The 56,227-nt window shown below is 72.8% G+C and carries 52 protein-coding genes and 3 pseudogenes (1 of these 55 cut by a window edge); 33 read left to right on the forward strand and 22 right to left on the reverse strand.

Features of this window, described 5'->3' with window-relative positions; all coding sequences use genetic code 11:
* Positions 1–180 precede the first annotated feature (180 nt).
* The 7 genes from ABZZ79_RS33425 (at position 181) to der (ending at position 6,660) form a co-directional block, all read left to right on the forward strand.
* Complete coding sequence (locus ABZZ79_RS33425; protein WP_356695286.1) at positions 181–900, forward strand: NUDIX domain-containing protein; 720 nt, start codon at positions 181–183, stop codon at positions 898–900.
* On the forward strand, positions 897–1,916 hold the full coding sequence (locus ABZZ79_RS33430; RefSeq protein WP_356695288.1) for an ADP-ribosylglycohydrolase family protein: 1,020 nt from the start codon (positions 897–899) through the stop codon (positions 1,914–1,916). Before ABZZ79_RS33425 ends, ABZZ79_RS33430 begins: the two co-directional genes overlap by 4 nt.
* A 161-nt stretch (positions 1,917–2,077) precedes the next feature.
* Complete coding sequence (gene aroH, locus ABZZ79_RS33435) at positions 2,078–2,440, forward strand: chorismate mutase (protein ID WP_356695290.1); 363 nt, start codon at positions 2,078–2,080, stop codon at positions 2,438–2,440.
* A complete protein-coding gene (locus ABZZ79_RS33440; protein WP_356695292.1) occupies positions 2,437–3,522 on the forward strand; it encodes a prephenate dehydrogenase in 1,086 nt (361 codons plus the stop codon). Before aroH ends, ABZZ79_RS33440 begins: the two co-directional genes overlap by 4 nt.
* Positions 3,523–3,717: 195 nt before the next feature.
* Positions 3,718–4,404, forward strand: a complete 687-nt coding sequence (cmk, locus tag ABZZ79_RS33445; protein WP_356695294.1) for a (d)CMP kinase — start codon at positions 3,718–3,720, stop codon at positions 4,402–4,404.
* 77 nt (positions 4,405–4,481) lie between these two features.
* Positions 4,482–5,069: a lysophospholipid acyltransferase family protein gene (locus ABZZ79_RS33450; protein ID WP_356695430.1), complete on the forward strand. Its 588-nt coding sequence runs from the start codon at positions 4,482–4,484 to the stop codon at positions 5,067–5,069.
* 106 nt (positions 5,070–5,175) lie between these two features.
* The gene (der, locus tag ABZZ79_RS33455) at positions 5,176–6,660 is read left to right on the forward strand and encodes a ribosome biogenesis GTPase Der (RefSeq protein WP_356695296.1); all 1,485 of its coding nucleotides are present in this window, start codon (positions 5,176–5,178) and stop codon (positions 6,658–6,660) included.
* A 70-nt stretch (positions 6,661–6,730) separates the two neighbouring features.
* Here the strand turns inward: der and ABZZ79_RS33460 are convergent, their stop codons facing one another.
* Entirely contained in the window at positions 6,731–7,105 is a 375-nt protein-coding gene (locus tag ABZZ79_RS33460) for a hypothetical protein (RefSeq protein WP_356695298.1), read from the reverse strand.
* A 133-nt stretch (positions 7,106–7,238) separates the two neighbouring features.
* Positions 7,239–8,021, reverse strand: coding sequence for a hypothetical protein (locus ABZZ79_RS33465; protein WP_356695300.1), 783 nt, complete (start codon positions 8,019–8,021; stop codon positions 7,239–7,241).
* Positions 8,022–8,610: 589 nt separating this feature from the next.
* Between ABZZ79_RS33465 and ABZZ79_RS33470 the strand changes: the two genes are divergently transcribed.
* Positions 8,611–9,294 carry a transglycosylase family protein gene (locus ABZZ79_RS33470; protein ID WP_356695302.1) on the forward strand — a complete coding sequence of 228 codons (684 nt, stop codon included), beginning with the start codon at positions 8,611–8,613 and terminating at the stop codon, positions 9,292–9,294.
* Between the two features lie 112 nt (positions 9,295–9,406).
* On the forward strand, positions 9,407–9,961 hold the full coding sequence (locus tag ABZZ79_RS33475; protein ID WP_356695304.1) for a transglycosylase family protein: 555 nt from the start codon (positions 9,407–9,409) through the stop codon (positions 9,959–9,961).
* Between the two features lie 40 nt (positions 9,962–10,001).
* On the opposite strand, the gene ABZZ79_RS33480 is transcribed toward ABZZ79_RS33475, so the two are convergent.
* The 3 genes from ABZZ79_RS33480 to ABZZ79_RS33490 are packed head-to-tail and all read right to left on the reverse strand — an operon-like array spanning position 10,002 to position 13,752.
* Positions 10,002–10,664 (reverse strand): ATP-binding cassette domain-containing protein, encoded by a 663-nt coding sequence (locus ABZZ79_RS33480; RefSeq protein WP_356695306.1) that lies wholly within the window; start codon positions 10,662–10,664, stop codon positions 10,002–10,004.
* Positions 10,661–13,276, reverse strand: coding sequence for an ATP-binding cassette domain-containing protein (locus tag ABZZ79_RS33485; protein ID WP_356695432.1), 2,616 nt, complete (start codon positions 13,274–13,276; stop codon positions 10,661–10,663). The genes ABZZ79_RS33480 and ABZZ79_RS33485 overlap by 4 nt, the downstream gene beginning before the upstream one ends.
* Positions 13,276–13,752 carry a hypothetical protein gene (locus ABZZ79_RS33490; RefSeq protein ID WP_356695434.1) on the reverse strand — a complete coding sequence of 159 codons (477 nt, stop codon included), beginning with the start codon at positions 13,750–13,752 and terminating at the stop codon, positions 13,276–13,278. The genes ABZZ79_RS33485 and ABZZ79_RS33490 overlap by 1 nt, the downstream gene beginning before the upstream one ends.
* Positions 13,753–13,891: 139 nt before the next feature.
* Between ABZZ79_RS33490 and ABZZ79_RS33495 the strand changes: the two genes are divergently transcribed.
* From ABZZ79_RS33495 to ABZZ79_RS33505, 3 genes are read left to right on the forward strand one after another with little or no spacing between them, the layout of a single operon-like run.
* Positions 13,892–14,482, forward strand: a complete 591-nt coding sequence (locus tag ABZZ79_RS33495; protein ID WP_356695308.1) for a hypothetical protein — start codon at positions 13,892–13,894, stop codon at positions 14,480–14,482.
* Positions 14,451–15,752, forward strand: a complete 1,302-nt coding sequence (locus ABZZ79_RS33500) for an ABC transporter substrate-binding protein (RefSeq protein ID WP_356695310.1) — start codon at positions 14,451–14,453, stop codon at positions 15,750–15,752. The genes ABZZ79_RS33495 and ABZZ79_RS33500 overlap by 32 nt, the downstream gene beginning before the upstream one ends.
* 25 nt (positions 15,753–15,777) lie before the next feature.
* A complete protein-coding gene (locus ABZZ79_RS33505; RefSeq protein ID WP_356695312.1) occupies positions 15,778–16,830 on the forward strand; it encodes a YafY family protein in 1,053 nt (350 codons plus the stop codon).
* Here the strand turns inward: ABZZ79_RS33505 and ctaD are convergent.
* Positions 16,766–18,400: pseudogene (gene ctaD / locus ABZZ79_RS33510) on the reverse strand (cytochrome c oxidase subunit I); the annotation flags it as partial. The gene ABZZ79_RS33505 and the pseudogene ctaD sit on opposite strands and share 65 nt — an antisense overlap.
* Before the next feature lie 349 nt (positions 18,401–18,749).
* Here ctaD and ABZZ79_RS33515 point away from each other — a divergent pair.
* The gene (locus ABZZ79_RS33515) at positions 18,750–18,965 is read left to right on the forward strand and encodes an I78 family peptidase inhibitor (protein ID WP_356695314.1); all 216 of its coding nucleotides are present in this window, start codon (positions 18,750–18,752) and stop codon (positions 18,963–18,965) included.
* A gap of 116 nt (positions 18,966–19,081) precedes the next feature.
* Here ABZZ79_RS33515 and ABZZ79_RS33520 read toward each other — a convergent pair whose 3' ends face one another.
* Complete coding sequence (locus ABZZ79_RS33520; protein WP_356695316.1) at positions 19,082–20,107, reverse strand: phosphatase PAP2 family protein; 1,026 nt, start codon at positions 20,105–20,107, stop codon at positions 19,082–19,084.
* Between the two features lie 227 nt (positions 20,108–20,334).
* Positions 20,335–21,504 carry a hypothetical protein gene (locus ABZZ79_RS33525; RefSeq protein WP_356695318.1) on the reverse strand — a complete coding sequence of 390 codons (1,170 nt, stop codon included), beginning with the start codon at positions 21,502–21,504 and terminating at the stop codon, positions 20,335–20,337.
* Between the two features lie 259 nt (positions 21,505–21,763).
* On the opposite strand from ABZZ79_RS33525, the gene ABZZ79_RS33530 reads away from it, so the two are divergent.
* Positions 21,764–23,374, forward strand: coding sequence for an MFS transporter (locus ABZZ79_RS33530; RefSeq protein WP_356695320.1), 1,611 nt, complete (start codon positions 21,764–21,766; stop codon positions 23,372–23,374).
* 291 nt (positions 23,375–23,665) lie between these two features.
* Complete coding sequence (locus ABZZ79_RS33535) at positions 23,666–24,850, forward strand: acyl-CoA dehydrogenase family protein (protein ID WP_356695322.1); 1,185 nt, start codon at positions 23,666–23,668, stop codon at positions 24,848–24,850.
* Between the two features lie 39 nt (positions 24,851–24,889).
* Here the strand turns inward: ABZZ79_RS33535 and ABZZ79_RS33540 are convergent, their stop codons facing one another.
* Positions 24,890–25,327, reverse strand: coding sequence for a cell division protein SepF (locus tag ABZZ79_RS33540; RefSeq protein ID WP_356695324.1), 438 nt, complete (start codon positions 25,325–25,327; stop codon positions 24,890–24,892).
* Positions 25,328–25,671: 344 nt separating this feature from the next.
* Between ABZZ79_RS33540 and ABZZ79_RS33545 the strand changes: the two genes are divergently transcribed.
* Positions 25,672–26,844 carry a DUF5685 family protein gene (locus ABZZ79_RS33545; protein ID WP_356695326.1) on the forward strand — a complete coding sequence of 391 codons (1,173 nt, stop codon included), beginning with the start codon at positions 25,672–25,674 and terminating at the stop codon, positions 26,842–26,844.
* Between the two features lie 44 nt (positions 26,845–26,888).
* Here ABZZ79_RS33545 and ABZZ79_RS33550 read toward each other — a convergent pair whose 3' ends face one another.
* Positions 26,889–27,848, reverse strand: coding sequence for an ABC transporter substrate-binding protein (locus ABZZ79_RS33550; protein WP_356695328.1), 960 nt, complete (start codon positions 27,846–27,848; stop codon positions 26,889–26,891).
* A gap of 412 nt (positions 27,849–28,260) precedes the next feature.
* On the opposite strand from ABZZ79_RS33550, the gene ABZZ79_RS33555 reads away from it, so the two are divergent.
* The 8 genes from ABZZ79_RS33555 (at position 28,261) to ABZZ79_RS33590 (ending at position 36,360) form a co-directional block, all read left to right on the forward strand.
* Entirely contained in the window at positions 28,261–29,118 is an 858-nt protein-coding gene (locus ABZZ79_RS33555) for an amino acid ABC transporter permease (protein ID WP_356695330.1), read from the forward strand.
* Complete coding sequence (locus ABZZ79_RS33560; protein ID WP_356695332.1) at positions 29,115–30,869, forward strand: FAD/NAD(P)-binding protein; 1,755 nt, start codon at positions 29,115–29,117, stop codon at positions 30,867–30,869. Before ABZZ79_RS33555 ends, ABZZ79_RS33560 begins: the two co-directional genes overlap by 4 nt.
* Before the next feature lie 41 nt (positions 30,870–30,910).
* Positions 30,911–31,672 carry an amino acid ABC transporter ATP-binding protein gene (locus ABZZ79_RS33565; protein ID WP_356695334.1) on the forward strand — a complete coding sequence of 254 codons (762 nt, stop codon included), beginning with the start codon at positions 30,911–30,913 and terminating at the stop codon, positions 31,670–31,672.
* A gap of 81 nt (positions 31,673–31,753) precedes the next feature.
* Positions 31,754–32,539 carry an FMNH2-dependent monooxygenase gene (locus ABZZ79_RS33570; protein WP_356695336.1) on the forward strand — a complete coding sequence of 262 codons (786 nt, stop codon included), beginning with the start codon at positions 31,754–31,756 and terminating at the stop codon, positions 32,537–32,539.
* The gene (locus ABZZ79_RS33575) at positions 32,536–33,318 is read left to right on the forward strand and encodes a DUF1684 domain-containing protein (protein WP_356695338.1); all 783 of its coding nucleotides are present in this window, start codon (positions 32,536–32,538) and stop codon (positions 33,316–33,318) included. Before ABZZ79_RS33570 ends, ABZZ79_RS33575 begins: the two co-directional genes overlap by 4 nt.
* 260 nt (positions 33,319–33,578) lie before the next feature.
* Positions 33,579–34,421: a S1 family peptidase gene (locus ABZZ79_RS33580; protein ID WP_356695340.1), complete on the forward strand. Its 843-nt coding sequence runs from the start codon at positions 33,579–33,581 to the stop codon at positions 34,419–34,421.
* Positions 34,422–34,649: 228 nt separating this feature from the next.
* Positions 34,650–35,552 (forward strand): S1 family peptidase, encoded by a 903-nt coding sequence (locus tag ABZZ79_RS33585; protein ID WP_356695342.1) that lies wholly within the window; start codon positions 34,650–34,652, stop codon positions 35,550–35,552.
* Positions 35,553–35,682: 130 nt separating this feature from the next.
* Positions 35,683–36,360: a hypothetical protein gene (locus tag ABZZ79_RS33590; RefSeq protein ID WP_356695344.1), complete on the forward strand. Its 678-nt coding sequence runs from the start codon at positions 35,683–35,685 to the stop codon at positions 36,358–36,360.
* Positions 36,361–36,362: 2 nt separating this feature from the next.
* Here the strand turns inward: ABZZ79_RS33590 and ABZZ79_RS33595 are convergent, their stop codons facing one another.
* A complete protein-coding gene (locus ABZZ79_RS33595; RefSeq protein WP_356695346.1) occupies positions 36,363–37,238 on the reverse strand; it encodes an alpha/beta hydrolase in 876 nt (291 codons plus the stop codon).
* A gap of 436 nt (positions 37,239–37,674) precedes the next feature.
* Here ABZZ79_RS33595 and ABZZ79_RS33600 point away from each other — a divergent pair, with 436 nt between their 5' ends.
* Positions 37,675–38,757, forward strand: a complete 1,083-nt coding sequence (locus tag ABZZ79_RS33600; protein ID WP_356695348.1) for a S1 family peptidase — start codon at positions 37,675–37,677, stop codon at positions 38,755–38,757.
* A 120-nt stretch (positions 38,758–38,877) separates the two neighbouring features.
* Here ABZZ79_RS33600 and ABZZ79_RS33605 read toward each other — a convergent pair.
* A pseudogene (locus ABZZ79_RS33605) lies at positions 38,878–39,143 on the reverse strand (DUF3533 domain-containing protein); the annotation flags it as partial.
* Between the two features lie 155 nt (positions 39,144–39,298).
* On the opposite strand from ABZZ79_RS33605, the gene ABZZ79_RS33610 reads away from it, so the two are divergent.
* Positions 39,299–42,808 (forward strand): DNA polymerase III subunit alpha, encoded by a 3,510-nt coding sequence (locus ABZZ79_RS33610; RefSeq protein WP_356695350.1) that lies wholly within the window; start codon positions 39,299–39,301, stop codon positions 42,806–42,808.
* Positions 42,805–43,794 (forward strand): hypothetical protein, encoded by a 990-nt coding sequence (locus ABZZ79_RS33615; RefSeq protein ID WP_356695352.1) that lies wholly within the window; start codon positions 42,805–42,807, stop codon positions 43,792–43,794. Before ABZZ79_RS33610 ends, ABZZ79_RS33615 begins: the two co-directional genes overlap by 4 nt.
* Before the next feature lie 240 nt (positions 43,795–44,034).
* On the opposite strand, the gene ABZZ79_RS33620 is transcribed toward ABZZ79_RS33615, so the two are convergent.
* Positions 44,035–44,409, reverse strand: a complete 375-nt coding sequence (locus ABZZ79_RS33620) for a cupin domain-containing protein (RefSeq protein ID WP_356695354.1) — start codon at positions 44,407–44,409, stop codon at positions 44,035–44,037.
* Between the two features lie 85 nt (positions 44,410–44,494).
* On the opposite strand from ABZZ79_RS33620, the gene ABZZ79_RS33625 reads away from it, so the two are divergent.
* Entirely contained in the window at positions 44,495–44,941 is a 447-nt protein-coding gene (locus tag ABZZ79_RS33625; RefSeq protein WP_356695356.1) for a MarR family transcriptional regulator, read from the forward strand.
* A gap of 289 nt (positions 44,942–45,230) precedes the next feature.
* Positions 45,231–46,100, forward strand: a complete 870-nt coding sequence (locus ABZZ79_RS33630; RefSeq protein WP_356695358.1) for an alpha/beta fold hydrolase — start codon at positions 45,231–45,233, stop codon at positions 46,098–46,100.
* A 119-nt stretch (positions 46,101–46,219) separates the two neighbouring features.
* On the opposite strand, the pseudogene ABZZ79_RS33635 reads toward ABZZ79_RS33630, so the two are convergent.
* Positions 46,220–46,420, reverse strand: a pseudogene (locus tag ABZZ79_RS33635) (lytic polysaccharide monooxygenase); the annotation flags it as partial.
* Between the two features lie 144 nt (positions 46,421–46,564).
* On the opposite strand from ABZZ79_RS33635, the gene ABZZ79_RS33640 reads away from it, so the two are divergent.
* Positions 46,565–47,014 (forward strand): GNAT family N-acetyltransferase, encoded by a 450-nt coding sequence (locus ABZZ79_RS33640; RefSeq protein ID WP_356695360.1) that lies wholly within the window; start codon positions 46,565–46,567, stop codon positions 47,012–47,014.
* Between the two features lie 45 nt (positions 47,015–47,059).
* Here ABZZ79_RS33640 and ABZZ79_RS33645 read toward each other — a convergent pair whose 3' ends face one another.
* Entirely contained in the window at positions 47,060–47,197 is a 138-nt protein-coding gene (locus tag ABZZ79_RS33645) for a hypothetical protein (RefSeq protein ID WP_356695362.1), read from the reverse strand.
* Between the two features lie 139 nt (positions 47,198–47,336).
* Between ABZZ79_RS33645 and ABZZ79_RS33650 the strand changes: the two genes are divergently transcribed.
* Positions 47,337–47,951, forward strand: coding sequence for a class I SAM-dependent methyltransferase (locus ABZZ79_RS33650; protein WP_356695364.1), 615 nt, complete (start codon positions 47,337–47,339; stop codon positions 47,949–47,951).
* Between the two features lie 4 nt (positions 47,952–47,955).
* Here ABZZ79_RS33650 and ABZZ79_RS33655 read toward each other — a convergent pair whose 3' ends face one another.
* A complete protein-coding gene (locus ABZZ79_RS33655; RefSeq protein ID WP_356695366.1) occupies positions 47,956–48,459 on the reverse strand; it encodes a DUF402 domain-containing protein in 504 nt (167 codons plus the stop codon).
* Positions 48,440–49,369, reverse strand: a complete 930-nt coding sequence (locus ABZZ79_RS33660; RefSeq protein ID WP_356695368.1) for a GNAT family N-acetyltransferase — start codon at positions 49,367–49,369, stop codon at positions 48,440–48,442. The genes ABZZ79_RS33655 and ABZZ79_RS33660 overlap by 20 nt, the downstream gene beginning before the upstream one ends.
* A 72-nt stretch (positions 49,370–49,441) precedes the next feature.
* Here ABZZ79_RS33660 and ABZZ79_RS33665 point away from each other — a divergent pair, with 72 nt between their 5' ends.
* Positions 49,442–49,813, forward strand: coding sequence for a GntR family transcriptional regulator (locus ABZZ79_RS33665; RefSeq protein ID WP_356695370.1), 372 nt, complete (start codon positions 49,442–49,444; stop codon positions 49,811–49,813).
* A 158-nt stretch (positions 49,814–49,971) separates the two neighbouring features.
* Here the strand turns inward: ABZZ79_RS33665 and ABZZ79_RS33670 are convergent, their stop codons facing one another.
* The 4 genes from ABZZ79_RS33670 to ABZZ79_RS33685 form a co-directional block, all read right to left on the reverse strand.
* Positions 49,972–50,724 (reverse strand): DUF72 domain-containing protein, encoded by a 753-nt coding sequence (locus ABZZ79_RS33670; protein WP_356695372.1) that lies wholly within the window; start codon positions 50,722–50,724, stop codon positions 49,972–49,974.
* Between the two features lie 31 nt (positions 50,725–50,755).
* Positions 50,756–51,868: a DUF5925 domain-containing protein gene (locus tag ABZZ79_RS33675; protein ID WP_356695374.1), complete on the reverse strand. Its 1,113-nt coding sequence runs from the start codon at positions 51,866–51,868 to the stop codon at positions 50,756–50,758.
* A gap of 321 nt (positions 51,869–52,189) precedes the next feature.
* Entirely contained in the window at positions 52,190–52,624 is a 435-nt protein-coding gene (locus ABZZ79_RS33680) for a hypothetical protein (RefSeq protein WP_356695376.1), read from the reverse strand.
* Between the two features lie 294 nt (positions 52,625–52,918).
* Complete coding sequence (locus tag ABZZ79_RS33685; RefSeq protein WP_356695378.1) at positions 52,919–54,127, reverse strand: S8 family peptidase; 1,209 nt, start codon at positions 54,125–54,127, stop codon at positions 52,919–52,921.
* A gap of 287 nt (positions 54,128–54,414) precedes the next feature.
* On the opposite strand from ABZZ79_RS33685, the gene ABZZ79_RS33690 reads away from it, so the two are divergent.
* A complete protein-coding gene (locus ABZZ79_RS33690; protein WP_356695380.1) occupies positions 54,415–55,218 on the forward strand; it encodes an SGNH/GDSL hydrolase family protein in 804 nt (267 codons plus the stop codon).
* Between the two features lie 4 nt (positions 55,219–55,222).
* Here the strand turns inward: ABZZ79_RS33690 and ABZZ79_RS33695 are convergent, their stop codons facing one another.
* A protein-coding gene (locus tag ABZZ79_RS33695; protein WP_356695382.1) for a serine/threonine-protein kinase crosses the window boundary here: on the reverse strand, positions 55,223–56,227 show its 3' portion. Its footprint extends 612 nt past the window's final position; the window shows 1,005 of its 1,617 coding nt (coding positions 613–1,617); its start codon lies beyond the right edge, outside the window; it ends in the stop codon at positions 55,223–55,225.

The following is a 56,227-nucleotide window of genomic DNA, read 5'->3' on the forward strand; positions in this document are numbered from 1 at the left end:
CATCGACCGGACCACCTACAAAGCAGCCATCAACATCACCATGCTCACAACCAGCACTTGACGCCCCGGCCCCGCCCTTAACTGAACGGCGTTGCCTCTAGGGGCGGTCGCCCTCAGGGGCTTGCCGTCTGCCTCCACCCCCTTTTATAGTCGTAGTGACTATAAAAGGGGGTGGAGGCCGTGGAGAGCTACGACAAGCACGCGTACGAACCCTTCGCCGTCACCGTCGACCTCGCCGTCCTCACCCTGCGCGAGGGCGCGCTGCACGTCCTGCTCGTCGAGCGCGGACAGGAGCCCTACGCCGGCCGCTGGGCACTGCCCGGCGGCTTCGTGCTGCCCGAGGAGTCGGCCGAGACGGCCGCCCGGCGCGAGCTCGCCGAGGAGACGGGCCTGGCCGACGTCTCCGGGCTGCACCTGGAGCAGTTGCGGACCTACAGCGAACCGGACCGCGACCCCCGGATGCGGGTCGTGTCGGTCGCCTTCACCGCGCTGCTGCCCGACGCCCCCGAGGCGCGCGGCGGCGGGGACGCGGCCGAGGCGCGCTGGCTGCCGTACGGCACGGCGGGGCCGCTGGCCTTCGACCACGACCGGATCCTGGCCGACGCCCACGACCGGGTCGGCGCCCGGCTGGAGCACACCTGCCTCGCCACCGCCTTCTGCCCGCCCGAGTTCACCCTCGGCGAGCTCCAGCAGGTCTACGAGACCGTGTGGGGCACCCCCCTGGACCGGCCCAACTTCCGCCGCAAGGTGCTCGCCACCCCCGGCTTCGTGGAACCCGTGCCCGGTGCCGCGCGGCTGACCGGGGGCCGAGGCAAACCGGCCGCCGTCTACCGCGCGGGCACCGCCACCGCACTGCATCCGCCCCTGCTCCGACCGTCCCGGGAAGGCCGTGCCGAATGACCAGCATCGTGGGGAAGAACGCCGCCACCGGGGCCCTGCTGGGGCTCGCCCTGGGCGACGCGCTCGGGTTTCCGACCGAGTTCGACGACGTCCCCTCCATCCTCGCCAGGTGCGGGCCCTGGCGGCGGATGGAACTGCCGGCCCACGCGATCGTCAGCGACGACACCCAGATGACCCTCGCGCTCGGCCGCGGCCTGCGCACCACCATGGACCGGGGCGCGCTCGCCCCGAAGCGGCTGGAGCGGCCGCTGCGCGAGGAGTTCGTGGACTGGTACCGGTCGCCGGAGAACAACCGGGCCCCCGGCAACACCTGCCTGCGCGCCTGCGACCTGCTCAAGGCCGAGGGCCGGGCCTGGCAGGACGCCAGCCAGATCGACTCCAAGGGCTGCGGCGCCAACATGCGGGTCGCGCCCATCGGCCTCGCCCCCGGGCTGAGCGACGAACAGCGCGCGGGCGCCGCCCAGTTGCAGGCCGCCCTCACCCACGGCCATCCGACCGCGCTCGCCGCCTCCGACCTCACCGCGCACGCCGTACGGCTGCTCGCCCAGGGTGCCGAGCCGACCGGCCTGGTCGGGCTGCTGCGGTCGTACGCCTACGACAACCGCACCCGCTACCACCACACCTGGCTCGGCGATCTGTGGACCCGCGCCCAGGACCCGTCGCCGGAGCACTTCATCGCGCGCGGCTGGGACGACTGCCTCGCCGCCCTGGCACGGCTCCAGCAGGCGCTGCGCGACCCCTCGCCCGAGACCGACCCGTGCCTGGCCACCGGGGAGGGCTGGATCGCCGAGGAGGCGCTGGCGACCGGGCTGCTGTGCTTCCTGCTGTTCGTCGACGAGCCGCTGACCGCGCTGCGCCGGGCCGCCTGCTCCTGCGGGGACTCCGACTCCATCGCCTGTCTCGCGGGCGCCTTCGCGGGGGCGTACCTGGGCGCGGCGGCCTGGCCGGCCGAGTGGGCGGACCGGATCGAGTACCACGGCGAACTGGTGGCGCTCGGGGCGCTGTGGGACATGTGACGGAGGCCGGGCGGGGTGCGGCGGGTGCCGGACGCCGGGGTGCTCACGGCATGTGACTATGGAGCGCCTCCAGGCGGACTCGAGCCGCACGCCGTTCCCGCGCGAGCTGACTACGCTGGTCAGGCCAACAGCACAGACGCAGACCAGCGAGGAGCAGCACCGTGGCGGTACGAGCGGTCCGGGGGGCCGTGCAACTGGAGCGGGACGAGGCCGGGCACATGGAGGAACGGGTCGGCGCGCTCCTCACCGAGCTCCTGGAGCGCAACGGCCTGACCACCGAGGATCTGATCAGCATCTGGTTCACGGCCACACCCGACCTGCACAGCGACTTCCCCGCGGTGGCCGCCCGCAGGCTCGGCATCGTCGACGTGCCGCTGATCTGTGCCCAGGAGCTGGAGGTCGAGGGGGCGATGCCGCGCGTCGTCCGGGTCCTCGCCCACATCGAATCCGACCGGCCGCGCGCCGACATCGCCCATGTGTACCTCGGTGCGGCCGCCGCCCTGCGTAAGGACATCGCCCAGTGAGGACCGCACTCGTCATAGGAACCGGGCTCATCGGCACCTCGGTGGCCCTGGCCCTCGCCCAGCGGGGCGTCACCGTCCATCTCGCCGACCACGACCCCGAGCAGGCCCGTACGGCGGCCGCGCTGGGGGCAGGCACCGACGAGGAGCCCGCGGGGCGGGTCGACCTCGCGGTGGTCGCCGCGCCGCCCGCGCACGTGGCCGCGGTGCTCGCCGACGCCATGCGCCGGGACGTGGCCTACGGCTACCTCGACGTGGCCAGCGTCAAGGGCGGCCCGCGCCGCGAGCTGGAGGAGCTGGGCCTGGACCTGTCGCGCTACCTCGGCACCCACCCGATGTCCGGCCGGGAGAAGTCGGGCCCGCTGGCCGCGACCGGCGACCTCTTCGAGGGCCGGCCCTGGGTGCTCACGCCGACCCGGGAGACCGAGACCGAGGTGCTGAACCTCGCCCTGGAGCTGGTCTCGCACTGCCGTGCCGTCCCGGTCGTCATGGACGCCGACGCCCACGACCGCGCGGTCGCCCTCGTCTCGCACATGCCCCACCTGGTGTCCAGCATGGTCGCCGCACGCCTGGAGAACGCCGAGGAGGCCGCCGTACGGCTGTCCGGGCAGGGCATCCGGGACGTGACCCGGATCGCGGGCTCCGACCCCAGGATGTGGATCGACATCCTCTCCGCGAACCCCGGGCCGGTCGCCGACCTGCTCGCGGACGTCTCCGCCGACCTCGGCGAGACGGTCCGGGCGCTGCGGGCCCTGGAGTCCTCCGACGAGGACAAGCGGCGCGAGGGCGCGGTCGGCATCGAGGACGTGCTGCGGCGCGGCAACGCCGGGCAGATACGGGTCCCCGGCAAGCACGGCTCGGCGCCCCGGGTGTACGAGACGGTGGCCGTGCTCATCGACGACCAGCCCGGACAGCTGGCCCGGATCTTCGCCGACGCCGACCGGGCCGGGGTCAACATCGAGGACGTGCGCATCGAGCACGCGACCGGGCAGCAGGCGGGTCTGGTGCAGCTCATGGTGGAGCCCAAGGCCGCGCCGATGCTGACGGCGGCCCTGCGCGAGCGGGGCTGGTCGATCCGGCAGTAGGGCATCCCCACGGGGCCGGGGCCGAGGGTGCTTCGGACGCCTTCCGGGATCTTGAGGAGCGGGCAGAGAGGGACCGGCCGTACAGGGCCGGTCCCTCCGGCAGTAAGAGGCGCGCCGCGGGGCCGGTAACCTTGTGCGGGGCGCTCTGACGTCCCGCACCCCACCAGCCTCACCGCACCAGGAAGGTGTCCCTCCGTGGAAAACGGCGCCGCCCAGCCCGTGATTGTCGCCATCGACGGCCCCTCCGGCACCGGCAAGTCGAGCACCTCCAAGGCCGTGGCCGCCCAGCTCGGCCTCAGCTACCTGGACACCGGTGCCCAGTACCGGGCGATCACCTGGTGGATGGTGACCAACGGGATCGACGTCGAGGACCCGACCGCGATCGCCGCGGTGGCGGGCAAGCCCGAGATCATCTCCGGCACCGACCCGGACGGGCCGACGATCACCGTCGACGGCACCGACGTCGCCGGGCCGATCCGCACCCAGGAGGTCACCTCCCAGGTCAGCGCGGTCAGCGCGGTGCCCGAGGTCCGGGCCCGGATCACCGAGCTCCAGCGCTCCATCGCGGCCGACACGGAGCGCGGCATCGTGGTCGAGGGGCGGGACATCGGCACGACCGTGCTGCCCGACGCCGATCTGAAGATCTTCCTGACCGCATCGGCGGAGGCACGTGCCGCCCGCCGCAGCGGAGAGCTGAAGGGCGCCGACGTGCACTCGACCCGCGAGGCGCTGCTCAAGCGTGACGCGGCCGACTCCAGCCGCAAGACCTCGCCGCTGGCCAAGGCCGGCGACGCGGTCGAGGTCGACACCACCGACCTCACGCTGGCGCAGGTCATCGAGTGTGTCGTCACCCTCGTCGAGGAGAAGCGAGCGGGAAAGTGAGCCTTCCGTCCGAGCGGGGTGCCGGGATTCCGTCCGAGCAGAGCGCCGAGACAGGGCGCCGGATCGGCGTCGGCCTGATGTACGGGCTGTGGAAGCCGCGTGTGCTGGGCGCCTGGAAGGTGCCGGCGGCCGGGCCGGTGATCTTCGCCGTCAACCACAGCCACAACATCGACGGCCCGATGGTCATGGGCGTGTGCCCGCGGCCCGTGCACTTCCTGATCAAGAAGGAGGCCTTCATCGGCCCCCTCGACCCCTTCCTGACCGGCATCGGCCAGCTGAAGGTGGACCGCGCGGCCGCCGACCGCACGGCGATCACCCGGGCGCTGGGCGTGCTGCAGAACGGCGGCGCCCTCGGGATCTTCCCGGAGGGCACGCGGGGTGAGGGCGACTTCGCCTCGCTGCGCGCCGGCCTCGCCTACTTCGCGGTCCGTGGCGGCGCGCCGATCGTCCCGGTCGCCGTCCTGGGAAGCTCCGAGCGCCGCGGACGGTTGATAAAGGCGCTGCCGCCGTTGCGCAGCCGCGTCGACGTCGTCTTCGGCGAGCCCTTCGACGCGGGCGACGGCAGCGGCCGCCGCACCCGCCGGGCGCTGGACGAGGCGACCGAGCGGATCCAGAAGCAGCTCACCGAGCACCTGGAGAGCGCCAGGCGCCTGACCGGGCGCTGAGCGACGAAAACGCCGGGCGCCCCACCGGGTGCTGGGCGAAACTGAGTAGTGGATCACCTCTGGCGGGAGGTCCACCGATCACCACGATGAACGAGGTACGGACTTCATGAACGACCACATCCAGCCCGATGGCTCGGCCGAGCACGAGTACGACCACGGGGCGCTCGGCGACGCCGAGTACGCGGAGTTCATGGAGCTCGCCGTGGAGGAGGGCTTCGCCCTCGAGGACGTCGAGGGCGCCATCGAGGCGGCCGGTCACGGCCCGCTGCCGGTGCTCGCCGTCGTCGGCCGTCCGAACGTCGGCAAGTCGACCCTGGTGAACCGGATCATCGGCCGCCGCGAGGCCGTCGTCGAGGACAAGCCCGGCGTCACCCGCGACCGCGTCACCTACGAGGCCGAATGGGCGGGCCGCCGCTTCAAGGTCGTCGACACCGGCGGCTGGGAGCAGGACGTCTTCGGTATCGACGCCTCCGTGGCCGCGCAGGCCGAGTTCGCCATCGAGGCGGCCGACGCGGTGGTCTTCGTCGTGGACGCCAAGGTCGGCGCCACCGACACCGACGAGGCCGTCGTGCGGCTGCTGCGCAAGGCGGGCAAGCCCGTGGTGCTGTGCGCCAACAAGGTCGACGGCCCGAGCGGTGAGGCGGACGCCACCTACCTGTGGTCGCTGGGCCTGGGGGAGCCGCACCCCGTGTCCGCACTGCACGGCCGTGGCACCGGCGACATGCTGGACGCCGTCCTGGAGGCGCTGCCCGAGGCGCCGGAGCAGAGCTTCGGCGGGACGGGTGTGGGCGGTCCGCGCCGCATCGCGCTGATCGGACGCCCGAACGTCGGCAAGTCCTCGCTGCTGAACAAGGTGGCCGGCGAGGAGCGTGTCGTCGTCAACGAACTCGCGGGCACCACCCGCGACCCGGTCGACGAGCTGATCGAACTGGGCGGCGTCACCTGGAAGTTCGTCGACACGGCCGGCATCCGCAAGCGGGTCCACCTCCAGCAGGGCGCCGACTACTACGCCTCGCTGCGCACCGCGGCCGCCGTCGAGAAGGCCGAGCTCGCCGTCATCCTGATCGACGCCTCCGAGAACATCTCGGTGCAGGACCAGCGCATCGTGACCATGGCCGTCGAGGCCGGGCGCGCGGTGGTGGTGGCCTTCAACAAGTGGGACACCCTCGACGAGGAGCGCCGCTACTACCTGGAGCGGGAGATCGAGACCGAGCTGGGTCAGATCGCCTGGGCGCCCCGGGTGAACGTCTCGGCGCGCACCGGCCGGCACATGGAGAAGCTGGTCCCGGCGATCGAGACGGCCCTCGCGGGCTGGGAGACGCGGGTCCCCACCGGCCGGCTGAACGCCTTCCTGGGCGAGCTGGTCGCGGCCCACCCGCACCCCGTCCGCGGCGGCAAGCAGCCGCGCATCCTCTTCGGCACCCAGGCCGGCACCAAGCCGCCGCGGTTCGTGCTCTTCGCCTCCGGCTTCATCGAGGCGGGCTACCGGCGCTTCATCGAGCGCCGGCTGCGCGAGGAGTTCGCCTTCGAGGGCACGCCGATCCACATCTCCGTACGGGTGCGCGAGAAGCGCGGCGCGAAGAAGAAGTGACCAGGCCACAGAAGAAGAAGTGACCGCGCACAAAGGGGCGGCCTCCTTCTCGGAGGCCGCCCCTTTCGTGTCAGTTCCCGCGTGTACCCGGCGGCAGCGCAGCCGGCACATGCGTCATCGTGCCGAGCTGCCCGACGCGCTGCCACTGCGACTGCTGCCCGGTGCCCTGCCGGGCGCTGCTCGCGCCCGCGCTGTAGGCGCTGTACGAGCTGCTGAAGGAACTGCTGAACGAGCCCGGGTACGCCCCTGGGTGACGACTGCCGAACGCGGTGAAGCCCAGTTCCTCCTCGCCGCTGCGGTCGCCCGGCAGTGAGCGGAAGGTCTTGACGTACTCGGCGTAGAGCGCGTCGTAGATCGGCGTGGCCGAGGGACCACCGTCGTTGGCCGCTCGCGCGGACGGAATCGGCGGGGGAACCTGGCGGCGGGGGACGGAGTATGCGTGCACGTATGTCCAAACGACCGAGCCGTGGAAGGGATGCGGCGCCGCACGCCCTGAAGGGGCGCGAGGAACCGCGCGAGCGACCACAGCCGCCCCGCAGCCCGCCCACCACCCCGGAGCCCCGCTCAGCAGGCGAGACTCACGTACCCGCCAGAGGCAGCGCCGCCCCGACCAACTTCCCGTTCGCCGCGGCCTTGTCCAGCGCGTCGCGCAGCAGGTCCTCGCGGGGCTGCCGCCCGATGGACCCCACCGGCGCGGCGAACATCAGCACCTGCTGGTGCTTGTTCGCGGCGGCCCGCCACCCCTCCGTCACCTGAAGCGGCTGATGCGCCTGCCACCAGGCCACCGGCTGGCCGCCGTTCGGACCGGGCTGGAGCACCGCGTGCAGCTGTCCCATGGCCAGCAGCACCGACCACCCGTGCTGCACCCGCGGTACCGCCGACAGCTCGGTGACCGGCATGAAGCCCTGCTCGATGAGCAGCGGCAGGAAGTCGTCGCCCAGCGCGGTGGAGCCGGGCCGCACGATCGGGCCGGTCGGCTCGACGACCAGGGCCGGGTGCAACTCCCCGGCGATCAGCACGAGTCCGCTGGTCACACCGAGGACGGCCTGCTCGGGCACGATCTTGTCCGGCTCCAGGTCGACGGTGTCACCGCTGATCGACCGCACGGCCCCGCGCAACTGCTCCTCGGTGACCTGGACGACCTGCGAGGGCAGACAGCCCGCGTGGGCGAAGGCCAGCACGGCGGTCTCGTCCCCGACGAACAGGACGGTGCTGGTGGGCTCCTGCTCCGAGTCACCCGGGGTGCGGCAGGACGTGCAGTCGTAGCTGCCGGGGGCGTTGACTCCGGCGAGCAGCCGGTCTGCTTCTTCGTCGCCGATCTCGGCGCGTACCTCGTCACTGAGGTCGAGCATGCGCGGCACGGGTGGCTCCCTGGGGATGCGGGGTCGGGCGAGGCCGGGCGGCCTCATGAAGATGACAACGGGGGAGTTGTGGCGGTGGTCACGCTGCTCGGCGAACGGAATCGAACCATCCGACGCGCAGGGTCACAATGCGCACGGAATCGGCCACTCATCGTCAAGTAAGGCAAAGGCGAGGGAACTTGAACCGGTGAGCTGGGTCACAGATTGTCACGTGACCAGGTCGTGACCTGGTCGACAAATCGGGAAATCCAGCCATCAAGTGGACAGTCGTAGTGCGGTGATACCGCCGGTAACGGCGAACTGGCCTGGAATGACGAGAAGTTGGTTGATGGGACTCGCCACGCTCCGTACATTCATCGGCCGTGTGCAACGAGCACCGCTCGGGTACGTCCGCCGATCAGCACGAAGCACGAAGCACGAAGCGTCACCAAGCAGTGAGCAGTGAGTACCACGTTCCACGCACTGCGCACCGAGTACTGAGAACGAGCAGTACGACCCCCGTGGCGGACGGGTGGAGCACGCGGAACGCGCCGATGCGCGCAAGCGTGCCCCGCTCTGGGGGACCCCGGGTCCGTAGAGAGGGATGCTCATGTCCGAATGTGCCGATACCACCCGCGCCACCTCCTCCCGCACGACGCGCACGACGCGCACGACGGCGGCTCTCGCCGGGGCGGCCCTGCTGGCCCCGCTCGGGCTGCTGGCCGCGACCGGCGACGCGCAGGCGGCGGACAGCGGAGTGTGGGACCGCATCGCCCAGTGCGAGAGCGGCGGAAACTGGCACATCAACACCGGGAACGGCTACTACGGCGGACTCCAGTTCTCCGCCGGCACCTGGAACGCCTACGGCGGCTCCGCCTACGCCCCGACCGCGGACGGCGCCGGGCGTGAGCAGCAGATCGCCGTGGCCACCAGGGTCCAGCAGGCCCAGGGCTGGGGCGCCTGGCCGACCTGCGCGGCCCGCGCGGGCGCTTACGGCGGCGCACCCGCGGCTCCGGCGACCTCGTCGTCCCCGAGCACTCCCGGCACCCCGGGCACCCCGGGCACCCCGAAGGCGGACTCCGCCCCGGCCGAGCCCGCCGAGGCTCCCGCCCGCACCGTGAACCACACCGACCGGGCCGCCTCCCGCGGGGACTACACGGTCCGCCGCGGCGACACGCTCAGCTCCGTCGCCGACCGGCACGGCATCAGCTGGCAGGCGCTGTACGCCGCCAACAAGGCCGTCATCGGTGCCGATCCCGACCTGATCCTGCCCGGCCTGCGCCTCGACGTCTGAGCCGCGGTTCCCGGCACACGAGGCCCCACCCGGTCCGCCGACCGGGTGGGGCCCCGCCCGCGTCGGGCGCGGCTGATGCGGCCGGGCGCGGCCCGCTGCTTAGCGTGGCCCGATGCCGCACCCGCGCTCCGTCGTGCTCGCCGCCCTCGCCCTGTTCGCCGCTCTCACCCCGGCCGCCGCGCAGGCCGCGCCGCTGTCGCGTCCGCCGGACACCGCCGTCGCGCGCGCACCGTACGCGTGCGCGGACGACGAATGGCCCTGGGGCTGCATCGCCGAGTGCGAGAGCAGCGGCCGCTGGCACGCCAACACCGGCAACGGCTACTACGGCGGACTCCAGTTCTGGCAGCCCACCTGGGAGGCGTACGGCGGCCTGAAGTACGCCCGCCGCGCGGACCTCGCCACCCGGGCCCAGCAGATCGCCGTGGCCCGCGAGGTGCTCGCGTGGCAGGGCTGGCAGGCCTGGCCCGCGTGCTCCCGGAAGTACGGCCTCTCCGGCCGGATGCACACCGTCAGGTCCGGCGACACCCTCTTCGCGCTCGCCCGCAAGTACGGCGTCAAGGGTGGCTGGAGCGGCCTGTACGAGGCCAACGCGAAGGCCCTCGGGAGCCGTCCGGACCTGCTGCGGATCGGCATGCTGCTGGTCATCCCGAAGGGCTCGGCCCGCTAGGCGCCTACCGCCGGGGCCGGGGCACCCGCCTGCCGGCCGGTCACTCGCCGCCCCGGCCCGCCGCCCGCCGCCACCACTGCGCGGCCTCCCCGCCGAACACCACCGCGCCCCGCCGCAGTTCGTACACGAACGCCCTGGTGCCGTGCAGGGCCGGCGGCAGCCGCTGTTCGGCGATCACCACGCACGCGTCCAGCCCGGCCAGCAGCTCGTAGGTGCGGGCCGCGACCTGGGGCGACATGCCCTGCGCGGGCTCGTCGACCAGCACCACGCGCGCGTGGGAGAGCAGCGCGCCCGCCAGGGCAAGCATCCGCTGCTCCCCGCCGGACAGGGTGCCCGCGCGCCGGTCCAGAAGCGGGGCGAGCTGCGGGTAGGCCGTCAGGGCGGGCCCGTGGCCGGGGGCGCGGAGCTCCAGGTTCTCGCGGACCGTCAGGGAACCGAAGACGGCCCGGCGTTCGGGCACCATGCACAGGCCCGCGCGGGCCCTGCGGTGCGCGGGCAGCCGTGTCACGTCCGTGCCGTCCCAGACGACCGCCCCGCCCGCCAGCGGCACGGTCCCGGCCAGCGCCCGCAGCACGGTCGTGCGGCCCGAGCCGTTGCGGCCCAGCAGCACGGTCAGACCGGGGGAGGGGGCGGCCAGGGTGACGCCGTGCAGGGCCTCCAGGGGGCCGTAGCGCACGCGCGCGTGGCGCAGGGACATCGTCATGCTCCGACCTCGCGCGCGTGCAGGACGCTGCCGGGCGGGCCGCCGGCGACGATCCGGCCCGCCGCCATCACATGCACGACGTCGGCGAGGTCCGCCACCAGGTCGAGGTCGTGCTCGACGACGAGCAGCGCGGTGCCGTCGGCGGCCAGGGCGGCGAGCACCCCGGCCAGGGCGGTGACCTCCTGGGTGTCCAGGCCGGCCGCGGGTTCGTCGAGGAGGAGCACGCGCGGGCCCGTCGCGAGGGCGCGGGCCAGTTCCACCCGGCGCAGGGTGCCGGTGGGGAGGTCCACGGCCGGCCGGTCGCGCACGCCGTCGAGCCCGAACAGGGCCAGCGCCCGGTCCGTGGCGCCCGCGCCGCCGCGGCCCTGTTCGGCGCCCACCCGGACGTTCTCGGCCACGGTGAGCGAGGGGAACACCGCGAGCTGCTGGAAGGAACGGGCGATGCCGAGACGGCTGCGCGCGTGCGCGGGAAGCGCGGTGATGTCCTGCCCGTCGAGCAGCACCCTGCCGCGCGCGGGGCGCAGGGTTCCCGCGAGACAGTCGAACAGGGTGCTCTTCCCGGCGCCGTTGGGGCCGACGACCGCCGTGATCCGGCCGGTGCGCACCTCCAGGCCGACGCCGCTGAGCGCGGCGAAGTCGCCGTAGAGCACGTGCAGATCGCGGGTGGTCAGCAGGGGCGTGGCGGGGGCGCGGCGGCGGACCGGGGCCCGCAGGGGAGGCGCCGGCGGCCCGGGGGCCGGGAGTTCGCGGGCGGGCGCGCCGCTTCGCAGGCTCGCCCGCACCCGCCGCCCCGCCCGGGTCAGCCGGGTCCGGGGCCCCTGCCGCAGCCGTGCGGTCGCCGAGCGCAGTGTCTCGTACGGGCCGGACGGGAAGCGGCCCACCAGCGCCGCCAGGACGCCGATCAGGGCCGCGGCCACTCCGCCCCGGGCGCCCGCGTCCAGGCCGACCAGGAGGGCCGCGGCGGCGAGGGCGCCGAGGGTGCTGTCGGCGCCGAGGACGACGACAGCGGCGAACCAGAGCAGGCTGCGGACGGGGTCGTAGGCGGAGGGGTCGAAGGCGCGCAGGCCCATGCCGAGCAGGGCGCCACCCAGGGCGGCCAGGGCGGCGCCCGCCACGAACGCCAGCAGCTTCAGGGAGGGAACCCGCACGCCCGCCGCCGACGCCCCCGCCTCATGGTCGCGCATCGCCGCCAGGGCCCGGCCGGTACGGCCCCGGCGCAGGGCGTGCACCGCCCACAGGGCGGCCGCCAGCAGCACCAGCTCCAGGACGTAGTACGCCCGGTCCCCCTCGAACCCGGCCGGGCGGCCCAGCGACAGGCCGTGCGTGGCGTACGGCTGGTCGAAGACGAAGCGGCTCACCGCGACGCCCACCGCGAAGGTGGCCAGCGCCAGCGCGAGACCGCGGCGGCCGATCGCCGGCCAGCCGGTGAGCAGGCCCAGCGGGGCGACCAGGAGCACGGCCACCGCCAGGGCGGCCAGCTCGGGCAGCCGGGGCAGCCCGGGGAAGCGCCCGGCCGCGAGCAGCGCGGTGAACAGGGCGCCCAGACCGGCGTAGGCCGCCTGCCCCAGGGAGATCTGGCCACCCCGGCCGGTCACCACCACCAGCGACAGCAGCACCACCGCCAGCGCCGGGACCTGCACCGCGGTGTGCAGGTCCGAGCCCGCGAAGCCCAGGGGCAGCAGGAACAGGACCACGACCACCGTCCAGGCGCCGGGAGGGGTCGCCACCCGGGCCGTCGCCGTGCGCGGCAGCGCGTCGCGCGTGCCCACGCCCGGCAGCACCAGCGCGGCCACCAGCAGCGCGACCACGAACAGGTTCGCGCCCACCGCCTGGAGCAACGGCTCGCCCCAGCCCGAGGGATGCAGCCGCGTCAGCTGGCTCTGCGCCACGCCGATACCGAGCGCCACCACGATCGCCACCGGCAGACTGCGCATCCGCGCGGCCACCGCGACCGCCACCACCTCCATCACCAGCAGCGGCATGCCGTACGGATCGAGACGTACGTAGGGCGCGAGCAGCACGCCCGTCAGGCCGGCCGTGAAGGCACCGAACGCCCAGCCCGCCGCCGCCACCCGGTCCGCGTCGATGCCGCCCAGCACGGCGAGCGAGCGGTCGTCCACCACCGCGCGCAGCTCCCGGCCGAAGCGCGTCCAGCGGATCAGCGCGCCGAGGCCAGCCGCGAGCAGCACCACCACCGCGAGCTGGCCCCAGGGGTCCGTCGACAGCAGCTCCGGGGCGTCGTCCCGCGCCCCCCGACCCCACAGCAGCGCCGACCCGCCCACCAGCAGCACGAACACGCCGATGGACGCCACCAGGGTCTGCGCCGGATCACCGCCGAGCACCGACAGCGGCCGGAAGACGAAACGCTCCAGCACGACCCCGAGGCCCGGGGCCACCACCAGCAGCGTCACCATGGCCCCGAGCCACAGCGGCCATCCCCACTCGACCACGCAACCGCGCAGCACATAGGCGCACACCACGGCGATCGCCCCGTGCGCGAAGTTCAGCACGCCCGTCGCGCGGTACGTCGCGATCAGCCCGATCCCGGTGAGCGCGGCCGCGCTGCCGACCGACAGGCCCGCCAGGGTGAGGTCGTAGGTGAGGGAGGACATCAGGCGTCCGACGGGGCGGGCTCGCAGATCGGGCACGGTTCCAGCTCGCCGTCCGCGAGCAGGGCCGCGTCCACCGGCACGGCCTCCGCCCTGCCCGCCACCAGCGGGCAGTCCGCGCGGTGCAGCAGCGTGCCGCCCGGCACCGTCAGCAGCTCCCGCGCGACCGCCACCCGGCCCGCGGCGTCCCGTGCCCGCCGCTCGCCCTCGGCGGGCTCCTCGGCCGTCAGCAGCCCGTACAGCTCCTCCACGCGCGCGGCGGCGAGCGCGTCCCGGCCGTGGGCCAGCAGCACCGCGCCCGCCACGATCAGGGCGGCCCCCGGGATCGTGCAGGAGGCGAGATACGGCAGCTGGCGTTCCGCGAACCGCTCCCCGGAGACGCCGTACCAGCCGATGACGCACAGCACCGCGCCGGCCGCGAGGGCGGCCCAGCCCGCCCACAGGACGGGGTGCGCGGTCCACGTCCGGGGTGTCCTCAACGTCGGCATCGTCGGCTCCCCCACGTGATGTGTCGGCGGTATGTCCAAGTCGCCCGATGTCTTGCACTATGCCTTCTGGAAGCCGACCCTGAAAGAACCGGGCGCGCACGGCCCGGACCGACACCCGGTGGTGAGCCAGATGGTTCTCGGGAGCGACCTCATCAGGTGGGGGAAGGCACGGCACGGGCGCGGACCGGGCACGGCTCTGGCGGCCGCCCTGCTGCTGTTCCTGGCCCCGGCCCTCGCCGCGTGCAGCGACGACGAGGGCGGCGGCGAGAGCGCGACCCCCGTGCCGACGATCGACACCCCGACCGGGATGCCGACGGTGACCGAGCCCACGCCGGCGGCCGCCGCACCCTCCGACCCGCAGGCGGCCGAGGCGGAGATCAAGGCGAACTGGGCGAAGTTCTTCGACCCGAGGACCGCGCCCGAGGACAAGCTGGCCGTGCTGGAGAACGGCGAGCGGATGGCCCCGGTGCTCCAGGCGTTCAGCGGTGACGAGCGCGGCGGCCGGGTCGGCGCGAAGGTCGAGAAGGTCGCGTTCACCTCGCCCACCGACGCGAACGTGACGTACAGCCTCACCCTTCAGGGCCAGACCGCGCTGCCGAACGCCGCGGGGACCGCCGTAGAGGAGGACGGCACCTGGAAGGTGTCCGCCAAGACCCTGTGCGCGCTGGTGCAGCTGAGCCGGACCGGCAGTGCGTCCCAGTCGCCGATCCCGGGCTGCTGAGGCCGCCGCCGCGGCGCTGCTGACGCTGCTCGCCGCCGCGTGCGGCAGCCGGCTGCCGGAGAGCGACTTCGAGCACCGCGACCGGGGCGGGAGCGGGACGCAGACGCCGAGCGCCGCCCCGATCCGCGTCGGCATCGTCACCAGCGCCACCAGCCCCGTCGGCGGCACCGCGTTCACCGGCCCGCGCGACGGCGCCAAGGCGTGGTTCGACCGGCTCAACGCGCGTGGTGGCATCGACGGACGCCGGGTGGAGGTGGCCGAGTGCGACGACGGCGGCAGCGGCGTCGGCAACAACGAGTGCGTGCACCGGCTGATCGACGAGGACCGCGTGGTCGCCCTGGTCGCCACCACCGCCCTGGACTACGCGGGCGCCTCCCGCGTCTCCGCCGCCCGCGTGCCCGACATCGGCGGCCAGCCCATCGGCGCCGCCTACGACACCTGGCCGCACCTGTACGGGATCTACGGCAGCCTCGCGCCCCGCGCCGGCACCCCGGGCTGGGACGGCGAGCTGTACGGCGGCACCGAGGTCTACCGCTACTTCAAGCGGGAGCACGGCGCCCGCACCGCCGCCGTCGTCTCCTACAACCAGGCCGCCTCCGCCGCCTACGCCCGCCTGATCGAGCGCGGTCTGAAGGCCGAGGGCTACAAGGTCGTCACCGAGCAGGTCGACTTCGCGCTGCCCAACTTCCGCGCGGTCGCGGCCGACCTGAAGGAGCAGGGCGCCGACCTCGTCTTCGACGCCATCGACGGCCATGGCAACGCCCGGCTGTGCGCGGCCATGGACGACGTCGGCGCCCATGTCACCGCCAAGGTCACCAACGTGCAGAACTGGACCTCCACCGTCGCCGAGGACTACAAGGACGCGCCGCGCTGCCGCAACGCCCTGTGGGCGACCGGCTCCAGCCGCAACTTCGACGACACGTCCTTCGCGCCCGTACGGGAGTTCCGGGAGGCCACGAACGGCCTTCAGACGCACTCCCAGTGGCAGTTGGAGGGCTGGGCCGCCGCGAAATGGTTCACCGAGGCGGCCGCGTCCTGCGCGGAAACGGGTGTCACGCGCGCGTGCGTCGACGACTTCATGAACCGCGGCGAGGGATACACCGCCGGCGGACTGCTGCTGCCGGTGACCTTCGAGCGACTGGCCGAGCCGCCGACGACACGCCGCACCTGTCTGTCGGTGGCGCGCTGGCGGGACGGCGGGGGCTGGGTCACGCAAGGGGACATGAACGACACCTGCTTCGTGGTGCCGCAACTGCCCTACGAGCCCTGAGCGCACCTGCGTCACACTGGTGACCATGCTGGAGACCTCGGCCCGACTGCTGCGCCTGCTCTCGCTCCTCCAGGCCCACCGCGAGTGGTCCGGCGCGGAGCTCGCCGACCGCCTCGGTGTCACATCGCGCACGGTGCGCCGGGACGTGGACCGGCTGCGCGAGCTGGGCTACCCCGTGCACGCCAGCCCCGGCACCGGAGGCGGCTACCAACTGGGCGTCGGGGCCGAGCTGCCGCCCCTGCTGCTGGACGACGACGAGGCCGTCGCCGTCGCGGTCGGCCTGCGCACCGCCGCCGGGCAGGGCGTCGAGGGCATCGGCGACTCCTCGGTACGGGCCCTGGCCAAGCTGGAGCAGGTCCTGCCGCACCGGCTGCGCCGCCGCGTGGGCGCGCTGAACGCCTTCACCGTGCCGATGCTCCGGGGCACGGGCCCCGAGGCCGTCGACCCGGCCCTGCTGACCGAACTGGCCGGGCTGTGCCGGGACGCCGAACGGCTGCGCTTCGAGTACGAGGACCACGGGGGCGCGCCCACCCGCCGTACGGTCGAGCCGCACCGGCTGGTGTGCTCCGAGCGGCGCTGGTACCTGGTCGCCTGGGACCTCGACCGGGAGGACTGGCGCACCTTCCGGGTCGACCGCGTCCGCCCCCGGCCGCCGCACGGCCCGCGCTTCGTCCCGCGCGAACCGCCCGCCGACGACCTCGCCGCGTACGTCTCCCGGGGCGTCTCCACGCGCGCGTACGCCTCGCACGCCGTGCTGCGGCTGCTGGTGCCCCTGGAGGAGGCCGCGCAGCGCGTCTCGCCCACGGCCGGGGTGCTGGAGCCCGACGCCGCCGGGACCGGCGACACATGTCTGCTGCGCACGGGCGCCGCGAGCCTGGACGTGATGGTGGTGCACGTGATGATGCTGGGCTTCGAGTTCGAGGTGCTGGAGCCCGCCGGGCTGATCGAGGCGATCAGGACGGGAAGGGACCGGCTGAGCCGTGCTCTTGAACGGGGTGGGTCTGCGCCAGCTCCGCGTACTGCGGATAGTGCAGATCGAACGCCGGGGAGTCCGAGCGGATCCGGGGCAGGGTGCTGAAGTTGTGCCGCGGCGGCGGGCAGGAGGTAGCCCACTCCAGCGAGCGGCCGTAGCCCCAGGGGTCGTCGACCTCGACCTTCTCGCCGTACTTCGCGGTCCGCCAGACGTTGTAGAGGAACGGCAGCGTCGACAGGCCGAGCAGGAACGAGCCGATCGTGGAGACGGTGTTCAGCGCGGTGAAGCCGTCGGCCGCCAGATAGTCGGCGTAGCGGCGCGGCATGCCCTCCGCGCCCAGCCAGTGCTGGACCAGGAACGTGGTGTGGAAGCCCACGAACAGCATCCAGAACTGCATCTTGCCGAGCCGCTCGTCGAGCATCCGGCCCGTGAACTTGGGCCACCAGAAGGAGAACCCGGCGAAGATCGCGAAGACGACCGTGCCGAAGACGACGTAGTGGAAGTGCGCGACCACGAAGTACGAGTCGGTGACATGGAAGTCCATCGGCGGCGACGCCAGGATCACCCCGGTCAGCCCGCCGAACAGGAACGTCACCAGGAAGCCCACCGCCCACAGCATCGGCGTCTCGAAGGACAGCGAGCCCTGCAGCATGGTGCCGGTCCAGTTGAAGAACTTCACGCCCGTCGGTACGGCGATCAGGAAGCTCATGAAGGAGAAGAAGGGCAGCAGCACCGCGCCCGTGGCGAACATATGGTGCGCCCACACCACCACCGACAGGCCGGTGATCGCCATGGTGGCGCCGACCAGGGCCGTGTAGCCGAAGATCGGCTTGCGGCTGAAGACCGGGATGATCTCGGTGATGATGCCGAAGAACGGCAGCGCGATGATGTAGACCTCGGGATGCCCGAAGAACCAGAACAGGTGCTGCCACAGCAGCGCCCCGCCGTTGGCCGCGTCGAAGACATGGCTGCCGAAGCGGCGGTCCGACTCCAGGCACAGCAGCGCGGCGGCGAGCACCGGGAACGCCATCAGGACCAGGATCGACGTGAACAGCGTGTTCCAGGTGAAGATGGGCATCCGGAACATGGTCATGCCGGGGGCGCGCATCCCGATGATGGTCGCGACGAAGTTGACCGCGCCGAGGATCGTGCCGAAGCCGGCCAGCGCGAGCCCCATGATCCACAGGTCGGGTCCGACGCCGGGCGAGCGCTCCAGGCTGTTGAGCGGCGCGTAGGCGAACCAGCCGAAGGCGGCCGGCCCGTCCGGCGTCAGCAGCGAGCCCAGCACGATCAGGCCGCCGAACAGGAACAGCCAGAACGACAGCATGTTCAGCCGCGGGAACGCCACGTCCGGGGCGCCGATCTGCAGCGGCATCAGCTCGTTGGCGAACCCCGCGAAGCTCGGCGTCGCGAACAGCAGCAGCATGATCGTGCCGTGCAGGGTGAACAGCTGGTTGTACTCCTGGTTGGACATCAGCTGGAGCCCCGGGCGGGCGAGCTCGGCGCGCATCAGCAGCGCCATCACCCCGCCCGTCAGGAAGAACCCGAACGCCGTGATCAGGTACAGATGGCCGATCTTCTTGTGGTCGGTGGTGGTCAGCCAGTCCACCAGCACCCGGCCGCGTCGCTTGCGGTGTACGGGTGCCGCCGCGGCCCGCACGGTCTGCGTCCCCATCGCTGGCTCGCCCCTTCGCTCGTCGCCCAGGGCCGCCGCGGCCGTGCATTTCGCCCGTGGTTGCGATGTCGCGCGCGTCCGTCCGGAAACGGAATGGAACGGGTCCGCTGACAGTCCTCAGGGCACTTTCCGCCCGGAATTTCCGCGACGCCCGGCGACACGCGGGAATTACGTTCGAATGCCCGCGGAAGGACTACGGAACCCCTCATCCGGGTGACGGAGTTCGAACGGAACCCGTGTAGTGATCTTGTGACAGAAGCGTGACCGGGCGGGGACCGTTACGCGCCGTGGCCGCCGCCCGCCCCGGCCCCGCCTTCCCCGCGCGGGGGTTTGCCCCTAGCGTGGCGGCATGGCACCGATACCGAAACCCGCCGCCGAACCCCAGGACGAACCGGACGCCTACGTCGGCCTCGACGCCGCCGGCGCGGAGCGGCGTGCGCGCGAGCGGGGCTGGACGACCGTCCGCTCGCTGCCGCCGGGGGCGATCGTCACCATGGAGTACCGCCAGGGCCGGCTGAACTTCGAGGTCCGCGCGGGCCGCGTCACGCGCGCCTGGAAGGGCTGACCGGGGCCCGAAATCCGCCGTAGGACTGCGAAGGCCCCGTTCCCGTCGAGGGAATCGGGGTCTTCGCCGTGCGGGGCGGGGGTGTGCGTACCGTGCGCCCGCGCTCCTGGGGCCGGTCAGCCGCCGGTCAGCGGGCGGGACGGGGAGCCCGTACCGCGCGGGTGGCGGTCGGAGTGCGGCGGGCGGCGGCTGCCGACCGGGGTGAGCGGGGTGCGCTCCGAGCGGGCCGTGTGCGGGCCGGGGGCCAGGTAGGCCGGGGAGCGCGCGGTACGGGCGGCCGACGAGGGGATCGTCTGGCGCACCGGCGCGGTGTCGCCGCCCTCGGTGGCCGCGAGCGGGGCGAGGACCGGGGTGGGCACCGGGGCGGAGCCGGTGCGGGGGTCGGTCCAGCGGTCGCGCAGGTCCAGCAGGAAGGCCTCGACGCTGGAGATGAGCGGCTCGAACCAGGGCAGCGCCAGCAGCACCAGCAGGCCCGCGGCCCAGCCCAGCAGAACGTCGCTCAGCCAGTGCGTGCCGAGGTAGACGGTGGTCAGGCCGACGCTCAGGGACAGCACGGCCGACAGCGCCGACAGCCAGCGCCGGGTCCAGGGCGTGGAGGCCAGATAGGCGAGGATGCCCCAGGTCACCACGGCGTTCGCGGTGTGACCCGAGGGAAATATGTCGCTTCCGGCTTCGAGCCAGTGCCACATCTCGTTGGAACCGACCTCGGTCGCGTAGTGCGGTCCCGAGCGGCCGAGGCCGTACTTCACGGCGCCCACCGTGATGTTCAGCAGCAGCACCGCCGCGCCGAAGGCCAGCAGCGGCCGCAGGGTGCGCTGCCGCCAGGAACGCCAGCCGAGCCAGGCCGCCACCATCACGGCGGTCGGGCCGCGCTGGCCGAGGACGACCCAGTAGTCGAGGAAGGCGTGGATCTCCGGCCACTGCTGGTACGGCCGGAAGAGCATGGCCTGCCAGTCGACCTGGACCAGCCAGGTCGTCGCCGCGACGGCGAGCACGATCGCTACGTAGAAGGCCAGAGCCGCGCCGAAGAGCACCACACGGTGCCGCGTCATCCGGGGCACGTCCAGGACGGGCCGTTCGGGTTCGCGGTCCAGTCTGGTGAAGATCCGGTCCAGCCGGGTCAGCCTTGGTTCTGTACGCACGTAATCGACGTTACAGGGAGTGAGCTAGACAACCGGCGGAAGCACGGGCTTCGTAATGACGATGTGATGTGTGATTCCTCTCAGGAGTCGGTCAATTTCCACGGAATCCGAAATCGAGTGGACGGGTTCCCTTCAATTCCTTTGATCATTCCGGCATCTGGTTTTGCCGCCCTTACGAATTCGTTCACCGGGGCATGGTGTGGAATTCACCGGGAGTGCGCGGTGGGTCACGGCGGGCCGGATCCGTTCAGCCAGAACGCCCCGTAGACCGCCGAGGCCGCGGCCACCGCCGCGAGCACCGCCGCCGACCTGCGGGGACGAGCCCGGGCCAGGGCCAGGGCGAGCGGCAGCAGCAGCGGGAACGCCGGCATCAGCAGCCGCGGTTTCGAGCCGAAGTAGCTCGACGCGCACAGCGCGAGCGCCGTGACGACCCCCGTGTACACCAGCAGCGGCAGCGGCTGACCCTGCCGTACGCCCACGACGTACAGCCGGATCACCAGTGCGACACCCGCGATCAGGGCGAGGCCCGCGAACGCGCCCGGGACCGAGGTGAACTTGTCCGCCACGAAACGCGCGAAGGCGTAACCGCCGTCGAAGCCGTTGCGCCAGCCCGCCTGGACGTCCAGATAGCCGAGCGGGCCCTTGCCGGTGCGATGACCGACCCACAGCACGTACCCGGCGGCGCCCAGGGGCGCGAGCAGCAGGCCCAGGGCGCGCCGCCACGCCGGTGCGCCGGCGGCGGGAAGCCGGGACTCCCTCGACTCCCATACGAAGGCGGCGATCCCCGCCGCCCACACCGCCGCGACCACCGCCAGGCCCACCGGGCGGGTCAGACCCGCCAGCGCGGCCAGGGTGCCCGTGGTGATCCAGCGGCCGGTCAGCACGGCGTGCAGCGACCACGCGGCGAGCGCGGTGAACAGTGACTCGCTGTAGGCCATCGACTGCACGATCCCGACCGGCAGCACCGCCCACAGCAGCACCGCGCACACCCCGGCCCGGCGCCCGTAGACATGGTCGGCCACCGCGAACACGCCCCACGCCGCGGCGAGCGAGGCCAGCAGGGACACGACCAGCCCGGCATCGGCGTACGACAGCGGGCTCACGGCGTGCAGACCGCGCTCCAGCCACGGCAGCAGCGGGAAGAACGCCAGGTTGGAGTGCACGTCCCCGTTCGGCAGCCGCACCTCGTAGCCGTAGCCCAGCTCGGCCACGCGGGTGTACCAGAGCGAGTCCCAGCGGGCCGTCAGCAGCGTGAGCGCGCTCTTGCCGCGCGCGGCACTCCAGAGGACCAGCACGAGCAGGCCCAGCGCGCGGACGGCCGCGTACCCGAGAAGGGCCGGGGCCGCCCGCCGCAGGGCCGAGGGGGCCGGTGCCACGCGCGTGTCAAGATCGGTCACGGGCTCGATTATCCGGTGTGCCGGGAACCGCCCCGCCCCCGCTGACGTGGAACGAGGCGCGGGGAGTGGCGTACGCCACACCCGTTCCGGGACACGGGTGAGAGTTCCGCCACGCGGCCGACGCACGAACTCGCGTACGCTGACGGATCTCGCGTATCCGTTGCGCGGGCCGGGGCTGCCGCTCCGCTCCGGCCGTCGTCACGGGGAGTCCCCACCCTGTGAGCCCGCCGTACGCGAGGGACTTCTGGGAGGTACGTGCATGTCCAGGACGACCACGGCTGCGTTGCTCGTACGCCGTCGGCCGACCGGGGCCGGTGCCAACCGCTGGGTCGTCCTCGTGGTCCTCTGCGTCAGCCTGCTGCTGGTCGCGGTGGACGCGACCGTGCTGCACGTGGCGGTGCCCGCTGTCACGGAGGACCTCCAGCCCGGTGCCATAGAACTGCTCTGGATCGTCGACACCTATCCGCTCGTCTGCGCCTCGCTGCTGATCCTCTTCGGCACGCTCGGTGACCGCGTCGGCCGCAGACGGATTCTGCTGCTCGGCTACGCCCTGTTCGGGGTCGCCTCCGCGCTCGCGGCCTTCGCGCCCGATCCACAGGTGCTCATCCTCGCGCGGGCGCTGCTCGGCGTCGGCGGGGCGATGATCATGCCCGCGACGCTGTCGATCCTGCGCCAGGTCTTCCCCGACCGGCGGGAGCGGGCGCTCGCGATCGGCATCTGGAGCGCGGTGGCGGCGGTCGGCGCCGCCGTCGGGCCGCTGCTCGGCGGCTTCCTCCTGGAGCACTTCTGGTGGGGCGCGGTGTTCCTGGTGAACATCCCCCTGATGCTGGTCAGCCTGCCCGTCGGGCGGATGCTGCTGCCCGAGTCGACCGGCGACGGGCGTGGGCCCTGGGACGTCGTCGGCGCGCTGATGGCCGCCGGGGGACTGTTCGGTGTGGTCCTCGGTGTGAAGCGGCTCGGTGGCGGGGAGGCCGTGGGCAGTGTGTTCACGCTGGTGCCGCTCGTGGCCGGCGCCGTACTGCTGACGCTGTTCGTGCGGCGCCAGCGGCGGCGGGCGCATCCGCTGGTGGATCTGCGGATGTTCGCGCGGCCCGCGTTCAGTACGTCGGTGGGGTGCATCGTCCTCGCGATGCTCGCGCTGGTCGGGCTGGAGCTGATCGCGGCGCAGTATCTGCAGCTCGTGCTCGGGCTGTCGCCGCTTCAGACCGGGCTGCGGCTGCTGCCGCTGACCATAGCGGCGATGGCGGCGGGACTGTTCGGGGCGCGGATGCTGCGGCGGTTCGGGCCGCGAATGATGGTGTGCGCGGGGTTCTGTCTGACGGCGGCGGCCGTGCTGCTGCTGTTGGGGATGGGACGTTCGGACAACACGGGGTTGCTGCTGGCGGGGTTCGTGCTGCTGGGGTTCGGGCTGGAGACGACGCTGTTCGGGGCGTACGAGTCGATGCTGAGCGAGTCGCCGGCCGAGCAGGCCGGTGGGGCCGCGGCCGTCGGGGAGACCTCGTACCAGCTGGGCGCGGGGATCGGGATCGCGCTGCTGGGGTCCGTGATGAACGCCGCGTACGCGCCCGGGGTGGCGTCCGTTCCCGGGGTGCCCGGGTCCGCGTCCGTCGCGGCCGGGCATTCGCTGGGGGAGGCGTACGCGGTGGCCGGGCGGCTGGGCGGGGAGGCGGGGGTCACTCTGCGTCGCGTCGCGCGGGACTCGTTCGTGCACGGGCTGCATGTGACCCTGCTGGTCAGCGCGGGGTTGTTGCTGCTCGGGGCGGTGATGGCGTTGCGGCTGCCGCGGATCATGCAGTGCGAGGCGCTCGACGCGGTCGACGTGGAGCTGCCCGCGCCCCGGGGTGTCGCGGAGTCCCGGGTCTCCGTCTGAACCTTCACCCACCCACGCACCGCCCGTCACTGTCCGTCGAGGCCGGCCTCTCCCGTGGGGTGTGTTCGCCGTCGGCGGCTTGCCGCTCGTGTGTGTGGGGCTTTCCCACCCGCACCGCCCGTCACTGTCCGTCGAGGCCGGCCTCTCCCGTGGGGTGTGTTCGCCGTCGGCGGCCTCGGGGGCGGTGGCGCGAGCTTCGCGAGCCGGGGTGGACGTCCCGTACCGCGCGTCGTAGCGTCTGGCCGTCGCTGTTGTTAGCGGTGCTAGTTTCCCGCGTCGGAAGGTGTTGCCGTGTCCTCGAAGTTGCCCGCGTTCGATCCGGCCGATCCGCTGGGGATCGACGACCTGCTGGATGCCGAGGAGCTCGCCGTCCGGGACACCGTGCGGCGGTGGGCCGCGGAACGGGTGCTGCCGTATGTCGCCGAATGGTACGAGCGGGGGGAGCTGCCGCAGATCCGGGAGCTCGCCAAGGAGCTGGGCGGGATCGGGGCGCTGGGGATGTCCCTCCAGGGGTACGGGTGTGCCGGGGCGTCCGCCGTGCAGTACGGGCTGGCCTGTCTGGAGCTGGAGGCGGCCGACTCGGGCATCCGCTCGCTCGTGTCCGTGCAGGGGTCGCTCGCCATGTACGCCATCCACCGGTTCGGCAGCGAGGAGCAGAAGCAGACCTGGCTGCCGCGGATGGCCGCCGGTGAGGTCATCGGGTGCTTCGGGCTGACCGAGCCCGACATCGGGTCCGACCCCGCCTCCATGCGGACCCATGCCAAGCGCGACGGCGGCGACTGGGTGCTGAACGGCCGCAAGATGTGGATCACCAACGGGACCGTCGCCGGGGTGGCCGTGGTGTGGGCGCAGACCGAGGACGGGATCCGCGGGTTCGTCGTACCGACCGACAGCCCCGGTTTCTCCGCGCCCGAGATCAAGCACAAGTGGTCGCTGCGGGCGTCCGTCACCAGCGAGCTGGTCATGGACGACGTGCGGCTGCCCGCCGACGCGGTGCTGCCGGAGGTCACCGGGCTGCGCGGGCCGCTGAGCTGTCTGTCGCACGCCCGCTACGGCATCGTGTGGGGCGCGATGGGCGCGGCCCGGTCCAGCTTCGAGGCCGCGGTCGAGTACGCGAAGTCGCGGGAGCAGTTCGGGCGGCCGATCGGCGGGTTCCAGCTGACCCAGGCCAAGCTCGCCGACATGGCGGTCGAACTGCACAAGGGGATTCTGCTCGCCCACCACCTGGGCCGGCGCATGGATGCCGGCCGCCTGCGTCCCGAGCAGGTCAGCTTCGGCAAGCTCAACAACGTACGGGAAGCGATCGAGATCTGCCGTACGGCCCGGACGATCCTCGGGGCGAACGGGATCTCGCTGGAGTACCCCGTGATGCGGCACGCGACCAACCTGGAGTCGGTCCTCACCTACGAGGGCACCGTCGAGATGCATCAGCTCGTGCTGGGCAAGGCGCTCACCGGCCTGGACGCCTTCCGGTGAACCCCCGAGCGGGGGCAGGGCCGGTGTGTCGGCCCTGCCTCAGCTCTGGTTGAAGAAACCGTCGTTGCGGTGTGCGGCCGGCTCGCCGCTGACGATCTCCGTGTTGGCCGGGGTCAGCAGGAACACCCGGGTGGACACCCGCTCGATCGAGCCGCGCAGCCCGAAGATCAGGCCGGCCGCGAAGTCGACGACGCGCTTGGCGTCGGCCGCCTCCATGGCCGTGAGGTTCATGATGACCGGGACGCCGTCCCGGAACAGCTCGCCGATGGCGCGGGCGTCCCGGAAGCTGTCCGGGGTGACCGTGCCGATCCGGCGGCCCTTCTCCTCGGCCGTGTCCGTGGCCACCTTCACTCGCGGGTCCGTGACCCAGGCGTCCGCGGAGTCGTTCCCCTCGTAGGTGTCGTCGTCGTAATAGCGCTCGTCATCGTTGTCGTCGACGAGGCCGAGCCACGCACTCGCCTTGCGCACCGATCCCATGGACGCCTCCTCTCACAGCGGTCTTCTTCGTCTTTCCGCAATCCCTATGGTCATCCATGATGCGGACGAAGCGCCAAGTGGATAGACGCCGCGCGGGGGGTTTGTGACGGTACTGGTGCACAGCCGATCCGTCGAGAGCCCAGTTCCCCCAAGGGTCGTGACGCGTATGGCTGCTGACTGTGAGTGAAATATGATTCTTCACGGCACACGAGTGAATGACAGTGCGTACGGGTGAACGGACCGCTCCGGGGGGACCTTCCGGCCCGACGATCGGTCGATACGATCGGGCACTCGGCTCGTTGTCGACGCTGTGTCAAACATCGCGCGCATCACGGGGGATCGTCGTGTTCGGAATCGTCAGGCCGTGCCGCCATCGTCTCGGTGAGCGGCTGAAGACCCAGTGGATGGCCCACTTGTGCGGGCTCTGTCTGGCGCTGCGCAAGGATCACGGGCAGTTCGCCCGGATCGTCACGAATTACGACGGTTTGCTGGTCTCGGTTCTGACGGAGGCTCAGGCCCCGCGGGAGCGGGCCGAGGGCTGGCGGCGCACGGCCGGGCCCTGCCCCCTTCGCGGTATGCGCACGGCCTCCGTGGCCCAGGGCGAGGGCGCCCGGCTCGCGGCCGCCGTGTCGCTGGTGCTCGCCTCGGCGAAGGTGCGCGACCACATGGCCGACGGGGACGGACTGCTGGCGCGGGCTCCCGTGGCCGTCGCGGCGCGCCGGGTCGCCGAGAGCTGGGGGCGGGCGGGAGCCCGCAGCGGTTCGGCCGTCGGCTTCGACACCGCCGTGCTGGTCGAGGCCGTGGACCGGCAGACCGGGCTGGAGGCGCTGGCCGGTCCCGGCACCCCGATCCTCACCGTCACCGAGCCGACCGAGACCGCCACGGCGGCCGCCTTCGCGCACACCGCCGTTCTCGCCGGGCGGCCCGGCAACGCCGAGCCGCTCGCGGAGGCGGGGCGGCTGTTCGGGCGCCTCGCCCATCTGCTGGACGCGGTGGAGGACCGGGAGGCCGACGCCGCGTCGGGCGCGTGGAACCCGCTCGCCGCGACGGGCACCTCGCTCGACGAGGCCCGGCGGCTGGCCGACGACGCCGTGCACGGCATCCGTCTGGCGCTGCGGGAGGCCGAGTTCAGCGACGGCAAACTGGCCCACCGGCTGCTCGTGCACGAGCTGGCGGCCTCCGTGGACCGCGCCTTCGGGACCGTCGCCTGCGCGCACGGGCCCTCGCTGTACGGGCCGCCGCCGTCGGGTCCGTACGGGCCGCCCGGCGGGCCGGGCGCGCCCCTGCCGCCCCCGCCGCCGCACCGCGACCGGCGTGGACTGCTCGCCGGATGCGCGGTGTGGGCCGGGCTGGCCTGCACCTGCCAGATGTGCTGCGGCACGTACGAGGACCCCTGGACGCGTGAGCGCAAGGAGGGGCTGTGCTCCAACTGCGACTGCTCCAACTGCTGTGACTGCTGCAACTGCTGCGGTGAGGACTGCTGTTGCAGCGGGTGCGACTGCGGCTGCGACTGCTGAGCCGCAGACGCGCACGGACCGCGGCGGCCGGCACCGTCGCGGCACTAGTCCTTGAGTTCCGGAGGTGAGATCTCCGACCTGGCGATCGCCGAACCCGTCGTGCCCCACTTCTTCAGGATGCGGTCGTACGTCCCGTCCTCGATGAGCTTGTTCACCGCCGCCTGGAACGCCGGGGCCAGCTTCGTGCCCTTCTTGAAGGCGAAGCCGACGTCGAGGCGGTGGAACTCGTTGAGGAACTTCACGCCCTCCTGGTGCGCGACGGCGTAGCGCAGGCCGTTGATCGTGGACATCACCACGTCGCTGCGGCCCTGCTGGAGCGAGGACCACAGGGCGCCCGTCTCGCTGTAGGTCTGCACGGTGTACGCCTTCTCGCCGGCGTCCGCGCAGACGTGCTTGTTCTCCTCCAGCGTGGCCTCGAAGGTGGTGCCCGCGCCGGTGGCGACGTTCAGCCCGCACAGCTGCCCGAGATCGGTCACCTCGGACAGCTCGCTGTCCTCGCGGGTGGCGAAGCCCTGGCCGTCATTGATGTAGGTGACGAAGTCGATGGTCTTGCGCCGCTCGTCGGTGACGCCGAAGTTGCTGGCTCCGAAGTCGTACTTGCCGCTGTCCAGGGCGGGCAGGATCGCCTCGAAACTCGCCTGTTCCGTGTTCAGTTCGATCCCGAGCACCTTGCCGACGGCCTGGGTGAAGTCGACGTCCTGGCCGGTGAGGGTCTTTCCGTCGTCCAGGTAGGTCGTGCCGGGCGGGGTGCCGCCCACGCTGACGGCGACGGTGAGGTTCCTGACGTCCGGCGGGAGGAGCTTCGCTGCGGCCTCGTCCTTCGGGACGCCCGAGACCACGTCCTCGGTGGGCACCTGACCGGACTTCGCCGCCGCCTGCGCGGTGCCGCCGCCGGCGGGGCCGTTCGAGCCGGAGCCGCATGCGGTGAGCAGCAGGGCGACCGAGGTGATCAGGGCAAAGGGGGTGAAATGGCGTGCGTGGGCGCGCAGGGGCGTACGACGCATGGTGTGCGGTCTCCTGAGGAGCTGAAGGCGGAAAAGCGCGGGGTGAGGGGAGGGGCGCGCGTGTGAAGGCGTGAGCGGGGAGCGCGGGCTGCGCTCCGCGTCAGCGGGGTGCTCCCTGCGTCAGGCAGGGCAGGCAGGGGGTCGGCTCAACAGGAACAGGACCACACTCGACCGAAGTCGATGTGGGAGCGCGTGACCAGCCACTGCTGTGGATGCATGGGCCAAGTGGAACAGGTCGCCGATGATGCGTCAACCACGGTGAGACGTACCGCTCACAGTCTGGACAGCCTTGACAGTGAGGGGAAATGGCCCCGTAGTCTCGACGGACGGTCCTGCTGAGGGGCTCGGCCGTGTCGCGCCGTACGGCGCCGCCGTGTGAAGGCATCCATCCATCGCGCCATGGAGCCTTCCCATGTCTTCCGACACCCTCGCCAAAGCCCCCGCGGCGGCGGAGCGACCCGAGGACGCCGACGCGCCGCGCATCGTGCCGCAACGCCGGTTCGGACAGTGGACCGCCGCCGTCGTCGTCCTCGTCCTGCTCGGCCTCGCCGTCAACTCCGTCCTGCGCAACGACGCGTTCCAGTGGGACGTCGTCGCCGAGTACTTCACCTCCGCCTCGGTCCTGCGCGGACTGTGGCTCACGCTCTGGCTGACCGCGGTCGTCATGGTGCTGGGCTTCGCGCTCGGCACCCTGCTCGCCGCGTTCCGGCTGTCCGCCAACCCCGTGCTCAGAGCGGTGAGCTGGGGCTACGTATGGCTGTTCCGGTCGATCCCGATCCTGGTGCAGCTGCTGCTGTGGTTCAACATCGGGGCGCTGTACCCGCAGATCCTCGGGGTGAGGACCGTCGACCTGCTCGGCCCGGTCACCGTCGCGGTCATCGGGCTGACCCTGCACGAGGCCGCGTACGCCGCCGAGGTGGTGCGCGGCGGCATCCTCTCCGTGGACCGCGGGCAGATCGAGGCGGCCCAGTCGCTCGGCCTGAGCAGATGGCGGCGCCGGCGGCGGATCGTGCTGCCGCAGGCCATGCGCTCCATCGTGCCGCCGGCCGGGAACATGCTGATCGGCACCCTCAAGGGCACCTCCATCGTCAGCGTCATCGCCGTCAGCGACCTGCTGTTCTCGGTGCAGCTGGTCTATCACCGCACCTACCAGGTCATCCCGCTGCTGATGGTCGCCACCGTCTGGTACACGGTGGTCACCTCGGTGCTGGGCGTCGGCCAGTACTACGTCGAGAAGCACTACGCCCGCGGCACGGGGACCTACCGATGAGGTCCTCCCTGGTGATCGTGGGGGCCGGTCCGCGGGGGACCGGTCTGCTGGAGCGGATCGCCGCCAACGCGCCACAGCTGTACGCCGGTTCGGGGCTCGACATCCATCTCGTCGACCCGCACCCGCCGGGCGCCGGGCGCATCTGGCGCGAGGCGCAGTCGCCGCTGCTGTGGATGAACTCGCACGCCGAGGACATCACCATGTTCACCGACGACACCGTGAGCATGGCCGGCCCGGTGCGCGAGGGACCCACCCTGCACGAGTGGGCGGGGATCGACGGCCGCACCTTCTCCGGCCGGCAGCTCCAGGGCGCCTATCTGCGCTGGGTCTACGAGCGGTCCGTGGCCGAACTGCCCCCGCAGGTGCGGGTGCACCACCATCCCCGGCGCGCCCTGCGGGTCAGCGGCTCGCGCGAGGGCCGCCAGCAGGTGTGGCTGGAGGACCGCCCACGCCCCCTCCTGGCCGATCTGGTCGTCCTCGCGCTGGGCCATCTGGACGCCGAACTCGACGACGAACAGCGTGAGCTGAGCGCGTACGCCGAGCGCCACGGGCTCGTCCACCTGCCGCCCGACTTCACCGCGGACAGCGACCTGTCCGCGCTCCCCGCCGGTGAACCCGTCCTCGTACGCGGCTTCGGGCTCGCCTTCGTCGACCTGATGGTGCTGCTCACCGAGGGACGCGGCGGACGGTACGAGGGCGACACCTACGTGCCCTCGGGACGGGAGCCCGTGCTGTACGCCGGATCGCGCCGCGGAGTGCCGTACCACTCCAAGATCGGCTACGACTGGACCGGCGAACGGCCCCCGCTGCCCCGCTTCCTGGGCCCGGCGCAGATCGACGAACTGCTCGCCGCACCGCAGGGCTTCGACTTCCGCCGGGACGTGTGGCCGCTGGTGGAGAAGGAGCTGGGCTTCGCGCACTACCACCGGCTGTTCACCACGCACCCCGAGCGCACCAGGCTGCCCTGGCCCGACTTCGAGGCGGCGTACGCGGCGGCGGACCCGGCCGAGCGGGCGGCGCTGGCGGCGTCCGCGGTGCCCGACCCCGCCGACCGGCTGGACCTCGCGGCCCTGGACCGCCCGCTGGACGGTCTGCGATACGCCTCGGCGCAGGATCTCCAGCAGGGGCTGCGCGACTACATCGAGCAGGACCTGGCGCGGCGTCACGACCCGCGGCACAGCCCGGACCAGTCCGTCTTCCTGGGCCTGCTGTCGGTCTACGGACAGCTCGTGCGGCTCGGTGACATCGGCGGCTGGTGGCACGGCTTCTTCAGCTACCTCGCCTCCGGCCCGCCCGGCCCCCGGCTGCGGCAGATGCTCGCCCTGTCGCGGGCCGGGGTGCTGAGGTTCGTCGGCGCCGACATGGCGGTGGCCGCCGAGGACGGCGTGTTCCGGGCGTCCAGTCCCACGGTGCCGGGTGTGCGGACCGAGGCCCGGGCGCTGGTCGAGGCGCGGTTGCCGCAGCCGACCGTGGAACGGGCGCGGGATCCGCTGCTGCGGGAGCTGTACGCCGACGGGGCGGCCGCCACCCCGGACGGGCTGCTGGCCGTCGACCCCGCCGACGGGCGGGTGCTGGACCGCGGCGGGCGCCCGCATCCACGGCGGTTCGCGCTCGGGCCGCACACCGACGCCCGCGGCTCGGGCGCCTTCACCCGGCCGCGCACCGGAGGCCCGGCGTTCCGGCAGAACGACGCCACCGCGCGGTCCGTGCTGGCCTTCCTCGCGGACCTGGCCGGCCGGGCCGCCGCGTAGGCCGACCCGACCTCTCACCACTGGTTCTCAAGGGGCATGCGATGACCGTCATGGTCGACATCAGATCCGTCCACAAGAGCTTCGGCTCCCTGGAGGTGCTCAAGGGCATCGACCTGGAGGTCCGGGCAGGGGAGGTCGCGGTGATCCTCGGCCCCTCCGGCTCCGGCAAGTCCACGCTGCTGCGCACGATCAACCACCTGGAGAAGGTGGACCGGGGCGCGGTCAGTGTCGACGGGACCCTGATCGGCTACCGCCGCTCGGGCGACCGGCTGCACGAGCTGCCCGAGCGCGAGGTGCTCCGGCAGCGCACCCGGATCGGCTTCGTCTTCCAGAACTTCCGGCTGTTCCCGCACCTGACGGTGCTGGAGAACGTTGTCGAGGCGCCGGTGTCCGCGCTGGGACGGCCGCGCAAGGACGCCGTCGGGGCCGCTCGCGCCCTGCTGGCGAAAGTGGGGGTCGACGACAAGGCCGACGCCTACCCGAGGCAGTTGTCCGGCGGCCAGCAGCAGCGGGTCGCCATCGCCCGCGCGCTGGCGCTGGAGCCCCGGCTGCTGCTGTTCGACGAGCCGACCTCCGCGCTCGACCCCGAACTGGTCGGTGAGGTCCTCGACGTCATCAAGGACCTGGCCCGCCGGGGCACGACCATGATCGTCGTCACCCATGAGATCGGCTTCGCCCGCGAGGTCGCCGACACGGTGGTCTTCATGGACGCCGGGCGGATCGTCGAGCGGGGCGCCCCCGGAGAGGTTCTGGACCGGCCGCGCCACGAGCGCACCAAGGCGTTCCTGTCCAAGGTGCTCTGACCTTCCGGCGCCGTGCACCGGCGGTGCTCGACCTCCGGGCGCCGTGCACCGAGGGCGCCGCCTGACGAAAGGGTTCATCGAATGACCTCCCCCTACGGACGAGGGATGCTCCACCTGGCCGCCGCGCTGGACACCGGCTCGGAGTCCTGTACCGAGGCGGTGCTGCTCGCCGAGGGCGGCGGGCTGGACTTCGTGACGCTCGCCGGACCCGACACGCCGTCCGCGCTGTCGCGTGCGGCCGCGCTCACCGCCCGGATCGGGCTGGTGGCCGACGCCGTCACGGGGGCGGCGTACGGCCGCGCGGGCCGGCTCGCCGAAGAGGCCGGGGAACCGGACGCCCACCGCCCTACGGCGGACGCGACCGTGCTGGTCGTCGACGTGGGGTCCGGGCGGGGGGACTTAGAGTTCGCCGCCCGGCACGCCGACGTGGCGCTGGTACGGGCCGCCGGGTCGGCGCAGGCACGCGCGGTGCGCGCAGAACTGCGCCGGGAGGCCGCCGAGTCCGGGCGCGACCCCGACGCCCTGCGCGTACTGGCGAGCCTGCGGATCGACCTGGGCGGCGGCGAGCACGCGGCCGAGCCCGGCCACGGCGGGGGCGGGCCCCGGCACACCGCACAGGGCCCCCTGTACCGCGGCGGCCCCGTCGACCTCGCGGAACTGATCGCGCTCTGGCACGCCGAGGGCGCCGCCGACGGATTCCACGTCACGCCGGTCGAACCGCCGCGCGACCTGGAACGGTTCGTCAACGCCACGGTCGCCCTGCTCCAGCACCGCGGACTGTTCCGCACCTTCTATCCCGGCGGCACGCTCCGCGAGCACCTGGGCCTGCCGCACCTCGTGAACACCATGGAAAGGTCGAGCACATGACGACAGACGCAGCCGACGACTGGAAGCAGTGGCACGAAACCCGCCTGGAGGCGGTGGCGGCGCCCTACGGCCCGCTCTCGCTCACCGGCACCCACTGGCTGGAGGACTATCCGGAGGGTCGACTTCCGGACATTCCCGGGGCCTGGCGGACCGACGGGGACGGTGTGGTGCTGACCGCCGCCGCCCCGGACGGGCTGACCCTGGACGGGGAACCCCTCACCGGTGAGGTGCGCCTCACGGCCGACACCGGCTCGACGGCCGCGTCCCGGGTGGCGCTCGGCGACCGCCGGCTGGTCGTGCTGGTGCGCGAAGGGGTGTGGGGGATACGGGACTTCGACCCCGCGTCCGAGGCGCGGCGGGCCTTCAAGGGCATCGAGGCCACGCCGTACGACCCGCGCTGGGCGGTGCCGGGGCGCTTCACGCCGTACGACACGGACCGGACCGTACGGGTGGCGAACGCGGACGGGCGCGAGCGCGGGCTCGGGCTCGGTGGTGAGCTGTCCTTCGCCCTGGACGGGGCGGAGTTCACACTCCAGGTGAGTGTGGAGGGCGACGGCTCGCTGTGGGCGGTGTTCGCCGACGCCACCAGCGGGGTGAGCAGCCATCGCTTCCGGTTCCTGCGGCCCGCCGCCCCGGACGCCGAGGGCCGTACGACGGTCGACCTCAACCGCGCGCTGCTGCCGCCGTGCGCCTTCGCCGACCACTTCATCTGCCCCTTCCCGCCGCCGGGCAACACCCTGGACACGGCGGTCGCGGCGGGGGAGCGGAACGTGCGCTGAGACGTTCCCCCGGCCGCGCGGCGCGTCCTCCCGAGGGTGCTCGGCGGTACTGCCGAAGCGCGCCGGCGGCCCTGCCGCCGGCGCGCCTCGCGTGTGCGTGGCGGCGAGCGTCGCCCCGGCGTGTGCCGCTGACGCTCTCTTGCGCGCCAGCCGATCGGAATGCATGCTCCCCTGCGGTGCATGTCAGGAACACGCCACCCCCACATGCGTCTCACGGGCCCCGACCCCGCCGGGCCTTCCGCTCCCAAGAGGAGGATTCAGTGAGAAGTCAGCGCATCCGACTGCTCGCCGTCGCCGCAGGTCTCGTCGCCGCCACCCTGGCCGGACTGCCCAGTGCGGGAGCGTCCGCCCCCGCCCGCGACGCGGCCGAACTCGCCCGGATCGGCGACGCCGTGGCGTCCGCCGCGCCGGGCGGCACCGCCTGGTACACCGACCGGACGTCCGGGCAGGTCGTCCTGACCGCGGACAGCACGGTCTCCGCGGCCGAGATCGCCCGCATCGAGAAGGCCGCCGGGGCCGACGCCGTCGAGGTCAGGCGCACCCCGGGCGTGTTCCGCCCGCTGCTGTCCGCCGGAGACGCCATCTACGGCGGCGGCTACCGCTGTTCGCTCGGCTTCAACGTGGTCAAGGGCGGTACGTACTACTTCCTCACCGCCGGCCACTGCGGCAAGTCGGTCAAGACCTGGTACACCGACTCGGCCCACCGCACGCTGGTCGGCCCCACGGTCGGCGCCGACTTCCCCGGCAACGACTACGCCCTGGTCCGCTACGACAACACCGCCCTGAGCCACCCCGGCGGCTACAGCGCCGCCACCGCGTACGTGGGCGAGAACGTCAAGCGCACCGGCTCCACCACCGGCACCCACAGCGGGACCGTGACCGCCCTCAACGTCTCCGTGCGCTACCAGGGCGGTGGCACGGTGCACGGCATGATCCAGACCACGGTGTGCGCCGAGCCCGGTGACTCCGGCGGCCCGCTCTACGACGGCACCAAGGCACTCGGTCTGACCTCCGGTGGCAGCGGCGACTGCCGGAGCGGCGGAACGACCTTCTACCAGCCGGTGCCGGAGGCGCTGAGCGCGTACGGCGTCAGCGTCTACTGACCGTCCGGTCGGGTCCATGTGCCTGATGGACGCGCGTGGATTGTCGGACAATTGAAAGCCGCACGGCCGAAAGGCGCCCTTGCGCCGATCGGCCGTGCGGCCGAATACTCCAGCACAGCGCTTGTCAGGGACACGGCACTTCCGGGACCCGGAAGCCTGTCCCCGACTGCGCCTCACGGGCCCCGACCCCACGCGGGCCCCCGACTTCCTTTGTGGAGGAACGAAAACGTGAGGATCAAGCGCACCACTCCCCGCAGCGGCGTTTCGCGACGGACCCGGCTGACCGCCGTCACCGCCGGACTCGTGGCCGCTGCCGCGATCGCGATCCCCAACGCGAACGCGTCCGGCGCCACCACCTTCAGCGCGAGCGAGCTCAAGGGCGTCTCCGACGCGGTGCTCAAGGCCGATGTCCCGGGCACCGCCTGGGCCGTCGACGCCAAGACCAACCGTGTCGTGCTGACGGCCGACAGCACGGTCTCCCAGGCCGAGCTGGCGAAGATCAAGAAGCAGGCCGGCGCCGACGCCGGCGCGATCACCGTCAAGCGCACCCCGGGCAAGTTCAACAAGCTCATCAAGGGTGGCGACGCCATCTACGCGACCAGCTGGCGCTGTTCGCTGGGCTTCAACGTCCGCAGCGGCACCACCTACTACTTCCTGACCGCGGGCCACTGCACCGACGGCGCCGGCACCTGGTACTCCAACTCCGCTCGTACCACGGTCCTCGGCCCCACCGCCGGTTCGAGCTTCCCGACCAACGACTACGGGCTCGTGCGGTACACCAACACGACCATCACCAAGTCCGGGACCGCGGGCAGCGTGGACATCACCAGTGCCGCCACCCCGAGCGTGGGCACCAGTGTGATCCGTACCGGCTCCACCACCGGTACGCACACCGGAACCGTCACCGCGCTCAACGCGACCGTCAACTACGGCGGGGGCGACATCGTCTACGGCATGATCCAGACCACGGTCTGTGCCGAGCCCGGCGACTCCGGCGGCCCGCTCTACGGCAGCAACGGCGTGGCCTACGGTCTGACCTCCGGCGGCAGTGGCAACTGCTCCTCCGGCGGCACGACCTTCTTCCAGCCGGTCACCGAGGCCCTGAGCGCGTACGGCGTCAGCGTCTTCTGATCCCGTACCGCCCGGTTCACGGCTCAACGGACCCCCGCACGGCAACTGCCGTGCGGGGGACCGCTGTTGTCAGCGGCGGCGGGCGGGGAGATGATCAGCCGGGCAGGTGTTTCCCGGGGAGGGGCGGCGAGTGGACTTCGACGACCGGCAGCGGCGGGTGCGGCGCAGCCCCCTGCTGTTCGTGGCTCCGCTCGTCCTGCTGATCGCCCTGACGCTGATCCTGCTGTGGGAGATCGTCCGCTCCAACGTGACCGGCGACCCGGCCCGCGACTGGCCCTGGCGGCTGCGGCTGATGGACATGAACCCGCTGGGCAGCCTGCTGGCGGTGGCGCTCGCCGCCGTGTTCGGGCGGGCGCAGTACGGACGGACCGTACGGCCCGCACTCGGCTGGACCTCGTCCTGGACGGTCGGGGACCTCGGACCCGAGGAACCGGGCTGGCGCGTGGACATACTCAACGGCGGCTCGCAGCAGGCGGTGGTGGAGCGGGTGGACTACTGCTTCGTGCCGCGCGGCGGGCGGCCCACCGAGTGGACCGACCACGCCGGGCTGCTCCAGGCGCTCGCCGGCCAGGGCCTCACCGCGGGCAAGGACTACTACCTGCGGCTGACCGGCGCGGGGTTCCCCCTGAGCGGCGGCGGGATGCGGGCGGGGACGTACGGCGAGCGCTTCGTCGACGAGATCGACCAGCTGCGGATGCGGCTGCGGGTCGGCGACGGCGTGGGCGACAGCCATGAGCGGGTGATGGACCTGATGCGGGGCGCCCGCAACGAGCGGCCCGGCGCGCGTTCCCCGGCGGCCGGGCCGTGAGGTCATGACGCCGGCTCCGGGCACAGCCAGTCCAGTACAGCGGGCAGGGCCCGGATCGCCCCGAAGTGCCCCGCGTCCGGATCCAGGACGGGGCGGGCCCGGGGAATGCGGTCGGCCAGCCATTCGAAGTGGCCCACCGGGGAGAAGGTGTCCCGCGCGCCGTGCCACAGCAGGACCGGCCGGGGGACGGAGGCCGGGTCGAAGCCCCAGGTGCTCAGGAGCGCGAGGTTGTCGTCGAGCCAGCCGTACGCCGAGGTGCGCAGGGCCTCGCGGTAGGTGCGCAGCAGCATGTCGGTGACCGCCGGGTCGGCCACGATCCGCCGGTCGGAGTCGGTGAGTCCGTCGCGCAGGGACACCAGGAGCTGCGCCGGGTCGCTGCGGATGTCCGCGGCACGGGCGGCGAGCCGCTCGGCGAAGGCGAGCGGGTCGGTGAGCGCCCGGGTGTACTCCTCGGAGTTGGACCGTGCCATGCCGGCGAACCAGTTCAGCTCCGGCGCGTCCGGCGGCGCCAGGGACACCAGCGCCGCCGCCCGCCGCACCCGGGACGGCAGCAGCGCGGCACAGGCCAAGGCGTGCGGGGCGCCGCCCGAGCGGCCGAGGACGGCGAACCGGCCGAGCCCGAGGTGGTCGGCCAGTTCCGCCACGTCCCTCGCGGCGTCGGCCACCCGGCGTCCGGGTCTGCGGTCCGAACCCCCGTAGCCGGGGCGGTCGTAGGCGATGAACCGCACCCCGGGGCGAGTGGCGACGACGTCCCGCGGCACCACTCCGAAGCGGCAGCCCGGGGTGCCGTGCAGCAGCACGACGGGGCTGCCGTCGGGGTCTCCGTACTCCTCGACCGTGAGCCATCGGCCGTCCCGCAGCCGTATGCCGTCGACCATCCGTGTCCTCCGTCTCCGCTTCGCGTACATCCCGGATCCGCCTTCGCAGTACACACCTTGGGCGCGTCCGGCGCGGGCCCCGGGGCCGGACCGGCCGAGGAGCCGACGGCGGCCTGGACTCCGGCGGAAGGGCGGCGGCAACTGCCCCCGGCCGCCCGGGAGTCGAAATCAGGCCAGGTCTGGACCTCACGGTCCGGCACTGGTTACTCGCGCGTAGTGTTTGCAGTGCGAATGTTCTGTGAACGCCCGGTGGGGCGGTCGTGGAAGCGCTGGGGGTGCAAGGCACTCGGGGCGCAAGGCCGTTGCCGTAGGCGCGTCCTGAAGTCGACCTTGTGTGTTCCCTGTGAGGTTCGGAAGAGTAGGCGCCCGTCAACCGGCCTTCCGGTCCGTGAGGTCCCCACAACCTCCGGACCGACCCCCCACAGGAGGACATGAGTTGAAGCACCGACGCATACCCAGGCGGCGGGCCGCCGCGGCAGGTGCGGGTATCGCCGCACTGGTGGTCGCGGGTGTCACCTTCCAGAGTGCGAACGCCAGCGAGACCCCGGACACCGCCCAGCCGAAGACCCTCTCGGCGCCCGCGGCCGGAAAGCTCGCCACGCTGCTCGGCCAGGACCTCGGCGCCGACGCGGCAGGCACGTACTACGACGCCCAGGCGAGGAACCTGGTCGTCAACGTCCTCGACGAGGCTGCCGCGCGGGCAGTCGAGGAGGCCGGCGCCAAGGCGCGGATCGTCGAGAACTCCCTCGCCGAACTGAAGAGCGCGCGCACCACGCTCCGGCAGGACGCGAACATCCCGGGCACCGCCTGGGTGACCGACCCGACGGCCAACAAGGTCGTCGTCACCGCCGACCGCACCGTCTCCGACGCCGAGTGGGCACAGCTCACCGAGGTCGTGAAGGGGCTCGGGCGGTCGGCCGAACTCCAGCGCACCGAGGGAGAGTTCAAGGCCTTCGTCGCGGGCGGTGACGCCATCACCGACGGCAGCGGCCGCTGTTCGCTCGGCTTCAACGTGGTCAAGGGGGGTGAGCCGTTCTTCCTGACCGCCGGGCACTGCACCGAGTCCATCACCACCTGGTCGGACTCCTCCGGCAGCCAGATCGGCACCAACGAGACGTCCAGCTTCCCGGACAACGACTACGGCCTGGTCAAGTACACCGCCGAGGTCGACCACCCGAGCGAGGTGAACCTCTACGACGGCTCCGCGCAGGCGATCACCGGTGCCGCGGAGGCCACCGTCGGCATGGAGGTCACCCGCAGCGGTTCGACCACCCAGGTCCACTCGGGCAAGGTCACCGGCCTGGACGCCACCGTCAACTACGGCAACGGCGACATCGTCAACGGCCTCATCCAGACCGACGTGTGCGCCGAGCCGGGTGACAGCGGAGGCTCGCTGTTCTCGGGCGACAAGGCGGTCGGGCTGACCTCGGGAGGCAGCGGCGACTGCACCTCCGGCGGGGAGACCTTCTTCCAGCCGGTGACCGAGGCGCTGTCGGCGACGGGCACCCAGATCGGCTGACCGCCCCTTCCGTGGCGGTCGACGGCCTCACCCCGGGACCTCGGTCCCCGGGGTGGGGCCGTTCGCGCGCCGCCGCAGCACCGCCGCCGGCATCGTGATCACGATCCCGGCCGGCGCTCAGACGCCCAGGACCGGCAGCGAGCCGGTCATGTCGTCGCTGTCGAAGTAGGCGATCGAGCGGGCCGTCCAGGTGCCCGCCCCCGGGGGCGGGAAGGGGCCGATCGCCTTCCAGGACGGCGGCAGCATCGGCAGCGGGAAGGCGCCGCCCGCGCCCGGGTTGCCCGCGATCACCACGAGCAGGATCGCCAGGCCGATGCCGACGACACCGAAGATCCCCTGGGGGCGAGCGTGGCGGCGCCGACGGCGAAGGCGATCGGTGCGCCGAGGGCTCCGTGTCATGTCCCCACGGTCCGGGGCGGCGGACGTTTGCGCAGGTGGGAGGCACCCGAACGGTTGTCGTACATGTGTTCGGGTTTTGGTCTATGGTGGGGGTGAGCAGGTTGGGAACGGATGTTCGATTGCGCGATGGCGGGAGGTGCGGATGCCGGGCTTCACGCATCTGCACACCGTCTCCGGGTTCTCCCTGCGCTACGGCGCCTCGCACCCGGAGCGGCTGGCCGAGCGCGCCTCGGAGCGGGGCATGGACGCCCTCGCCCTCACCGACCGCGACACCGTCGCCGGCGCGGTCCGCTTCGCCAAGGCCTGCGCCGGGGCGGGCGTCCGCCCGCTGTTCGGGGCGAACCTGGCGGTGGCGCCGCCCGAGCCGGTCCGCGCCGACGGCTCCGCACGGCGGACGGGGGTCCCCGCCGGCCGGGCGGAGCAGACCTCCTCGGAGAGACGGCGCACCCCCGTGCGCGGCGGTGCCTTCGTCGACGAGTCGGCCCCGCGCGTCACCTTCCTCGCCCGGGACGGCGCCCGCGGCTGGGCCGACCTGTGCCGGCTCGTCACCGCGGCCCACGAGGGCGGGGGCACACCGGTGCTGCCCTGGTCCGGCAACCACGCCGACGGCCTGACCGTGCTGCTCGGCCCCGACTCCGACGTGGGCCGAGCCCTCGCCGCCGGCCGGCCGGACCGCGCGGCCGCGCTGCTCGCCCCCTGGCGCGAGGCGTACGGCGAAGCCCTGCGACTGGAGGCCGTCTGGCACGGCCGTGACGGCACCGGCACCGGCTCGCTGCGACTGGCCGCCCGCACCGTGGGCTTCGCCGCCGAGCAGCGGATCCGGCCCGTGCTCAGCAACGCCGTACGGTACGCCGACCCCGGGCAGGGCCCGGTCGCCGACGTGCTGGACGCCGCCCGCCGCCTGGTCCCCGTCGACCCGGCCAAGGAACTGGACTCCGGCGAGGCCTGGCTGAAGGACGCCGGTGCCATGCTGGGCGCGGCCGAGCGGATCGTGCGGGCCGCGGGCTTCCGTCAGGACACCGCGCACCGTCTGCTGGAGCAGACCCGGGCCGTGGCCGCCGAGTGTCTGGTCGACCCCGAGGACCACCTGGGCATGGGCAGCGTCCACTTCCCCGAGCCGCACCTGGTCGGCGCGGGCCGCCGCACCGCCCAGCGGGCGCTCGCCTCCCGCGCGGTGGCGGGCATGGTGCGGCGGGGCTACGCCGGTCACCGCGCCTACTGGGAGCGGATGCATCAGGAGCTGGACATCATCGCCCACCACGGCTTCGCCTCCTACTTCCTGACGGTCGCCCAAGTGGTGGACGACGTACGGGAGATGGGCATCCGGGTGGCCGCGCGCGGCTCCGGCGCGGGCTCCCTGGTCAACCACCTCCTCGGCATCGCGCACGCCGACCCGGTCGAGCACGGGCTGCTCATGGAGCGCTTCCTGTCCAAGGAGCGGATCGTGCTGCCCGACATCGACATCGACGTGGAGTCCGCGCGCCGGCTGGAGGTCTACCGGGCGATCATCGGCCGGTTCGGCGCCGAGCGGGTCGCCACCGTCGCGATGCCGGAGACCTACCGGGTGCGGCACGCGATCCGGGACGTCGGCGCGGCCCTGTCCATGGACCCCGCCGACATCGACCGGATCGCCAAGTCCTTCCCGCACATCCGCGCCCGCGACGCCCGCGCGGCCCTGGAGGAGCTGCCCGAACTCCGGCAGCTGGCGGGGGAGTTCCGCCGGGGGGGCGCGCGGTACGGCAGGCTGTGGGACCTGGTCGAATCCCTCGACGCCCTGCCGCGCGGGGTCGCCATGCACCCGTGCGGGGTGCTCCTGTCCGACGCCTCCCTGCTCACCCGTACGCCGGTGATGCCGACCAGCGGCGAGGGGTTCCCCATGGCGCAGTTCGACAAGGACGACGTGGAGGACCTCGGGCTGCTCAAGCTGGACGTGCTGGGCGTGCGGATGCAGTCGGCGATGGCGCACGCGGTCGCCGAGGTGGCACGGACCACGGGCGAGCGGATCGACCTGGACGCGGTGTCGCCGGGCGACCCGGCGACGTACCGGCTCATCCGTTCCACCGAGACCCTGGGCTGCTTCCAGATCGAGTCGCCGGGTCAGCGGGACCTGGTGGGACGGTTGCAGCCGGCCACCTTCCACGACCTCGTGGTCGACATCTCCCTCTTCCGGCCCGGCCCGGTCGCCGCCGACATGGTGCGGCCGTTCATCGAGGCGCGGCACGGGCGGGCACCGGTGCGCTGTCCGCACCCGGACCTGGAGGAGGCGCTGCGCGACACCTACGGGGTCGTGGTCTTCCACGAGCAGATCATCGACATCGTGGCGATCATGACCGGCTGCGGACGCGGTGAGGCCGACCGGGTGCGGCGCGGACTGTCCGACCCGGAGTCGCAGGGGCGGATCAAGGTGTGGTTCGCCCAGCACGCGGCGGCCCGCGGCTATGACGCAGAAACGATTCAGCGGACCTGGGAGATCGTCGAGGCCTTCGGCTCCTACGGCTTCTGCAAGGCCCACGCGGTCGCCTTCGCCGTGCCGACCTACCAGTCGGCCTGGCTGAAGGCGCACCACCCGGCCGCCTTCTACGCGGGGCTGCTCACGCACGACCCCGGGATGTACCCGAAGCGGCTGCTGCTGGCGGACGCCCGGCGGCGGGGTGTGCCGGTGCTGCCGCTGGACGTGAACGCGTCCGGAGTCGCCCACCGTATCGAACTGGTGTCTGAACCGGAGGGTCCGGAGGTCTGGGGGCTGCGGCTCGCGCTCTCCGACGTGCACGGCATCAGCGAGGCCGAGGCGGCACGGATCGCCGACGGACAGCCGTACGCCTCCCTGCTGGACTTCTGGGAACGGGCGCGGCCGAGCCGTCCGGTGGCCGGACGGCTCGCCCAGGTCGGCGCGCTGGACGCCTTCGGCGCCAACCGGCGCGATCTGCAACTGCACCTGACCGAGCTGCACCGGGGCGCCCGGAGCAAGGGCGCGGGCGGCGGCCAGCTCCCCCTGGAGGGAGGCCGCAGGACCGCGCCCGCCGGGCTGCCCGACCTCTCCGACGCGGAGAGGCTCAGCGCGGAGCTGGGCGTGCTCTCCATGGACGCCTCGCGCCATCTCATGGACGACCACCGCGCCTTCCTCGACGAACTGGGCGTGGTCCCGGCACGCCGGCTGCGCGAGGCCCGGCACGGGGAGACCGTGCTGGTCGCGGGCGCCAAGGCGGCCACCCAGACACCGCCGATCCGGTCCGGCAAGCGGGTCATCTTCAGCACCCTGGACGACGGCACCGGCCTGGTCGACCTCGCCTTCTTCGACGACTCCCACGACGCCTGCGCGCACACCGTCTTCCACTCCTGGCTGCTGTTGGTGCGCGGAGTGGTGCAGCGGCGCGGCCCGCGCAGCCTCAGCGTGGTGGGCGCCGCCGCCTGGAACCTCGCCGAACTGGCCGAACTGCGCGCCCAGGGCGGGCTCGACGAGGTCGCGGCCCGGCTGGCGGAGCCCGCGCCCGCCGGGCCGGCCGAGGACCCGACACACGGCCGGCGCATCCAGCTGCCGACCGGATACGAGATGCACCCGTGGGCCGATCTGCGCCCGGCGGGCCAGGAGGCCTCACAAGGGCCCTCCACCGCAAGGAAGTTGTGGCACCAGAGTCCGGGGAGTGCGGGATGACCATCCTCTGCGTACGTTTCCAGCTGCCGCCGATGTACGAGGCGGCCCTGCCCGGCCTGCTCGCACTGCTGGAGGAGTTCACACCGGTCGTCGAGGCCCTGCCGCCGGACGGGGCACTGATCGACCTGGGCGGCGCCGAACGCTACTTCGGGCGCGGCGCGGTGGAACTGGCCTCGGTGATCCGGGTACGGGCGCTCGCGCTGCACGGCGTCGACTGCGCGATCGGCGCCGGGCCGGGCCCGATGCTGGCCCGGATGGCGCTGCGCGAGGCCCGGCCCGGGGTGACCCGTACGGTGTCCGAGGACGCCGTACGGGAGTTCCTCGCCGAACAGCCCGTCGTCGCGCTGCCCGGTGTGGGCCAGTCGACCGCCCGCGTCCTGGGCGAGTACGGCCTCGACACCCTCGGCCGGGTCGCCGCCGCGCCCCTGTCCACGCTCCAGCGGCTGGTCGGCGCGCGCACCGGCCGCGAGCTGCGCGAGAAGGCCGGCGGTGTCGACCGGGGCCGGGTCGTCCCCAACGCCGTGTCCGGCTCCTTCGCCGTCGAACGCCCCTTCCCCCTCGACGAACTGGACCCCGGCCGGCACCGCCGCGCCCTGCTCTCGGCCGCCGGGGAACTGGGCGCCCGGCTGCGCGCGGTGGACAAGGTCTGCCGCACCCTGACCCTGACCGTGCGCTATGCCGACCGCTCTGCCACCACCCGCGGCCGCACCCTGAAGGAGCCGACCGCGCACTCGGCGGCCCTGACGAGGACGGTGTACGGCATGTACGAGGCGCTCGGCCTCCAGCGGGCCCGGGTGCGGGCGTTCGGGCTGCGCGCGGAGGGACTCGTCTCCGCGGAACATGCCTCCTACCAGCTCACCTTCGACCCCGTCGACGAGAAGGCGCGCCGGATCGAGGAGGTCGCGGACCGGGCGCGGGCGAGGTTCGGGCCGCGGGCGGTGATGCCGGGAGCGCTCTGCGGGGGCGTGGGGGGAGTTGCCGCGTGAGGCCGGGTTGTGGGTGCGGCGTCTGTTGTGGCCGGTCGCGCAGTTCCCCGCGCCCCTTGGGGGCGGGTGCTGCTGCCGGTTTGTGGGTGCGGCTTGGTTGTGGTTGGTTGCGCGGTTCCTCGCGCCCCTTGGGGGGTGGGGTGCTCTGTCGGTTTGTGGGTGCGGCCTCGTTGCGGCTGGTCGCGTAGTTCCCCGCGCCCCTTGGGGGTGGGTGCTGCTGTCAACCCCTGTTCGTATACGTCAGTTGGCCCAGGGTGGCGTGATGCGGGTGCCGTCGGCCAGTTGTGCCTCCAGGCCGACGGAGGTGGTGACCCAGGAGATCGCGGTGTGGTCGGTGGGGTTCTCGACGGCGAGGGTCGCGCCGGGGTTGACGATCAGCGTGTCGCCGGCAGTGATGCGCTCGGTGCGGCCGTCGAGGGTGATCAGCAGCTCGCCGACGAGCAGATGGAAGATCTCCTCGCGGCTGACGGTGTGAGCGGGGGCTCTGGTCCCCGCCGGGATCTCTCCGCGCCAGGCGCACAGTTCCTTGCTGCCGGTGCGCGGGGAGGCGTACGAGACGAAGCGGGCGCCGTGGATCTCGTGGGTGACGGCGTCGGACGAACGGATGACGGGCAAGGCGGTTCCTCCCGGATTCGGTCAAGCTACTTGACTATATGGTCAAGTAGCTTGACCGATTCGTCAAGGGTGTTTCAATGCGGGGGTGCAGAACTCCGACGCCATGGCCCTGTCCGCCGCCCTGCTCGCCGTAGCCGGTGACCTCACGCAACGCATCCACGACGGAGTCGTGGCCCGGGGCTTCGAGGGGCTGCGGCCCGCGCACGGGTTCGCCTTCGCCCGGCTCGCTCCCGGCGGGGCGACGGTCACCGAACTCGCCGTGCATCTGGGGGTGACCAAGCAGGCGGCCAGTCAGCTCGTCGACGAGATCGTGCGCAAGGGGTACGCCGTGCGGCGGCCGCACCCCGGGGACGCGCGGGCGCGGCTGATCGTGCTCACCGAGCGGGGCCGGGCCTGCACCCGGGCCGCGGAGGAGGCGGCCGCGGAGGCGGTGCGGGTCTGGGCGGCGGTGCTGGGCGAGGCCGAGTTGGCGGCGCTGCGCGAGCGGCTGGCGCGGATCGCGCCCGCGGGGCCGGTGCGGCCGACCTGGTGAGGGCGAAGGCGCCGTCGGTCGCTTCAGGATCCCCCGGGGGAGTGAAGGACCGTCCGGGCGGCCTCCGTCGGTGGTGGAGGACCGGATTCGAGGGGCCCGTGGGCCGTCGAGTGGCTCGTGTCAGCCGGAGTGCCGGTAGAGGCTGATTGGCGCCGGAAGTTTTTACTGACGCGTAACTTCCCTCTTTGGCTACTCGTTCGTAACTTGACGAGTGAACAGCATCCCGTGATCCGGATCACAGGGCGTTCAGCACGTCGCCAATTCCCTTGAGCCGCAAGGAGATCACCCGATGCTGCCCTGGAAGCGCCTGCTCAGATCCGTCTCCGCGCTGCTGCTCGTCGCCGCGGTCGCCACCGTCCCCGCCGCCACCGCGGCGCACGCGGAGAGCACCGCCACCACCAGCAGTGGCTGGAACGACTACAACTGCAAGCCGTCCGCCGCCCACCCCCGCCCCGTCGTGCTGGTCCACGGCACGCTCGGCAACTCCGTCGACAACTGGCTCGGCCTCGCCCCCTACCTGACCCACCGGGGCTACTGCGTCTTCTCCCTCGACTACGGCCAGCTGCCCGGCGTCCCGCTCTTCTACGGGCTCGGTCCCATCGACAAGTCGGCGGAGCAGCTCAACGCCTTCGTCGACAAGGTGCTCGCGGCGACCGGCGCCGCCGAGGCCGACCTCGTCGGCCACTCGCAGGGCGGCATGATGCCCCGCTACTACCTGAAGTTCCTCGGGGGAGCGGCTGAGGTGAACGCCCTCGTGGGCATCGCCCCCGACAACCACGGCACCACCCTGAGCGGACTGACCAATCTGTTGCCGTACTTCCCCGGCGCGCAGGACCTGCTCACCACCGCCACACCCGGTCTCGCCGACCAGATCGCCGGATCGCCCTTCCTCACCAAGCTCAACCAGGGCGGCGACACCGTGCCCGGCGTGCGCTCCACCGTCATCGCCACCAAGTACGACGAGGTGGTCACGCCGTACAGCAGCGGCTGGCTGCAGGGTTCGAACGTCCGCAACGTGCTGCTCCAGGACCTGTGCCCGCTCGATCTGTCCGAGCACCTGGCGATCGCGCTGTTCGACCGGATCACCTTCCACGAGGTGGCCAACGCGCTCGACCCGGCCCGTGCCACCCCGACCACCTGCGCGTCGGTGTTCAGTTGACGTGCGCCGGGGCCTGACCGGCCTGAGCCGCCGGTCGGGCCCCGGAGGTTGTGAGGTGCCGGGCGGCCGCCCGGCACCTGCCGCCCGGGTCAGTGCCCGCGTCGGCCGGCGTTCGCCCTGCCGCCCGCCGCCACGGCCGCCTTGCAGGCCGCCGACCTCGGGTTCTCCGGGCCCTCCGCGTAGCACTGCGCGACACGGCTGACCGGGTCGCCCATCGAGCCGTGCGCGGCCGCGGGCGCGGCGGCGAGCGCGGTCAGGGCGAGCGGGGCCACACCGAGGGCGGTGACGGTGGCAGTGGCCTTCAGACGGCGTGCGGGCATCGGTGATCTCCTCCGAGTGGGGGCGGCGATCAGAAGCTAGCCCCGGAACACCGGGAAATCGCCTGCGTACGGCCCCTGACGGAGATCCTTATGGCGGCGTTAAGGAAGTGCTCAGGCTGCGCTGAGGTGCGTACCGTTCGGGCCATGACCCACGACGAGATCCGGCCCGCCGAGGCCGCCGACGTCCCGGCCGTGAAGGCCGTCACCGACGCCGCCTACCGGCACTACATCGACCGCATCGGGGTGGTGCCGCAGCCCATGGAGGCGGACCACACGGCGAACGTTGCCGCGGGGCGGGTGTTCGTGACGGGCGAACCCGTCGTCGGTCTCGTCGTCCTGAAGACGTACGAGGACCATCTCTTCCTCGACAGCATCGCCGTCCACCCGGACGCCCATGGACAGGGCGTGGGTGGACGGCTGCTGCGTTTCGTCGAGGCACGCGCGCGTGCGCTGGGTCTGGACGAGATCAGGCTCCACACGAACGCGATGATGTGGGAGAACCAGAAGATCTACCCGAAGTACGGCTACCAGGTCGTGGAGCGACGCGTGGACGGCCCGTACGACCGCATCCACTACCGCAGGAAGCTGGACTGACGGCGTCTCTCACCCACCGCAGGAAGCCGGACCGGCCGGTGTCTCTCACGGGCCCTCCGGCCACCAGGTCCGGGCGATGTCTCTCCTGACCTCCGGGCGCTCGGCAGGCTGTTCCTCGGCCTCCTCGCGGATGCGGCGGGCTTCCGTCCGCTTCAGGGGCTTTCGCACTGTCTCTCGGCGCATGGTGCCTCCTTCAGTGCCTACCGAATTCCCGTGTTGTCACGGAGGTAGACCCTTTCGCCGAGAGTTCCTCATCGCGACGTCTCTGTCAGTGGCGCCCGTCACGCTCCGGACTGTCAGTGCCGGCTGTCACTCTGTGGTCATGAACGACAAAAGTGACCGTTCGATCACGGCAGGTGTCGACTGGGACGCCGAGGCGGCGGCCTTCGACGACGAGCCCGACCACGGCCTGCGCGACCCCGCGGTGCGTCTGGCCTGGGCCGATCGCCTGCGCGACTGGCTCCCACCGGCCCCGGCCGACCTCCTCGACCTCGGCTGCGGCACCGGCAGCCTCTCGCTCCTCGCCGCCGAGCAGGGACACCGGGTGACCGGAGTCGACGGTTCTCAAGCCATGGTCGACCGGGCCCGGACCAAACTTGCAGGGCGTGACGCGGCGTTCCTGGTCGGTGACGCGGCCGCCCCACCGGTCGGTGAGCAGCTCCACGACGTGGTGCTCGTCCGGCACGTGCTGTGGACCCTGCCCCATCCCGGCCGCGCCCTGCGCCGGTGGCGCGCGCTGCTGCGGCCGGGAGGCCGGATGGTCCTGGTCGAGGGCGTGTGGGGCACGCTCGCGCCGGTCGGCATCCCCGCCGGGCAACTCACCGCCCTCCTCGCCCCCGTCGCCGTACGGCTGCGGGTGGAGCGGCTGTCGGACGACGCCGCGCTGTGGGGGAGAGCGGTGAGCGACGAGCGGTACGCGGTGGTGGCGACCGTGTGACGGGTCAGCCGAGCAGCGCCTCCAGGCCGCCCGCCGCCCTGGCCGACGCCTCCAGGGCGTCGAGGGCGGCCACGGCCTCGGACGCCGCCCGGGGGTCCTTCGACGCCAGGCCGCTCGCCTCGAACTCGTCCTCGTCCAGGCGGCGTACGTCCGTGCCGTCGGCGGAGCACCACAGGTCCAGGTCCAGGTCCTCCACGACGAGTTCGGTGCCGGTGAGGGCGGCGGGGCGGGTGATGTCGCAGTACCAGCCCTTGAGTTCGCCCGAGGCGGCCCGGACCTCCTTCACCGCGTACCAGCGGTCGCGCCAGTAGTGCTCGGTGAAGACGTCGCCGGGCTCGAAGCGGACGAAGCCGAAGTCGCGGACCCCCGCCCCGGCCCAGGCGGCGCGGACGGTGATGCGGGTGCCGTCGTCGGACAGCAGCGCCGCCGGGTAACGGATCTTCGTACGGCCCGCCTTGAGCAGGACCACGTCCACCTCACGGGCGGAGTCAGCCGAGTTCGCGGACATGACGCACCTCCGTCGCACACACTTCGTAACCGAACCACTTGTTGATCGCCAGCATCGGGGCGTTGCCGGTGTCGTTGCCCGTGAAGGCCTGCGCGTACCCGGCCGCGCGGGCCCGGTGCAGCGAGTGGTTCTTCACCAGCTTGCCCAGGCCCCTGCCGCGGTGCGCGCGGGCCGTGCCGGTCATACCGCTGCCGTAGTGGCGGGCGCCGTCCGTGCGGGCCGCGGTGAAGGCCGCCGGGCGTCCGTCGACGACCGCGACGACGGTCAGCGCCAGGTCGTTGAGCGGATGCCGCCAGGTCTCCGCCAGCCAGGCCTCGTAGTCGGTCAGCTCGGCGCCCGCGTCGCTGGGCTCGTCCGACGTGGTCTCCGCGTCCAGCGCGAACATCGCGCGCGGATCGTCCGCGAAGTCGGCGCCCGTGCGCAGTTCGACGCCGGGCGGCGGGTCCTGGAGCGGCGGCAGCGTGCCGTTCGCCAGGTCCAGCCGGAGGAAGTGCGCGGACCGGCTCGCCCGGTAGCCGTGCCGCTCGGCGAACGAGCGGTTGCCGGGCCCGTCCAGCACCCAGGACAGCAGCCGGGTCGCGCCGTGGGCCGCGAGGTGCTCCTCCGCCGCGCCCACCAGCAGCGAGCCGGCGCCGCGGCCGGTGCGGTCCGGACGCACATACACGTTGACGAAGCCCTGGCCCGGGTCCGGGCTGTCGTGGATCAGGCCGACCTGCGCGGAGCCGATGATCTCGCCGTCCTCCTCGGCGAGGAGCGGGCGGTAGCGGGCGTCCGGCGAGAAATGGGCCAGGTCGTACGCGAGGGAGTCCGCGGTGATCAGATGGAACGGGAGGGCGGCATGCCGGACGGCGGCGAAGCCCTCCAGATCTGCTCGGGCCTGGGGGCGGATCTCACGAACGATGACGGTCATGGGGCCGCACGTTACGTGTGCGGCGCACCCATGTGCCGCTCATTTTTCCCGCGGGTACGGGACAATCGGCTAGTGACCTTGAAGATCCACATCGATGACAGCGGCGTAGCGCCCTACGAGCAGGTGCGGGCGCGGATCTCCGAGCTGGCGCGGGCCGGGGTGCTGCCGGTGGGATACCGGCTGCCCACGGTCCGGGGGCTCGCCGAGTCGCTGGGGCTCGCGGCGAACACCGTCGCGAAGGCCTACCGGGTCCTGGAGGGCGACGGGGTGATCGAGACCCGGGGGCGCAACGGGACGTTCGTCGCCGCCACGGGCTCCGCCGTCGAGAAGGAACTGGCCTCGGAGGGGCGGGCGTTCGCGGAGCGCGCCCATCGGCTCGGGGCGTCGCAGGAGGAGGCCCTGGCCGCGGTGCGCGAGGCCCTGCGGGCCGTCTACGGGCAGTAGCGGTGCGGGGCCGCCGTCCACGGGCAGTAGCGGGCCGGCCGGGCCGGGGCTGTGCGCCCGGGGGCGGGAGTCTGGCCTGGCGGGTCGGGTGCCGCGGGCCGGAGTCGGGTGCTCGGCCGGGGGCGTGTGCGTCGGAGCCGGCTGCTCGGCCGGGTGGTTCAGGGTGTGCGCGTCGGGGCCAGCCGTGCGCGGCGTGCCGTCGCCGCGAAGGCCCGCGCGTCCTTGACCGCCGCCCCGTTCGGGTCGTTGTTGAAGTACGCGAACACGTCCTCGGCCGGCGACCACGCCCGCGCGATCCTCTCCGCCCACGTCCTCAGCGCCTGTCTGCCGTAGCGCGGCCAGGGCTTCGCGCGGCCCTCGTGGAAGCGGACGTAGCCCCAGTCCGCGGTCCGCCACAGCGGGGCCGCCGGACGCGCGCGGACGTCGGCCCAGCACAGGGCCGCCCGCCGGGCTTCCAGGACGCCCCGGACCTCGGGCGTCCACCACGAGTCGTGCCGAGGCTCGACGGCGACCCGGATGTCCGCCGGGAAGCAGGCCAGGCAGGCGTCCAGCAGGCCCGGGTCGGCGCGCAGGTTCGGCGGGAGCTGGAGCAGCACCGGGCCGAGGCGGTCACCGAGACCGGCCGCGTGGCTCAGCAGCCGGTCGACCGGTTCCTCAGGGGTCTTCAGACGCTTGATGTGGGTGAGATACCGGCTCGCCTTCACCGCGACCACGAAGTCGCCGGGCACCCGGCCGCGCCACGCCTCGAAGTTCTCCCGCGTCGGCAGCCGGTAGAAGGCGTTGTTGATCTCGACCGTCGCGAAGCGGCCCGCGTACTCCTCCAGCCAGAGCCGTACGGGCACCCCGGCCGGATACAGGACACCGCGCCAGTCCCGGTACTGCCACCCCGACGTGCCCACGTACAGGGTCATGACTCCATCAAAGCACTCGGAGTCCGGGCGCTCAGAGATAGAGCCCCGCGTCCGCGCCCGCGCGCGGCTCCGGCAGCGAGGTCGGGGACGTGCCCCGGCGCAGCGCGTACAGCTCGGCCAGGGTGGCCCCCTCGCGGCCGACGCCCTCCTCGGTGCCCAGCCAGCCCACCGCCTCCTCACGGGTCAGCCGGCCGACCTCGATGCGGGCGAGACAGCGGCCGGGCCGTACGACGGCGGGGTGCAGCCGCTCCAGGTCCTCATTGGTGGTGACACCGACCAGGACGTTGCGCCCCTGCCCGAGCAGGCCGTCGGTGAGGTTCAGCAGCCGGGACAGGGCCTGGCCCGCGGTGTGCTTGGCCTCGCCGCGGATCAGTTCGTCGCAGTCCTCCAGGAGCAGCAGCCGCCAGCGGCCCTTGCCCGTGGAGTCGTCCTCGCCGATCGCGATGTCCATCAGATAGCCGACGTCGCCGAACAGCCGCTCCGGGTCCAGGACGCAGTCCACCTGGCACCAGTCCCGCCAGGAGCGGGCCAGGGTGCGCAGCGCGGAGGTCTTGCCGGTGCCCGGCGGACCGTGCAGGAGCAGCAGCCGTCCCGCGATGTCCTGCGGGGTCGTCTTCATCAGCCGGTCCAACGCGTCCGCCACCGGCGCGGTGTAGTTGGGCCGCACCTCCTCCCAGGTGCCCGCCGAGATCTGCCGGGTGGTGCGGTGCGGGCCGCGCCGGGGGGAGACGTACCAGAACCCCATCGTCACGTTCTCCGGCTGGGGTTCGGGCTCGTCCTCCGCGCCGTCCGTGGCCCTGCCCAGCACCTCGGCGGCCAGCTCGGCGCTGGTGGCGGTGACCGTCACATCGGCGCCCCGGTTCCAGCGGGAGACCAGCAGCGTCCACCCGTCGCCCTCGGCGAGGGTCGCGCTGCGGTCCTCGTCGCGGGCCATGCGCAGCACCTTCGCGCCCTGGGGGAGCAGGGTCGCGCCGGACCGCACGCGGTCGATGTTCGCCGCGTGCGCGTACGGCTGCTCGCCCGTCGCGAAACGGCCGAGGAACAGCGCGTCGACGACATCGGACGGAGAGTCGGAGTCGTCGACGGTGAGCCGGATCGGCAGGGCGTCCTGCGGGTGAGCTGACATGCGGCCATGATCCGTCACAAGTGCCGGGTGTGCACCCTGTTTCCCCTCGCGTACCGGAACACCCGCGGGACGGGCGCCGGCTTCGGAACGGGTGGGGAACAACTGCCGCGCCCGCAAGGCGATCCACTCGTGGGCGAGGCGGTCGCCGCGGCGGTACCGCGCGGGTTTCCCGTCCGTCGGCGTACGCGGTACGGCCGGTCGCGATCGTCGTGGACCTACCGCACACCCTCGGCGGCCCGCGTCAACCTGCGTTCCTCGGGCGGTGTCGTCCGGGTGAACTTCGTGGCGTGCGCGCGGAGGTGGCCGGGACAGGTCCCGTGGCCCTGGTCGACGTCCGTCTCACCCGCGCTGTCGTCGCGCGGCACGCGCGCGCAGGCGCCGCAGTGGGACCAGCAGGAGAGTGAGCGCGCTGACCGCCGCCACGACGACGATGCCGCCGCGCACCGACCACAGACCCAGGGCCAGCATGCCCTGGGCCACCAGCATGTCGACGACGATCGCCCCGCCCAGCGCGGCGATGGCGCGCCCCAAGGGGTCGGGTCCGCGCAGGACCAACGCGAAGGCCGAGGCCGGTGCCCCGAGCAGGAAGAACAGCGTGAACGGCCCGCGCAACGGCGAGTCGGAGCCGCTCAGCGCGAGCAGCCCCCCGGCGCACACGGCGGCCGTCGCGGCGCCCGCGAGCAGCATGAGCAGGTCCCGCCCCGCCCCCGGCGCGCCCCGATCGGCGTCTTCGGCCGTGACCGGCCTGTCGCCTTTCGCGTTGTGTGCACCCATGGTCCGCATGGCGACGTTTCCCCCCGAAGCGCCGGATGCCGGACTTCAATGTCGCGCAGCCCGCTTGTGGGCGTCAAGACGGCGAACGTCCGTGGAACGCCTGTTCTGGCCAGGGGCGGTGACGCGCCGCGTCAGCGCAGGCGTGTTCCCCGGAGGCAGTGGGATCCCCCGGGGAACACGCCGGTCACAGCGGGCTCGTCGGTGTCACGGGACGAGCTTCGGCGGCCTCACGGCCTCACGGCCTCACGGCCTCACGGCCTCACGGCCTCACGGCCGCGGGGCTCCCGCACGGCCTTACGGGACCAGCTTCAGCAGCCGGTTGGGCGAGCCGCCGCCGGGGCTGGTGACCTTGCCGGTGGTGGCGCCCGAGGTCAGCGCCGAGGCGACCTGGGCCGGGGTGGCCGAGGTGTGGTTCGCGAGGTACACGGCCGCCGCGCCCGCGACGTGCGGGGTCGCCATCGAGGTGCCGGAGATGGTGTTGGTGGCGGTGTCGGAGGTGTACCAGCCGGCCGTGATGGACGAGCCGGGCGCGAAGAGGTCCAGGACCGAGCCGTAGTTGGAGTAGCTCGCCCGGGCGTCCGTGCTGGTCGTGGCGCCGACCGTGATGGCCTGGGTGACGCGGGCCGGGGAGTAGGAGGAGGCGTTGGCGTTGCTGTTGCCCGCCGCGACCGCGTAGGTCACTCCGCCGGCGATGGAGTTGCGCACGGCCGTGTCGAGCGTGGTGGACGCGCCGCCGCCCAGGGAGAGGTTGGCGACGGAGGGGCCGCTGTGGTTCGCGGTCACCCAGTCGATGCCCGCGACGACGCCCGAGGTGGTGCCCGAGCCGTTGTTGTCCAGCACCCGGACGGCGACGATCCTCGCCTTCTTGGCGACGCCGTACGTCGAGCCCGCGATCGTGGTGGCCACGTGGGTGCCGTGGCCGTTGCCGTCGGAGGCGGTGGTGTCGCCGTCGACGGCGTCGTAGCCGTAGGAGGCCCGGCCGCTGATCTGCGTGTGGGTGATGCGCACACCGGTGTCGATCACATACGCCGTCACCCCGCTGCCGGCGGTGTCGGGGTAGGTGTAGGTGCCGGACAGCGGCAGGGCGGTCTGGTCGATGCGGTCCAGGCCCCACGGGGCGTTGCTCTGCGTGACGTCGGACGCCCGCACGATCTGGTCCTGCTCGACCGAGGCGATCGACGGGTTGGCCGCGAGCCGCCGGGCCTCGGTGGCGGAGAGCGTGGCGGCGTAGCCGTTCAGCGCGTGGCCGAACGTTCTGTGCACCGTGCCGCCGTACGCCTTGATCAGCCCCTTGCCGATGGTCGAGGACGCCTTGAAGCCCGCGCCCTCCTTCAGTGTGACGAGGTAGCTGTCCTTGACCGCGGTGGGGGAGTTCGCGGCCAGGACCCTGCCCTCGGCCGGGGCGGCCTGGGCGGGAAGGGCGGTCAGCCCGCCGACGAGGGCGGCGGTCGCCAGACCGGTGATCGCGGCGAGCCGGATCTTGTTGCTCCGCAGGTGTGCCATTACGAGGTGGTCCTCCTCTTGGCGGCACGCGCCCTGGTGGGGCACGTGCCTGTGGGGGATGTGCGTGTGATCGCGCAGCCAAGCGTCGATGAGCCGTCCGTGCCGGACAAGGGAGTTGAGAGGGTGTCAACAAACCTGTCATGAACGCGCAATGGAACATGTGGCGAATTCACAGGGAGGACTCCAGGAAGACCCGAGAGTCCTTTAATTTTTGGCATGGACACTTCCAGTCAACACGCGTAGCTGCTACCACAGTTATGGCAGAGATCCTGCTAAACGGAGGTTCCATGAGACGTTACCGACTTGTCGTATACGTAAGTTCACTCCTCCTCGCCATCGGCACCGCCCTCACCGGGGCCGCCACGGCACAGGCGGCCGAGACCGCGGCGGTGTCCTACGTGGCGCTCGGCGACTCGTACTCCTCGGGCGTCGGAGCCGGCAGCTACATCAGCTCCAGCGGCGACTGCAAGCGCAGCACCAACGCGTACCCCTACCTGTGGGCCGCCGCCAACTCGCCCTCCTCCTTCGCCTTCAACGCCTGCTCGGGCGCCCGAACGGATGACGTCCTCGCCGGTCAGCTGGGCTCGCTCAACTCCGGCACCGGCCTTGTCTCCATCAGCGTCGGCGGCAACGACGCAGGCTTCGCCGACGTCATGACGACGTGTGTGACCTCGTCCGACAGCACGTGTCTGTCACGCATCAACACCGCTCGGGCCTACGTCGACTCGACGCTGCCCGGCAAGCTCGACGGGGTGTACTCGGCGATCCGCACCCGTGCCCCCTCCGCACGGGTCGTCGTTCTCGGCTACCCCCGCTTCTACAAGCTCGGCACCACCTGTCTCGGCCTGTCGGAGACCAAGCGGTCCGCCATCAACGCGGCCTCCGACCACATGAACGGCGCCATCGCGCAACGCGCCGCCGCCTACGGCTTCACCTTCGGCGACGTGCGCTCCACCTTCACCGGGCACGAGCTCTGCTCCGGCAGCGCCTGGCTGCACAGTGTCAACTGGCTCAACATCGGCGAGTCCTACCACCCGACGGCCACCGGCCAGTCGGGCGGCTACCTGCCGGTCATGAGGAACGCCGCCTGAGCCGTCACTCGGAAGGCGACGCAGTAGGGGAGGCCCCGCCCGTCGGGGTCTCCTCCGTCTCACAGGTCACCGAGAACGCCACGTAGTTCGACGTCGCCCGGACCGGGTCACGCACCTCGACACCGAGCTCGTCGCGGTACGTCCCGCTGTCCGCGTGCGTCGTCACGATCACCGTGTCCTGCCCGGTCCGCGGGCCGCCCTCGGGCAGCGACAGCGTCTTCCAGCCGTCGGCCATGACGTCCCCGCCGCGCGTCACCCACCGGTAGCCGACCTCCGCCGGGAGCCGGCCCACCGTGAACGTCGCCGTGAACGAGGGGGCTTCGGCCTGCGGCGGCGGACAGGTGCCCGTGTAGTCCGTCCGGGTCCCCGCCACGGTCACCTGGACCGACTGCGGGGCCGGACTGCTCGACGGGGACGCGCTGGACGTGCTCGGCGTGGGCGTCGGCTCCGGGGTGTCCGACGGCTTCTCGCTCGCGCTGGGCGACACCGCCGGGCCCGTCCGGCTCTGCGTGCTCCCGCCGCCCGCGTCCCCGCCGCCGCCGTCCCGGCCGAGCAGGGCGTACGTCAGCCCCGCCACGGCCAGCGCCAGCGCCAGGAACCCGGCGACCAGGGCTGCGGCGGCACGCCGGTTGCGCGGCGGCCGGCCGGACGCCGTCGTGTCCGTACCACCGGGCGGGTACACCGGGGTGGCCGCCTCGCGCAGCGGGTGCACGGGCGTGGTCGGCTCGCCGGGCGGCGGCCCCACGACCGTCGGGGCGTACGGGCCCGCACCCACGATGTCCGCGCGCGGGGTGCCGCCCGCCGCCACCAGCCGCAGCTCCCGCTCGGCCTGCTCCGCCGGCGTCCGCTCGGCCGGGTCCTTGCGCAGCAGACCCGCGATGACGGGGCCGAGCGCACCGGCCCGGCGCGGCGGCGGCAACTCCTCGTCCACGATCGCGCGCAGGGTGCTCAGCGGCGTGTCGTGACGGAACGGCGAGATCCCCTCGACCGCCGCGTACAGCAGCACGCC

Origin of the sequence: Streptomyces sp. NPDC006458, assembly GCF_040612135.1 — a bacterium.
Taxonomy (GTDB): Bacteria; Actinomycetota; Actinomycetes; order Streptomycetales; family Streptomycetaceae; genus Streptomyces.

What these genes read in the sequence shown, in the direction of transcription:
- ABZZ79_RS33480 (WP_356695306.1), bottom strand. Translation starts at nt 10,664, where the DNA reads ATGACGATGTCCCTGCGCCACGCGCGCGTGCGCTACGGCCCCCTGGAG.
- der (WP_356695296.1), top strand. Translation starts at nt 5,176, where the DNA reads ATGAACGACCACATCCAGCCCGATGGCTCGGCCGAGCACGAGTACGAC.
- ABZZ79_RS33690 (WP_356695380.1), top strand. Translation starts at nt 54,415, where the DNA reads ATGAGACGTTACCGACTTGTCGTATACGTAAGTTCACTCCTCCTCGCC.
- ABZZ79_RS33540 (WP_356695324.1), bottom strand. Translation starts at nt 25,327, where the DNA reads ATGGGATCGGTGCGCAAGGCGAGTGCGTGGCTCGGCCTCGTCGACGAC.
- ABZZ79_RS33485 (WP_356695432.1), bottom strand. Translation starts at nt 13,276, where the DNA reads ATGTCCTCCCTCACCTACGACCTCACCCTGGCGGGCCTGTCGGTCGGC.
- ABZZ79_RS33565 (WP_356695334.1), top strand. Translation starts at nt 30,911, where the DNA reads ATGACCGTCATGGTCGACATCAGATCCGTCCACAAGAGCTTCGGCTCC.
- ABZZ79_RS33680 (WP_356695376.1), bottom strand. Translation starts at nt 52,624, where the DNA reads ATGGGTGCACACAACGCGAAAGGCGACAGGCCGGTCACGGCCGAAGAC.
- ABZZ79_RS33645 (WP_356695362.1), bottom strand. Translation starts at nt 47,197, where the DNA reads ATGCGCCGAGAGACAGTGCGAAAGCCCCTGAAGCGGACGGAAGCCCGC.
- ABZZ79_RS33560 (WP_356695332.1), top strand. Translation starts at nt 29,115, where the DNA reads ATGAGGTCCTCCCTGGTGATCGTGGGGGCCGGTCCGCGGGGGACCGGT.
- ABZZ79_RS33515 (WP_356695314.1), top strand. Translation starts at nt 18,750, where the DNA reads ATGGCACCGATACCGAAACCCGCCGCCGAACCCCAGGACGAACCGGAC.
- ABZZ79_RS33570 (WP_356695336.1), top strand. Translation starts at nt 31,754, where the DNA reads ATGACCTCCCCCTACGGACGAGGGATGCTCCACCTGGCCGCCGCGCTG.
- ABZZ79_RS33530 (WP_356695320.1), top strand. Translation starts at nt 21,764, where the DNA reads ATGTCCAGGACGACCACGGCTGCGTTGCTCGTACGCCGTCGGCCGACC.
- ABZZ79_RS33650 (WP_356695364.1), top strand. Translation starts at nt 47,337, where the DNA reads ATGAACGACAAAAGTGACCGTTCGATCACGGCAGGTGTCGACTGGGAC.
- ABZZ79_RS33615 (WP_356695352.1), top strand. Translation starts at nt 42,805, where the DNA reads ATGACCATCCTCTGCGTACGTTTCCAGCTGCCGCCGATGTACGAGGCG.
- ABZZ79_RS33640 (WP_356695360.1), top strand. Translation starts at nt 46,565, where the DNA reads ATGACCCACGACGAGATCCGGCCCGCCGAGGCCGCCGACGTCCCGGCC.
- ABZZ79_RS33610 (WP_356695350.1), top strand. Translation starts at nt 39,299, where the DNA reads ATGCCGGGCTTCACGCATCTGCACACCGTCTCCGGGTTCTCCCTGCGC.
- ABZZ79_RS33550 (WP_356695328.1), bottom strand. Translation starts at nt 27,848, where the DNA reads ATGCGTCGTACGCCCCTGCGCGCCCACGCACGCCATTTCACCCCCTTT.
- ABZZ79_RS33655 (WP_356695366.1), bottom strand. Translation starts at nt 48,459, where the DNA reads ATGTCCGCGAACTCGGCTGACTCCGCCCGTGAGGTGGACGTGGTCCTG.
- ABZZ79_RS33505 (WP_356695312.1), top strand. Translation starts at nt 15,778, where the DNA reads ATGCTGGAGACCTCGGCCCGACTGCTGCGCCTGCTCTCGCTCCTCCAG.
- ABZZ79_RS33470 (WP_356695302.1), top strand. Translation starts at nt 8,611, where the DNA reads ATGTCCGAATGTGCCGATACCACCCGCGCCACCTCCTCCCGCACGACG.
- ABZZ79_RS33430 (WP_356695288.1), top strand. Translation starts at nt 897, where the DNA reads ATGACCAGCATCGTGGGGAAGAACGCCGCCACCGGGGCCCTGCTGGGG.
- ABZZ79_RS33670 (WP_356695372.1), bottom strand. Translation starts at nt 50,724, where the DNA reads ATGACCCTGTACGTGGGCACGTCGGGGTGGCAGTACCGGGACTGGCGC.
- ABZZ79_RS33450 (WP_356695430.1), top strand. Translation starts at nt 4,482, where the DNA reads ATGTACGGGCTGTGGAAGCCGCGTGTGCTGGGCGCCTGGAAGGTGCCG.
- ABZZ79_RS33555 (WP_356695330.1), top strand. Translation starts at nt 28,261, where the DNA reads ATGTCTTCCGACACCCTCGCCAAAGCCCCCGCGGCGGCGGAGCGACCC.
- ABZZ79_RS33595 (WP_356695346.1), bottom strand. Translation starts at nt 37,238, where the DNA reads ATGGTCGACGGCATACGGCTGCGGGACGGCCGATGGCTCACGGTCGAG.
- ABZZ79_RS33630 (WP_356695358.1), top strand. Translation starts at nt 45,231, where the DNA reads ATGCTGCCCTGGAAGCGCCTGCTCAGATCCGTCTCCGCGCTGCTGCTC.
- ABZZ79_RS33685 (WP_356695378.1), bottom strand. Translation starts at nt 54,127, where the DNA reads ATGGCACACCTGCGGAGCAACAAGATCCGGCTCGCCGCGATCACCGGT.
- ABZZ79_RS33495 (WP_356695308.1), top strand. Translation starts at nt 13,892, where the DNA reads ATGGTTCTCGGGAGCGACCTCATCAGGTGGGGGAAGGCACGGCACGGG.
- ABZZ79_RS33660 (WP_356695368.1), bottom strand. Translation starts at nt 49,369, where the DNA reads ATGACCGTCATCGTTCGTGAGATCCGCCCCCAGGCCCGAGCAGATCTG.
- ABZZ79_RS33575 (WP_356695338.1), top strand. Translation starts at nt 32,536, where the DNA reads ATGACGACAGACGCAGCCGACGACTGGAAGCAGTGGCACGAAACCCGC.
- ABZZ79_RS33475 (WP_356695304.1), top strand. Translation starts at nt 9,407, where the DNA reads ATGCCGCACCCGCGCTCCGTCGTGCTCGCCGCCCTCGCCCTGTTCGCC.